At 45.7% G+C, this 57,671-nt stretch carries 55 protein-coding genes and 2 pseudogenes (2 of these 57 cut by a window edge); 39 read left to right on the forward strand and 18 right to left on the reverse strand.

Annotation, left to right across the window (positions count from 1 at the left end; translation table 11 throughout):
* A protein-coding gene (locus MKX42_RS14360; RefSeq protein WP_340757690.1) for a LysR family transcriptional regulator crosses the window boundary here: on the reverse strand, positions 1-312 show its 5' end (the start). 630 nt of this gene lie to the left of the window's left edge; 312 of the gene's 942 nt are visible here — the first part of the coding sequence; it begins with the start codon at positions 310-312; its stop codon lies off the left edge, out of view.
* A 118-nt stretch (positions 313-430) separates the two neighbouring features.
* Here MKX42_RS14360 and MKX42_RS14365 point away from each other — a divergent pair, with 118 nt between their 5' ends.
* The 4 genes from MKX42_RS14365 to MKX42_RS14380 all read left to right on the forward strand — a co-directional run bounded on the left by MKX42_RS14365 (position 431) and on the right by MKX42_RS14380 (position 7,172).
* Positions 431-1,597: an MFS transporter gene (locus MKX42_RS14365; RefSeq protein WP_340753089.1), complete on the forward strand. Its 1,167-nt coding sequence runs from the start codon at positions 431-433 to the stop codon at positions 1,595-1,597.
* A gap of 127 nt (positions 1,598-1,724) precedes the next feature.
* Complete coding sequence (locus tag MKX42_RS14370) at positions 1,725-2,324, forward strand: hypothetical protein (protein WP_340753090.1); 600 nt, start codon at positions 1,725-1,727, stop codon at positions 2,322-2,324.
* Between the two features lie 458 nt (positions 2,325-2,782).
* Positions 2,783-5,362: a glycosyl hydrolase gene (locus tag MKX42_RS14375; protein WP_340753091.1), complete on the forward strand. Its 2,580-nt coding sequence runs from the start codon at positions 2,783-2,785 to the stop codon at positions 5,360-5,362.
* Positions 5,363-5,939: 577 nt separating this feature from the next.
* A complete protein-coding gene (locus MKX42_RS14380; RefSeq protein WP_340753092.1) occupies positions 5,940-7,172 on the forward strand; it encodes a glycoside hydrolase family 5 protein in 1,233 nt (410 codons plus the stop codon).
* Positions 7,173-7,278: 106 nt separating this feature from the next.
* On the opposite strand, the gene MKX42_RS14385 is transcribed toward MKX42_RS14380, so the two are convergent.
* Positions 7,279-7,908 carry a nitroreductase family protein gene (locus MKX42_RS14385; RefSeq protein WP_340757691.1) on the reverse strand — a complete coding sequence of 210 codons (630 nt, stop codon included), beginning with the start codon at positions 7,906-7,908 and terminating at the stop codon, positions 7,279-7,281.
* Between the two features lie 31 nt (positions 7,909-7,939).
* Positions 7,940-8,365 carry a MarR family winged helix-turn-helix transcriptional regulator gene (locus tag MKX42_RS14390; protein WP_076160475.1) on the reverse strand — a complete coding sequence of 142 codons (426 nt, stop codon included), beginning with the start codon at positions 8,363-8,365 and terminating at the stop codon, positions 7,940-7,942.
* Positions 8,366-8,672: 307 nt separating this feature from the next.
* Between MKX42_RS14390 and MKX42_RS14395 the strand changes: the two genes are divergently transcribed.
* Together MKX42_RS14395 and MKX42_RS14400 are read left to right on the forward strand one after the other, a co-directional pair.
* Positions 8,673-9,290: a CPBP family intramembrane glutamic endopeptidase gene (locus MKX42_RS14395; RefSeq protein ID WP_340753093.1), complete on the forward strand. Its 618-nt coding sequence runs from the start codon at positions 8,673-8,675 to the stop codon at positions 9,288-9,290.
* A gap of 152 nt (positions 9,291-9,442) precedes the next feature.
* A complete protein-coding gene (locus tag MKX42_RS14400) occupies positions 9,443-9,700 on the forward strand; it encodes a DUF6756 family protein (RefSeq protein WP_340753094.1) in 258 nt (85 codons plus the stop codon).
* Positions 9,701-9,746: 46 nt separating this feature from the next.
* Here MKX42_RS14400 and MKX42_RS14405 read toward each other — a convergent pair whose 3' ends face one another.
* Positions 9,747-10,733, reverse strand: a complete 987-nt coding sequence (locus tag MKX42_RS14405; RefSeq protein WP_340753095.1) for an NADP-dependent oxidoreductase — start codon at positions 10,731-10,733, stop codon at positions 9,747-9,749.
* A gap of 170 nt (positions 10,734-10,903) precedes the next feature.
* Here MKX42_RS14405 and MKX42_RS14410 point away from each other — a divergent pair, with 170 nt between their 5' ends.
* The 3 genes from MKX42_RS14410 (at position 10,904) to MKX42_RS14420 (ending at position 12,031) form a co-directional block, all read left to right on the forward strand.
* A complete protein-coding gene (locus tag MKX42_RS14410) occupies positions 10,904-11,185 on the forward strand; it encodes a TetR/AcrR family transcriptional regulator (protein ID WP_340753096.1) in 282 nt (93 codons plus the stop codon).
* A gap of 147 nt (positions 11,186-11,332) precedes the next feature.
* Positions 11,333-11,629, forward strand: a complete 297-nt coding sequence (locus MKX42_RS14415; RefSeq protein ID WP_340753097.1) for a hypothetical protein — start codon at positions 11,333-11,335, stop codon at positions 11,627-11,629.
* 93 nt (positions 11,630-11,722) lie between these two features.
* Positions 11,723-12,031, forward strand: a complete 309-nt coding sequence (locus MKX42_RS14420; protein WP_340753098.1) for a hypothetical protein — start codon at positions 11,723-11,725, stop codon at positions 12,029-12,031.
* Between the two features lie 89 nt (positions 12,032-12,120).
* Here the strand turns inward: MKX42_RS14420 and MKX42_RS14425 are convergent, their stop codons facing one another.
* Positions 12,121-13,026 (reverse strand): serine protease, encoded by a 906-nt coding sequence (locus MKX42_RS14425; protein ID WP_340753099.1) that lies wholly within the window; start codon positions 13,024-13,026, stop codon positions 12,121-12,123.
* A gap of 195 nt (positions 13,027-13,221) precedes the next feature.
* Here MKX42_RS14425 and MKX42_RS14430 point away from each other — a divergent pair, with 195 nt between their 5' ends.
* A complete protein-coding gene (locus MKX42_RS14430) occupies positions 13,222-13,935 on the forward strand; it encodes a response regulator transcription factor (RefSeq protein WP_340753100.1) in 714 nt (237 codons plus the stop codon).
* A 2-nt stretch (positions 13,936-13,937) separates the two neighbouring features.
* A complete protein-coding gene (locus MKX42_RS14435) occupies positions 13,938-15,263 on the forward strand; it encodes a sensor histidine kinase (protein ID WP_340753101.1) in 1,326 nt (441 codons plus the stop codon).
* Positions 15,264-15,361: 98 nt separating this feature from the next.
* Here MKX42_RS14435 and MKX42_RS14440 read toward each other — a convergent pair whose 3' ends face one another.
* The 4 genes from MKX42_RS14440 to MKX42_RS14455 all read right to left on the reverse strand — a co-directional run bounded on the left by MKX42_RS14440 (position 15,362) and on the right by MKX42_RS14455 (position 18,368).
* Positions 15,362-15,820 (reverse strand): SMI1/KNR4 family protein, encoded by a 459-nt coding sequence (locus tag MKX42_RS14440; RefSeq protein WP_340753102.1) that lies wholly within the window; start codon positions 15,818-15,820, stop codon positions 15,362-15,364.
* A 24-nt stretch (positions 15,821-15,844) separates the two neighbouring features.
* Entirely contained in the window at positions 15,845-16,198 is a 354-nt protein-coding gene (locus tag MKX42_RS14445) for a hypothetical protein (RefSeq protein WP_340753103.1), read from the reverse strand.
* A 274-nt stretch (positions 16,199-16,472) separates the two neighbouring features.
* Positions 16,473-17,075: an AAA family ATPase gene (locus MKX42_RS14450; RefSeq protein WP_340753104.1), complete on the reverse strand. Its 603-nt coding sequence runs from the start codon at positions 17,073-17,075 to the stop codon at positions 16,473-16,475.
* Between the two features lie 297 nt (positions 17,076-17,372).
* Entirely contained in the window at positions 17,373-18,368 is a 996-nt protein-coding gene (locus MKX42_RS14455) for a MerR family transcriptional regulator (protein WP_340753105.1), read from the reverse strand.
* A 78-nt stretch (positions 18,369-18,446) separates the two neighbouring features.
* Between MKX42_RS14455 and MKX42_RS14460 the strand changes: the two genes are divergently transcribed.
* The 5 genes and pseudogenes from MKX42_RS14460 (at position 18,447) to MKX42_RS14480 (ending at position 21,728) form a co-directional block, all read left to right on the forward strand.
* Positions 18,447-19,733 carry an amidohydrolase gene (locus tag MKX42_RS14460; protein ID WP_340753106.1) on the forward strand — a complete coding sequence of 429 codons (1,287 nt, stop codon included), beginning with the start codon at positions 18,447-18,449 and terminating at the stop codon, positions 19,731-19,733.
* 278 nt (positions 19,734-20,011) lie between these two features.
* The gene (locus tag MKX42_RS14465) at positions 20,012-20,287 is read left to right on the forward strand and encodes a DUF6809 family protein (protein WP_340753107.1); all 276 of its coding nucleotides are present in this window, start codon (positions 20,012-20,014) and stop codon (positions 20,285-20,287) included.
* Between the two features lie 333 nt (positions 20,288-20,620).
* Complete coding sequence (locus MKX42_RS14470; RefSeq protein WP_339249126.1) at positions 20,621-20,824, forward strand: hypothetical protein; 204 nt, start codon at positions 20,621-20,623, stop codon at positions 20,822-20,824.
* 72 nt (positions 20,825-20,896) lie between these two features.
* Positions 20,897-21,235 (forward strand): annotated as a pseudogene (locus tag MKX42_RS14475) (hypothetical protein); the annotation flags it as partial.
* Positions 21,236-21,320: 85 nt separating this feature from the next.
* Positions 21,321-21,728, forward strand: coding sequence for a VOC family protein (locus MKX42_RS14480; protein ID WP_339249123.1), 408 nt, complete (start codon positions 21,321-21,323; stop codon positions 21,726-21,728).
* On the opposite strand, the gene MKX42_RS14485 is transcribed toward MKX42_RS14480, so the two are convergent.
* The 3 genes from MKX42_RS14485 to MKX42_RS14495 all read right to left on the reverse strand — a co-directional run bounded on the left by MKX42_RS14485 (position 21,703) and on the right by MKX42_RS14495 (position 24,363).
* Positions 21,703-22,053: a VOC family protein gene (locus MKX42_RS14485; protein WP_340753108.1), complete on the reverse strand. Its 351-nt coding sequence runs from the start codon at positions 22,051-22,053 to the stop codon at positions 21,703-21,705. The genes MKX42_RS14480 and MKX42_RS14485 overlap by 26 nt on opposite strands.
* Before the next feature lie 32 nt (positions 22,054-22,085).
* Positions 22,086-22,406 (reverse strand): MazG nucleotide pyrophosphohydrolase domain-containing protein, encoded by a 321-nt coding sequence (locus MKX42_RS14490; protein WP_036733455.1) that lies wholly within the window; start codon positions 22,404-22,406, stop codon positions 22,086-22,088.
* A gap of 106 nt (positions 22,407-22,512) precedes the next feature.
* Complete coding sequence (locus MKX42_RS14495) at positions 22,513-24,363, reverse strand: M28 family peptidase (RefSeq protein WP_340753109.1); 1,851 nt, start codon at positions 24,361-24,363, stop codon at positions 22,513-22,515.
* Positions 24,364-24,565: 202 nt separating this feature from the next.
* Here MKX42_RS14495 and MKX42_RS14500 point away from each other — a divergent pair, with 202 nt between their 5' ends.
* The 3 genes from MKX42_RS14500 (at position 24,566) to MKX42_RS14510 (ending at position 26,785) form a co-directional block, all read left to right on the forward strand.
* Complete coding sequence (locus MKX42_RS14500) at positions 24,566-26,044, forward strand: serine hydrolase domain-containing protein (RefSeq protein WP_340753110.1); 1,479 nt, start codon at positions 24,566-24,568, stop codon at positions 26,042-26,044.
* Between the two features lie 76 nt (positions 26,045-26,120).
* Positions 26,121-26,420, forward strand: a complete 300-nt coding sequence (locus MKX42_RS14505; protein ID WP_340753111.1) for a hypothetical protein — start codon at positions 26,121-26,123, stop codon at positions 26,418-26,420.
* Positions 26,421-26,434: 14 nt separating this feature from the next.
* Entirely contained in the window at positions 26,435-26,785 is a 351-nt protein-coding gene (locus MKX42_RS14510; RefSeq protein ID WP_340753112.1) for a metallophosphoesterase family protein, read from the forward strand.
* A gap of 3 nt (positions 26,786-26,788) precedes the next feature.
* Here the strand turns inward: MKX42_RS14510 and MKX42_RS14515 are convergent, their stop codons facing one another.
* Complete coding sequence (locus MKX42_RS14515) at positions 26,789-27,274, reverse strand: hypothetical protein (RefSeq protein ID WP_340753113.1); 486 nt, start codon at positions 27,272-27,274, stop codon at positions 26,789-26,791.
* 63 nt (positions 27,275-27,337) lie between these two features.
* Positions 27,338-27,850: a hypothetical protein gene (locus MKX42_RS14520; protein WP_340753114.1), complete on the reverse strand. Its 513-nt coding sequence runs from the start codon at positions 27,848-27,850 to the stop codon at positions 27,338-27,340.
* Positions 27,851-28,631: 781 nt separating this feature from the next.
* On the opposite strand from MKX42_RS14520, the gene MKX42_RS14525 reads away from it, so the two are divergent.
* The 6 genes from MKX42_RS14525 (at position 28,632) to MKX42_RS14550 (ending at position 32,802) form a co-directional block, all read left to right on the forward strand.
* Entirely contained in the window at positions 28,632-29,075 is a 444-nt protein-coding gene (locus tag MKX42_RS14525; protein WP_340753115.1) for a DUF4275 family protein, read from the forward strand.
* A gap of 121 nt (positions 29,076-29,196) precedes the next feature.
* Positions 29,197-29,889, forward strand: coding sequence for an SAM-dependent methyltransferase (locus tag MKX42_RS14530; RefSeq protein ID WP_340753116.1), 693 nt, complete (start codon positions 29,197-29,199; stop codon positions 29,887-29,889).
* Between the two features lie 172 nt (positions 29,890-30,061).
* The gene (locus MKX42_RS14535; RefSeq protein ID WP_340753117.1) at positions 30,062-30,988 is read left to right on the forward strand and encodes a hypothetical protein; all 927 of its coding nucleotides are present in this window, start codon (positions 30,062-30,064) and stop codon (positions 30,986-30,988) included.
* 96 nt (positions 30,989-31,084) lie between these two features.
* Entirely contained in the window at positions 31,085-31,633 is a 549-nt protein-coding gene (locus MKX42_RS14540; RefSeq protein WP_340753118.1) for a putative immunity protein, read from the forward strand.
* Between the two features lie 20 nt (positions 31,634-31,653).
* Entirely contained in the window at positions 31,654-31,797 is a 144-nt protein-coding gene (locus MKX42_RS14545) for a MerR family transcriptional regulator (RefSeq protein ID WP_340753119.1), read from the forward strand.
* A gap of 468 nt (positions 31,798-32,265) precedes the next feature.
* A complete protein-coding gene (locus tag MKX42_RS14550) occupies positions 32,266-32,802 on the forward strand; it encodes a DUF1648 domain-containing protein (RefSeq protein WP_340753120.1) in 537 nt (178 codons plus the stop codon).
* A gap of 122 nt (positions 32,803-32,924) precedes the next feature.
* Here the strand turns inward: MKX42_RS14550 and MKX42_RS14555 are convergent, their stop codons facing one another.
* Positions 32,925-33,416, reverse strand: a complete 492-nt coding sequence (locus tag MKX42_RS14555) for a GyrI-like domain-containing protein (RefSeq protein ID WP_340753121.1) — start codon at positions 33,414-33,416, stop codon at positions 32,925-32,927.
* A 105-nt stretch (positions 33,417-33,521) separates the two neighbouring features.
* On the opposite strand from MKX42_RS14555, the gene MKX42_RS14560 reads away from it, so the two are divergent.
* From MKX42_RS14560 to MKX42_RS14600, 9 genes and pseudogenes are all read left to right on the forward strand, one after another.
* The gene (locus MKX42_RS14560) at positions 33,522-34,442 is read left to right on the forward strand and encodes a helix-turn-helix transcriptional regulator (RefSeq protein WP_340753122.1); all 921 of its coding nucleotides are present in this window, start codon (positions 33,522-33,524) and stop codon (positions 34,440-34,442) included.
* Between the two features lie 94 nt (positions 34,443-34,536).
* Positions 34,537-35,184: a hypothetical protein gene (locus MKX42_RS14565; RefSeq protein WP_340753123.1), complete on the forward strand. Its 648-nt coding sequence runs from the start codon at positions 34,537-34,539 to the stop codon at positions 35,182-35,184.
* Between the two features lie 100 nt (positions 35,185-35,284).
* Entirely contained in the window at positions 35,285-36,001 is a 717-nt protein-coding gene (locus tag MKX42_RS14570) for a HEAT repeat domain-containing protein (protein WP_340753124.1), read from the forward strand.
* 114 nt (positions 36,002-36,115) lie between these two features.
* Positions 36,116-37,492 carry an ADP-ribosylglycohydrolase family protein gene (locus MKX42_RS14575; RefSeq protein ID WP_340753125.1) on the forward strand — a complete coding sequence of 459 codons (1,377 nt, stop codon included), beginning with the start codon at positions 36,116-36,118 and terminating at the stop codon, positions 37,490-37,492.
* Positions 37,493-37,651: 159 nt separating this feature from the next.
* Positions 37,652-41,668: a hypothetical protein gene (locus MKX42_RS14580; protein WP_340753126.1), complete on the forward strand. Its 4,017-nt coding sequence runs from the start codon at positions 37,652-37,654 to the stop codon at positions 41,666-41,668.
* A 513-nt stretch (positions 41,669-42,181) separates the two neighbouring features.
* A pseudogene (gene tnpA, locus MKX42_RS14585) lies at positions 42,182-42,663 on the forward strand (IS200/IS605 family transposase).
* A 301-nt stretch (positions 42,664-42,964) separates the two neighbouring features.
* Positions 42,965-45,118: an ATP-dependent nuclease gene (locus MKX42_RS14590; RefSeq protein ID WP_340753127.1), complete on the forward strand. Its 2,154-nt coding sequence runs from the start codon at positions 42,965-42,967 to the stop codon at positions 45,116-45,118.
* Positions 45,108-46,907, forward strand: coding sequence for an ATP-dependent helicase (locus MKX42_RS14595; RefSeq protein WP_340753128.1), 1,800 nt, complete (start codon positions 45,108-45,110; stop codon positions 46,905-46,907). The genes MKX42_RS14590 and MKX42_RS14595 overlap by 11 nt, the downstream gene beginning before the upstream one ends.
* Before the next feature lie 432 nt (positions 46,908-47,339).
* Positions 47,340-49,442: a thioredoxin domain-containing protein gene (locus MKX42_RS14600; RefSeq protein WP_340753129.1), complete on the forward strand. Its 2,103-nt coding sequence runs from the start codon at positions 47,340-47,342 to the stop codon at positions 49,440-49,442.
* Positions 49,443-49,490: 48 nt separating this feature from the next.
* Here MKX42_RS14600 and MKX42_RS14605 read toward each other — a convergent pair whose 3' ends face one another.
* Complete coding sequence (locus MKX42_RS14605) at positions 49,491-50,288, reverse strand: PaaX family transcriptional regulator C-terminal domain-containing protein (protein ID WP_340753130.1); 798 nt, start codon at positions 50,286-50,288, stop codon at positions 49,491-49,493.
* Between the two features lie 195 nt (positions 50,289-50,483).
* Between MKX42_RS14605 and MKX42_RS14610 the strand changes: the two genes are divergently transcribed.
* Positions 50,484-51,173: a metal-dependent hydrolase gene (locus MKX42_RS14610; protein ID WP_209869408.1), complete on the forward strand. Its 690-nt coding sequence runs from the start codon at positions 50,484-50,486 to the stop codon at positions 51,171-51,173.
* A 101-nt stretch (positions 51,174-51,274) separates the two neighbouring features.
* Here the strand turns inward: MKX42_RS14610 and MKX42_RS14615 are convergent, their stop codons facing one another.
* Positions 51,275-52,084 (reverse strand): alpha/beta fold hydrolase, encoded by an 810-nt coding sequence (locus tag MKX42_RS14615; protein ID WP_340753131.1) that lies wholly within the window; start codon positions 52,082-52,084, stop codon positions 51,275-51,277.
* 143 nt (positions 52,085-52,227) lie between these two features.
* Between MKX42_RS14615 and MKX42_RS14620 the strand changes: the two genes are divergently transcribed.
* Entirely contained in the window at positions 52,228-53,097 is an 870-nt protein-coding gene (locus MKX42_RS14620; RefSeq protein ID WP_340753132.1) for a phosphotransferase family protein, read from the forward strand.
* A 195-nt stretch (positions 53,098-53,292) separates the two neighbouring features.
* Here MKX42_RS14620 and MKX42_RS14625 read toward each other — a convergent pair whose 3' ends face one another.
* Complete coding sequence (locus MKX42_RS14625; RefSeq protein WP_340753133.1) at positions 53,293-53,523, reverse strand: hypothetical protein; 231 nt, start codon at positions 53,521-53,523, stop codon at positions 53,293-53,295.
* A 151-nt stretch (positions 53,524-53,674) separates the two neighbouring features.
* Here MKX42_RS14625 and MKX42_RS14630 point away from each other — a divergent pair, with 151 nt between their 5' ends.
* The 3 genes from MKX42_RS14630 to MKX42_RS14640 form a co-directional block, all read left to right on the forward strand.
* Positions 53,675-54,514 carry a DegV family protein gene (locus MKX42_RS14630; RefSeq protein ID WP_340753134.1) on the forward strand — a complete coding sequence of 280 codons (840 nt, stop codon included), beginning with the start codon at positions 53,675-53,677 and terminating at the stop codon, positions 54,512-54,514.
* A 178-nt stretch (positions 54,515-54,692) separates the two neighbouring features.
* The gene (locus MKX42_RS14635; RefSeq protein ID WP_340753135.1) at positions 54,693-55,061 is read left to right on the forward strand and encodes a hypothetical protein; all 369 of its coding nucleotides are present in this window, start codon (positions 54,693-54,695) and stop codon (positions 55,059-55,061) included.
* Between the two features lie 528 nt (positions 55,062-55,589).
* On the forward strand, positions 55,590-57,671 hold the 5' portion of the coding sequence (locus tag MKX42_RS14640) for a helix-turn-helix domain-containing protein (protein ID WP_340753136.1). 174 nt of this gene lie beyond the right edge of the window; the window shows 2,082 of its 2,256 coding nt (coding positions 1-2,082); the start codon lies at positions 55,590-55,592; the stop codon falls past the right edge of the window.

The raw sequence follows: 57,671 nt of genomic DNA on the forward strand, positions 1-57,671 counted from the left end.
GTCGGAGGGCAGCAGGCCGAGCCGGATGGTGCCGCGGTTATCCAGGCGCAGCTCGTCCATGGCCGCCTTGGCGTTGTGTTCATTCTGGACCATCCGGACTGCGTATTCCTTCAGGAGTGCACCGGCCTCGGTAAGGGCAATTCTTTTGCCGATCCGGTCGAAGAGGGGGAGCCCCAGCTCACCTTCCAGCACCTTGATCTGCTGGCTTAACGTGGGCTGGCTGATCCCCAGCTTCTCGGCGGCCCGTGTGAAATGCAGTTCTTGACACACAGCCAGAAAATAATGCAGATGGCGGGTTTCCAAATAAATCACTCCGTTCAGAGAAGGTTCATAGTTATATTCTATTATAATAATAGAAATAATAGTATTGAACAATGTGTTTTACACCCGTATACTCAGGTTACTATTCAGAGAATATGGAGTGATAGAAATGCCTTTCCTATTATTAGTTATCGCCTTGCTGGCTGCCTCATTAAATATGCGTCCGGTCATTACGTCCGTCTCACCGCTGGTAAGCAATATTCAGGGGGACCTGGGGATGAGCAGCCTGCAGGCCAGTCTGCTGACTACGCTGCCTGTTCTGTGTATGGGCATCTTTGCACCGGTTGCTGTAAGCATCAGCCGCCGCTTCGGTATGGAGCGTTCAATCTTTGCATCGATGGTGCTAATCGGGGCGGCTACTGCCGCACGGGGCGTATTATCCTCGGCCGCTGGGCTAATTCTGACGGCGCTCGCAGCAGGTGTGGGGATCGGCATCGCCGGTCCGCTGCTGTCGGGCTTCATTAAGCGTTATTTCCCCGGGCGTTCGGCTATGGTAAGTGTATATTCTGCCGCGTTGGTGCTGGGCGCATCGCTGGCGGCAGGCCTGTCTGTTCCGTTGTACAATTGGCTGGGCAGCTCATGGAAGCTATCGCTGGCAGTATGGGCGGTACTCTCCCTGGCAGCTCTCCCGGCCTGGTGGAGAATTGCAGCGAAGTCGCTGCAGCCGGAGGCTCAGCGTGTGCATGCCAAGCTGCCCTTGGCGAACAAGCGGGCTTGGCTGCTGACCGTATTCTTCGGCCTGATGGCCAGTGTCTTTTATTCGCTGACGGCTTGGCTGGCCCCGATAGCCATGTCTAAGGGCTACAGCCGCCATGATGCAGGCAACCTGCTCACACTGTTCACCCTGATTCAGATTCCGGTGAGTATTCTGGTGCCGATCCTCGTGGCCAGATTCCAGCGGCGCACCTTATGGCTGGTGCTGTGCAGTCTGTTCGAGCTAAGCGGACTGCTGCTGCTCCTCGGATCAGGCTCACCATTCCTGAGCGCAGTCCTGCTCGGGATCGGTGCCGGAGGCTTGTTCCCGCTGGCGCTCATGCTGCCGCTGCTCATGACACAGCGGGCAGAAGAGGCCAGCGCCTGGTCCTCACTGAGCCAGGGCGGCGGCTATATTCTCGGAGCCTTGGGTCCGCTCGCAGTGGGCCGCATCCTGGATGCCTCGGGCTCATTCCAGTTTGCCTTAACCGGCTTAGCTGTAGTCACTGTGCTCATGATCGCGGTGCAGCTGATGATAGGCAGAAGCTCCCGTGAAGGTACAGTGTCTAGGGTACGTCCATAATTTCGGACCTGAGTTTCGCTACAGGTAGACGTTAACGCGCTCCTTGAGATATGCCCTGGAGTGCGTTATTTGTTATAATGGGAACGGTTGACCAGAGTACAAGTCAGGTGAAGGGGAGGACAAGAATATGGATAAGGGTATGAATATTAATATGGATATCGAGATGGATGTGGATAGGGTTGAAGAGCCGGCCGTTCAGCTTATCGGCATGCTGGGACAGCCGTATGACTCCAAGAGGGTCCAAGCCGTGCTTAAGCCCTATGGCGTTAAGCGCATGCCGGCGCCGAAGAGCTATTTCAACGACACCATGATCTCTTGCGCAAAAGCATCTCTGAGGATGGATCTCTACCGTATACCCAAAATCAATGTGCTGACCGGACTACATTATACGAATCCCGATGAATGGATCATCGGCGCCATCCACTTCCTTCCCCCTGGTTCGGGCGACAAGATCGAAGTGCCTTATCCCGTTATTTTACCTGAGGGAATTACGATGAACTCTTCGCCTGAGGAAGCGATCGCGGCCTATGGCCTTCCGCAGTTGGATGAAGAATGTGAATGGCCCGGATTTTCCGGCCGCATTATCGCCTGGCGGGGCGAGGGAATAAACATCGCATTAGAATACGAGTATAGCAGAGAAGGTAGAGTGCTACGAACCTATATCGCCTGCCTAATCGGCTGCATCGGCGCTTGGACGAGCGACAACCCGGAGGTTTTTTCACCTTGAGCAGGGGAAATTAGCCTGATAGGAACAAGCTTTTGATAGAATTATAGCCGTTCGCGTTACGGGGGATGGGGAAGCCAATCAACAAGGAAACTTAGTTGGATAAAAGGCACTTGTTCCCGCTGAATCACACTCCTTTTAAGCAGCAGTTGGAAAAAAGGCACTTCTTTCAGCCGATTCTATGAAATCGGCTGGATTTGCACAAATTAAGTGTTGTTAATCCAACTGCTACCTCCAACTTCCCTGTTAGCGCTCGAATAGTTGTGCTTTTTCCACTAGCTTCCCTCCGCACGCGATAGACTGAACATTCCTTCCTCTCTGCAATTCATACCACTGGGCACACTTGCTGATTTGTATTTACAAATTATGGAATACATGCTATCTTTGCTATGAAAGCGCAACCATGATCTGATAGGTTAACCAAGGTTTTACCATTTTGTTCATGGGGAGGAAGGAAGATTATGAAGAAATGGCTCAAAAGAACAGGAACCATGCTGCTGGCCTGTACGCTGCTGCTTGGAGGGCTTACTGCACCGCCTGCGGCGCACGCTGACCCTGCACTGATCACCATCGAAAGCGAGAATGCCCAGCTCACTCCAGATCTGCAAGTGACGACCCAGATTTACGGAACGCCGAAGCCCGGCTATTCGGGAAGCGGTTTTGTCTGGATGCAGAACTCCGGTACGCTAACCTACACCGTAACTGTCCCGGCAACCGGCATGTATACGATCTCGACCCGTTATATGCAGGAGCTGAGCCCGGATGGCAGACAGCAGGCATTAATCGTTAACGGTGCTGCGAAGGGTTCGTTTATGCTGCCCTACACCACTACGTGGAAGGATTTCAACTTCGGCTATCACAAGCTGAATCAAGGCAGCAATACCATTCAGGTAAAAGCAGGCTGGGGATTCGCTTATTTCGACGCCTTAACGGTGGATCATGCGAACCTGGACCCCCTGATTGTGCAGCCCGTACTCTCTGACGCTCAGGCTACGCCCGAAACCCAGCTCCTGATGAATTATTTGACGGAGGTGTACGGGAAGCATATGCTCTCGGGCCAGCAGGAGATCTACGGCGGAGGGAATGACGGCAACTCCGAGCTGGAATTTGACTGGATTCACAACCTGACCGGGAAATATCCGGCAGTCCGCGGCTTCGACCTCATGAACTATAATCCGCTGTATGGCTGGGAGGACGGCACAACCGCCCGCATGATCGACTGGGTGAATAATAAGGGCGGGATTGCGACCAACAGCTGGCACCTTACCGTTCCCCGTGACTTCACCGCCTACCAGCTAGGGGAATTTGTGGATTGGAAGAAAGCCACCTACAAGCCTACCGAGACCAACTTTAATACCGCCAATGCTGTGATTCCCGGAACCAAGGAGTACAAATACTTGAAGCTGGCGATCAAGGACTTGGCAGAGCAGTTGCAGATTTTGCAGGAGAATAATGTGCCCGTGATCTTCCGTCCTTACCATGAGGCTGAGGGCAACGGGGGATTAAATGGGGAAGGCGCGTGGTTCTGGTGGGCTTCGGCAGGGGCAGAGGTGTACAAGCAGCTCTGGGATCAGCTCTATACCGAGCTTACGGAGACCTACGGCCTGCACAACCTGATCTGGACCTATAACAGTTATGTGTACAGCACTTCTCCGGCCTGGTATCCAGGGGATGATCAGGTGGATATTGTCGGCTACGATAAATACAATACCATCTACAACCGCTATGACGGACTGTCCGGCGTGCCGAATGAGGACGCGATTAGCTCAACCTTTTATCAGCTGGTGGATCTGACCGGGGGCAAGAAGATGGTAGCCATGACCGAGAACGACACCGTTCCCAGTGTGCAGAATCTGACCGAGGAGCGAGCGGGCTGGCTCTACTTCCTGCCATGGTACGGTGAGCATCTGATGAGTACGGCCTTCAATTATCCGGCTACGCTGACCACCCTGTACCAGAGTGATTATGTCATTACGCTGGACGAGCTGCCTGATCTGAAGGGCAATAATCCTCATCCAAGCGCAACCATTACACCATCCATGGTCGAATTTGACAAAGCTCCGGCTCATCAGACCGACCAGACCGTCACCATGAACCTGAACGGTAACACGTTAACGGCCCTTCGTTCTGGTACCGCCATTTTGACTGAGAACGAGGATTATACCGTAAGCGGGAACACACTGCTGCTCACTAAGGCGTTCCTGGCAACGCTGCCGGTTGGCGAGCATTCGATCGTCCTGGATTTCAATCAGGGCCAAGATCCCGTGTTAAAAGTAAAAGTCATCGATACTACACCAGGCGCTGCCATCTCACCAGACCATGCGGTGTTTGACCGGGCGGCGAATCTTGCACAGGACATATCTGTAGCGCTTACCTTACACGGGGACCAGCTGACAAGTCTGAAGAGCAGCAACTACACACTTGTCCCCACTCAGGATTACACGGCCACTGATACTGCGGTTGTTCTGAGAAAAGCTTATCTTGCCACGCTCCCGCTCGGCCAGCATGCGATCACTTTTCATTTTAGCGGCGGAACAGAGGTAGTGCTTACTGTGAACGTAGAGGATAGCAGTGTTCCGCTGCCTTCAGGCGACTTGACCATTCAGGCCTACAACGGCAGCACCGGTGCTTCGACCAATGGAATCGCACCCAAGTTCAAAGTAATCAACACCGGGAATTCACCGGTCCAGCTGAGCGATGTGAAGCTCCGGTATTACTACACGATTGACGGCGAGCAGCAGCAGAGCTTCTGGACCGACTGGGCCAGCATCGGAAATGCGAATGTCACCGGGACCTTCGTGAAGCTGGACACCCCGGCCGCCGGTGCCGACTATGCGCTGGAGCTTGGTTTCACCAGTGCCGCGGGCACCCTGAACCCCGGCCAGAGCGCCGAGATTCAGACCCGCTTCTCCAAACAAGACTGGTCCAACTACAATCAGGCGAATGACTACTCCTTCCGCGCCGCCGGTACCCAGTTCGCCGATCACGAGCAGATTACTGGGTATGTGAACGGGCAGCTGGTGTGGGGGTTGGAGCCTTAAGCGACCTCAACCGTAGTTGTTGACCCATTCTCCGCTAAATAATGAAAGGATGTGATTTGGCGGGGAATTCATTATACCGGAGGTGTTCTTTTGAAAAGAAGGTATAGGTCAACAATAATCCTGCTGGCGTTAAATGTACTTTGTATTTTTGCGGTCGATATTGGTACCATTAAGTATAGACTTGGAAAAGGGACTTCAGGTAACGGGAACCCCGGAATAGTAGTTCTGATCCTTAGTCTGATGTTGCTTACGATTTTCCTCATACACTTGGTGTTGAAATCGATTGAATCTCTAAGAAAGCTGCCCCCAACAATCACATCAATAGTCATTCCAGCTCTATCACTTGTCACTTTAGTGCTCATGATATTTGGTGAACTACACACAATCAGTGAGTTGGAACAGAACTTAAACGGCTTCACAAATGATAAAGATTCCGTAGTCTTTCGTTTCAGCTGGATTAATCAGTATACTAACACTCTGTTTTATAATGGATACATTTTGATGTTCGGAATTTCGATAGCGATGCTTGTGTCTTGCCTTGTAGTTAGAATTCAATCTAAGGAACGGAGGTTCTAATATGTTAACCAAAATCAAAAAATGCGGAGTCTACAGCCTAGCTCTAGTATTACTGGCATCCACCTTGCTCGGCAGCTCGGGTTCCCGCGCATCTGCATCTGCGGCTGAAGCGTCAGCCGCGCTGACTTCGGACTTCAGATCTTTGCAGGCTTCGCAGATCGTCAGCGAGATGGGGGCCGGATGGAATCTGGGCAACTCGCTCGAAGCTTCGGTGAACGGAATACCCAGTGAGACGGCCTGGAATAACCCAACCATTACGCCGCAGTTGATCCAAAAGGTCAAAGCAGCAGGCTTCAAAACGATCCGCATCCCAGTCTCTTATCTGAATTATATCGGCAGCGCTCCTAATTATACAATTAACTCGGCATGGCTGGACCGTGTGAAAGCAGTCGTGGATTACGCCTACAATGAAGGCCTCTATGTGGTCATTAATATTCACGGGGACGGCTTCAATTCCGTTCAGGGCAGCTGGCTCCTGGTGAACAGCGGCAACCAGACCGCCATTAAGCAGAAGTACCAGAAGGTATGGCAGCAGATCGCGAATAAGTTTGCCAATTATGGCGAACGGCTGATTTTGGAGTCGATGAACGAGGTGTTTGACGGCAGTTACAACAATCCGAATCCGGCGTATTACGCTAACCTGAATGCCTACAATCAGATCTTCGTGGATACGGTCAGACAGGCAGGCGGCAACAATAGTGCCAGATGGCTGCTGATTCCGGGCTGGAATACGAACATCGACTATACGGCGGGCAATTACGGCTTCGTACTCCCAACCGACACCTATAGATCCTCTACCATACCTAGCTCGGAAAAAAGAATCATGATCTCTGCCCACTACTATTCCCCTTGGGATTTTGCCGGTGAGGAATCGGGGAATATTACGCAGTGGGGTGCGTCAGCGACGAACCCTGCCAAGAAATCTACCTGGGGACAGGAGGATTATCTGAACTCGCAGCTCCAATCCATGTACAATAAATTCACGACTCAAGGCTACCCTGTAGTAATTGGTGAGTTCGGTTCAATCGACAAATCTTCCTACGATTCCAGCAATAATAACTACCGCGCCGCCTATGCCAAAGCTGTAACGGCAACCGCCAAGAAGTACAAGGCCGTCCCCGTCTATTGGGACAATGGCTATAACGGACAGCACGGCTTCGCCTTGTTCAGCCGTTATAATAACTCCGTCACCCAGCAAGGCATTATCAATGCCATTATGCAGGGGATGCAGTAAAGAGGATTCCGCCGGTATACAAGTAAGAAGCTCTTGGGATGATCCCAAGAGCTTTTTGCTTGCGCGCTGTACACGAGCTTCAAGCTATGCCGATGCTGCGTACAGCTTAGTGCCATACTGTCGTGCGGTCAACCGCCAGGCGGGTGGAAGGGTGGCCGGCGGCCGCGGCTTTGCCAATGGAGATTAACATAACCGGCACATAACGCTGTGCATCCAGTCCGAAGGCACCGGCAATCTGGTTTTTATTGTATCCGCCTATGGGATTGGTGTCGTAGCCGTGCGCACGCGCAACCAGCATGAACTGCATGGACACCAGACCGGCGTCAATTAATACGGTATCGCGTTTTTGTTCCAACGACAAGCTTTGCAGGAGGGGCAAGTAGGCAGCCATGAACTGCTCCTTCACCTCTTGTGGCATGTAGCCAGATGCAACCGTGTCGCTGAAGATTTCGTCCATATACTCGGGGAAATTCAGGTCACCGAATACAGCCACTACCGCGGAAGATGTCTCCACCTGGTTGCTGTTGGAGCTGGCCAGCGGAAGTAGCTTGGCTTTGGCTTCAGGACTTTCGATCACGACAAAACGCCACGGCTGCAAGTTGACGGAGGAGGGGGCCAGCGAAGCTTCTTCCAGCATTTGCGACATTTTCTCCCGGCTGATGGTAACGGAGGAATCATAAAGCTTGACCGACCGGCGGCTTTTAACCACTTCCATGAAATCTTGAACTTTTTGTATACTGCTCATATTAGACAGCTCCTTCGAGGGATTAGAGATTCTGGGCATTATGGTGCATACGTTCCAGCATGTCTGCCAAAGCCTGGCGTTCTTCGGGATCGAAGCCGGCAAACAGTCCTTCCACTACTTCTGAATTAGCCTGCAAAAAATGATTAACATGCTGCCGGCCATTCTCATTGAGACTTACGAGAGTAATGCGGTTATCGTCCGGGCAGGTACGCCGGTTGACAAATTGGAGTAACTCTAGCTGCTTTAAATGGCGGGTCACCGCGGCACCGTCAATGCCAAGTGATTTCTGCAGGGCGCTCTGGCTTACTTCCTCGGTAGCAAGAAGTTCTTGCAGCAAACGGAAGCGGGAGGCACTAAGGCCGGTACAGCCGGAAAAAGCGCTGCTGATCCGGGTATTCAAAGACTGCATCCTTTGCAAAATACACTTTTCAGTTAAGCCCTCATTCATCAGTTCCCTCCTATTGAAAATTAATTGACTCATCAATTATTGAGGGATCAATTATTGATACATCAAATAATATAAGGGATGAGATATAAAAAATCAAGCGCTAATTATCCGTGATTTTGTACAAGAACCTCCCAGCCAAGCAATACCATTCATGCAATCTTTCGGGTTGTGCCATTGCGGACTATACAGGTTGTTGGGAAAGGACAGGATATGTTATCGTAGCAGGGGAATTGCAGAAGTGATGAACTATATGAATCTGTTGTCCGTGCAGAAATAGAACCTGGAAGACAAGGAGAGAAGCTATGCTATGAATCGTGCTACCGGGACCCCGCCACCAGGCAAAAAAGAATTCAATCCGAAAGATGCTGTACTGGTTTTCCTCGCCTTCGCCCTGATCAGCGCAGCCGTTATCTTTGCCCTTGTTATCTACGATGTCCTGAACCTGAAGGATCTGTTATCCTTTGAAAATCCACTGCAACTGGCAGTATACGTTGCTCTTCCCACAATCAGCCTATTGTTATTCGGGATCATCCTGACCCTGCTCATACCAGCCAGCTATATTGACGAGACGAATAAGAGCTATCAGAACTATTCGCTTACTGCGATTCTATTCTTCACACTCGCAGGCGCTTTATTTGAGGAGTTGCTGTTCCGGGGAATTATACAAAATGTGCTCACCCTCTACCTTCCCAACCCCTGGATCGCTATCGTACTCACCACGGTGCTGTTTGTGGGAATGCATGTCCAGTACTACACGAAGCCGCTAATGCTACTGAACATCACTATCCCGAGCCTGGTCTTCGGGTGGGTCTATGGGCAGACGGATAATTTGCTGGTTCCGATCCTTGTTCATTTTCTGATGAATCTGGGGATTACGCTGTTGTTCAAATATAAGGTGATTCAGATGAGAGGGGAGAAGGGATAACAGGATGGAGGCTGATTCGACTGTCAAAGTCCATTATGTAACTGAAAATGAGGTGAGCCTGTGGATTCCCTATCTGTCCGCGCAGAGATCGAAGAATTAATCAAGTCGCTGAAGCTGGACCGGAGCGGGCTACATGAAGTTCGCAAAGATCAGTGGAAACGCATTTTGAGAGAGAGATCATCCAGGATGAATCCATCTGGTTCATTGCCGAGGACCGGTATGATAAGCTGTGGCTGTATGAGGGGAAGACGGTGGCGATTCTCCAGGTGATCCCTGAGTTATGCCACCTGAATGAGTATTACCTGATCTCCAAAAAGGTTCAATGGCTCCTCTGCGAAGATCACCATGATATGCTCCACCTGAGCGGCCAGCCGATCATTGACCGGTGGATGAGATACGAAAGCCCCTAACCCTTAAGGGATGGGGCTTTCTTCACGCACTTCCTAGTCACGATGTTTATCCAAGATTTTTCGATATGATGATTTTTCCCCGTTTGGTTGACTCTTCACTTTTGCGATACGCCTGAAGCAGGCCTTGGGCAGTGAAGGGATAGGCCTCATGGATATGGATATTCAATTTATTCTCTTGCATTTGGCGGACAATGGATTCAAAATCGGTACGGTTAGCTCTTGCCTGGAAGAAGTAGGCGTGAATGCCGCGGATCTTCGGTTGTTGATTAAGCGCGAAGGCCACCACTGATATATAGGTCCCGCCATCCTTGATGACCGAGTAGTTTTTCTTCCCGATGTCTCCCGGTAACCCTGTCCCGAAAGTAGATGCGTCCATAGCGGAATCCAAAACAATATCAACAGACTCTGTAATCTGGGTGACGAAGTCGGCTTTCGTATAATCGATCACCTCGTCTGCACCAAGTCCTTTGACGAAATCATGATTATAGTCCCTCGCGGTTGCGATAACGTATGCTCCATGTTGCTTGGCTAACTGGACTGCAGCATGTCCTACTCCTCCAGCGCCAGCTTGAATAAGGATGCGTTGTCCCGGTTGAAGCTGACCATGCTCAAACAGCGCTTGCCAGGCGGTCAGGGCAACCGTAGGCGCGGCACCTGCCTGTTCAAAGGACAGACTCTCAGGAATGATGGCAAGGAGATCTTCCTCCACGGCAACATAGTCCATGTAGGAACCTCTCGGAATCATTCCCAAGACACGATCCCCCGGCTTGAAATGACGGACTTTCCTGCCAACCTCTTTAACAATGCCGGCTACTTCATTACCAAGAACAAGCGGCAATTGAAATTGATCCGCAAATTTATCGGCCATCGGACTCTCAAGAATTGCGCCGCTGCGAAATAGAACATCTGCGGGATTGATGGATGAGGCGCGCATTTCGACGAGAACCTGTGTGCCGGTAATTGCGGGAACGGGAACTTCCAGTTCTTCTAGCACTTCGGGAATTCCAAAGCTTGTTAAAGCAATAGCTTTCATGATGATCCTCCTCTTATAATTGAACATAAGAATGATTCACAGATTGTTTAAGCAACACCTGTCTGATAAGATAATAATATTGCGTGCTTGAGAGTTCAACCGGCAGAGTTAGAGGAAAGTTGCATAGGCAACACATTGTGAATATTGATGTTTAACAAGGAGATATAGACATGGTAAATCAGGAAGATCCGAGGGTATTGCGCACACGACAGTTAATTCGAACAGCGTTCAGAGATTTGCTGCAGAGAAAAGGCTATGATGCAATCACCATTAAAGATATCGCTCAGGAGGCAACCATTAACCGCGCCACCTTTTATGCCCATTTTGAAGATAAATATGCTTTGCTGGACGAAGTCACAGAACAGGCTTTTCATGAGAGGATTCCAGAGCAAGTGGTGAATGCAGAGGAGTTCACGGAGGATATATGTGACCAGTTGAGGGGTGGACATTGATCATATAAAGATCATGGCGGCTATGACAGGTTCAGCCATCTATGGCGCTGCGCATTATTGGTTAAATGCCGGAGAGAAGAGCGGGACCGGTGCGCTTACAGACATTGCTCGTCCCTATGTAATGAATGGTCTGGGGCTGGTAACCCCATGAACGATATTAGGCACGCACAAGCTCTAATAACCTGGCATCGAGACCCCGGCAAATTTTCAAGAAATGAATGGATACGCGATATCGTAGTTGACTATGGGGAGATCATAGACGGGATCATGCAAGGGGATACCTGGACCGTATTGGTCAGGATTACAAGTCAAGTGGAGGGTACCTGGGATACGTATGCGGATGTGGCTTTTATTGTGGACGCTGCACCGTGGCATTTGTGGGTACCGGGGTACAGCTTCAATCTGTGGGCAGGCAAGGACGTTGCCACCGTTCACATTCTATAACGCTATTTTCATATACTTTACTCATACTTGTTCCATAGAATTCCCGCAATCGCCTGCTAAGATGAAGATACTTTCAAAGAAGAGGTGATTGAAATGATCAAATGGACAAGAAGAGTAATCGCAGTATTAGCAGTGGTAAGTGTAGTGGGCGGCTCCACGAGCGCATTCGCAGCAACGGCGCCTGTTGTGAAATCCGTGAAAGAGGTGAAGGTAACTGCACCAGCGGTGAAATCTGCTACCCCAGCCAAACACAAAGCGGCCGTAAAGACAGCCGTAACCGTTAAACACAAAGCTGCTGCAAAAACAGCCGTAGCCGCCAAACACAAAGCAACAGTAAAGTCAGTAGCCCCACATGCCAAACAAAAAACGGCAGCCAAAGCTGTGACACCAAAGAAGAAATAATGCAGTCATTGCAGTCTTCCGCAGCAGCATACTTATAACCACAGAAGGCGGGGCTCGTGAAGAGTCCCGCTTTTGATCTATTCACCTAACTAACTCTGACCTCCGCCAGCGGCGTGTCCGAAAATGGCTTCTGACAAATGGTTATTGTCGATGAACTGTAAGATAAGCTTCGAACTGGTGGCAAAGGAGCGGGGTTCACCAAGGATCGTGGAGGAGATTACGCCGACTATTTTATCGCTCGAATCTATGACGGCACTGCCACTATTCCCGGGCCAGGTCTGCACATTGAATTCCATGGAGTGCGTGTACACATCGGATGTTGACGCATTTTTTGATTTCCGGATAACGGCCACATCATCGGCGGTGAATGTTCCGTAGAGCGGTGTCCAGAGGTGCCTTTTGGTAGTCACAGTGTCTGAATTTCCTATTGGCTTGGTAGGGTGCCCGATGACCGTCACCTTTTCGTTGGCCGTTGGCACAAGATTGAACTCCTTGAAATAGCTGTCCTGATAGGTGTTGGGGATTTTGTTAGCGTCAATCTTCAGCAGGGAGAGGTCTTCCTTAAGATCTGTTGCCACTAGTGAGCCAAGCAGATACCCGTCCGATTTTTGCGCATAAAAAGTGATTTGGAATCGCAATTTCTTTCCATTATAGCTGGCGGGGGCCACGTGATTGTTAGTGACAATGTATCCGCCAGGTAACATGAAGCCTGCACCAATGCCAATCTTTATCTTGGTCCCTTGACCGGACAGTACATACTTCTCTATCATAACGACACGTGTCAGATTCTTATATTCACGATAGGCTTTCGCTTGCTCATCTTTGGATAATGCGGGGTTGCTGGTGTAAGGACGGACCTTGATAACGGATTTGGTAACAGTCGTGGATGTAATGGACACTTTGCTGACAGCAGAAGCTGCGGCGATGTGGATGCAAAGTGTTATAACCGCAACAGCCAGTAGGCATGAGAGGAATCGGCTAACCCTGCGAGTCATAATCACTCCCCCTTTAGTTTTATACTATTGAGGAGTGAGACATGTTGTGACGGTCAGTCTGCGGATATGTAAGAACAGAGCTTCACATCTTTTTCGAAGAAGGGGAAGGCGGGGCTTAAGACGGGTCCTGTCTTTTATCTGCCTATATAACCCTGTATGATAGAACTAGATTAGGACGGTAAAGGGGTACACACGATGGCCAAAATAGTAGTCGTAGACGACGATCTTTTCATTTTACAGCTGCTCTCGGAATATTTGCGCAAGGAAGGGTACGAGGTGACTTCGTTCTCGAATGGCCGCACGCTGGTCGAGCATGTCCGTACAGAGCACCCGGATTGCCTGATTCTCGATATTATGATGCCGGGGATTGACGGTCTGGCGCTGCTCACCGAACTGCGTACCTTCACCGAGCTTCCTATTATTATGATCTCTGCACGCGGCGAGGAGAGTGACCGGATTCAGGGGCTGGAGCTGGGCTGTAGTGACTTCCTGAGTAAGCCGTTCAATCCGCGTGAGCTGGTGGGCCGGGTGAAGTCTATGCTGCGTCTGGCTAGAGCGGGTAATGCTGCTGCGGAGGAGACCTCCCAGGTGGTAACGGCGAAGCAAGTCTGCAAGTCCGGGAATGTGGAGATTGACGCGGATTACCGGAAAGTAACGGTGAATGCAGAGGAAGTAAGCTTGACCTCGCGGGAGTTCGACCTGTTGCTTTTCCTGGCCTCCCATCTGGAACGGCCCTTCGGGCGTGAGCATCTGATTCAGCAGGTGTGGGAATATGACTTTTTCGGGGATGTCCGGGTTGTAGATGATGTGGTCAAAAGAATCCGCAAAAAGCTCGCCGAGCACCACTCCACACTTCTAATTGATACGGTGTGGGGCTTCGGATACCGGGCATCCGTGCGGAAGGTGTAGCCATGCGGACCATTCGCGGTAAAATGCTGTTCTCGCTCTGCATTGCCATGCTCATCACGGTAGCAATTACGGTGATGCTGTTCGTGCATCTGATCGACGACATCCTGATGAATCAGGTGAAGGCTGAGCTGCATGGACAGGTAGGGAAGGCGCAGAAGCTGCTAAGCGATGGTGACCTCAACAATCTGAACAGCACGCAGTTCAAGTATGTCGTCAAGGGCCTGATGATGAACGCGGACTATATGATTCTGGATGGCAACCAGAGGATCGTTGATGCCAGTGATGAGAAGGAGGAAGGGAAGCAACTACAATACACGCCTACGGGGAAAAATGGAATTGCCCTCCTACACGGCAGGAAGGTCCTATATGCGCAAGAAAAGCTGAGAGGGCTGTCCGATGAAATCTTCATCTACTCGCCGCTATCTTCGCTTAGAGCCTTATACGGCTCACTCATGCGAACCACCTTGCTGTCCATCGGAGCCAGTTTTGTGGTGATTCTCGCGATCGGGCTGTTCGCCGTCTCACGGGTGGTGCGTCCGTTGAACCGGTTGAAGGAAGCTGTTGGGCGATATGAGCCTTCCTATGCACAGGGCAATCCTTTTCCGCAGGGGGACCGGACCGAGATCGGGGAGCTGATGACCACCTTCCAGTCCATGTCGGGGCGCATCCAGCAGCATCAGCGGAACCAGATTGAATTCCTGCAGAATATCTCACATGAGCTCAAAACCCCCCTGATGTCCATCCACGGCTTCGTGTTCGCTATTCAGGATCAGGTGGTCACGCAGGAGGAGGGGCTGGAGGTCATTACCAACCAATCGCAGCGCTTGATTGATATGGTAGACAAGCTGCTCCAGCTCTCCCGGCTGGAAGCCGTTGACGAGCATTGGCCCGCCGCCAACATTGACCTGCGGACCATGGCCGAAGAAGCCGCCATGCTGCTCATGCCGGAGGCCAGCCGGAGGGACCTGAAGCTCAGCGTGGAAGGCGAGAGCCTGCAAGTTACGATTCCCGGCGAGCAGCTGTTCCGTATTCTGGTCAACCTGCTGCAGAATGCGGTTAGGCATACCACAGATCAGGTGGTCATCCGGGTGGAACACGAGATTCCGGGAGCCGAGTGGGCAATCCATATTGAAGATAATGGTCCGGGGCTGGCAGAAGAGGAGCGGGAAGCGGTCTTCGAGCGTTTCTACACTGGAGCGAACGGAGTCACCGGCCTCGGCCTGGCCATCTGCCGCCAGATCGCGGCTCGGCTGAACGGGGAACTGACCTATTCCCGCTCGGAGATGGGTGGGGCTCGGTTTAGTTTTAGGAAGAAGGTTGGGGAATGAGGTGTTACAGACAGACGCATTAAAAGTAACAGCAGCAGAATAAGACTAAATAAGTCTTAGACTGCTGCTGTTGTCGTACAACTTGCGTTTCGTGCTTTTCATCTGCATTCTTCATACCAATCATCTTCAAGATTTTGAATAGTATCCTGTAAAAGTTCTGAAAAGGTTGGGGCTATAAAATAAACAAAATCAGGGTCATGTACATAAAAGATAACTTGCCCAGCTGTACCATGTTCTGTCGGGTCAAAGTCTAACATTAGGTACAATGCACCTCCTACAACCTGTGCAAAAGGAAACCAATCCTTGTTAAATAAATAGGGCTTAATACGAGAATCTAGCTTACTAATTTCCTCATCGCTATAATATTCGCTCATTAAATTATCGCGATCGCAGAAAAATTTCTTAGTATCTCTAATATCATCTAAGGAAAGCAAGGTAAATGGAATAACACTATCTCCATATGAAGTATACAAAAGATTAAGCGGATAACCACTGCCATTCTTAAGAGTATAAAACGCCTTAAAGTCTGTTGGCAATGAACCTATTATTGTACGCACACAACCATATTCCACCTTAGCCTATTAATTTTCGGGCATTTGCCAACCCGTTTCCTCATCCCAAATGGCATCTGTATCATCTAGATGCACATGCCAATCCCCATTAGAAATCCTTCTTCTAATATCCGTCAAACAGGTCAACCAATAAAACAGCGCATGCACTGTATCTTCAAAATTGTCTGAAAGGGGCAGCTTTGTTGCACCTGCAAAAATTTCTGTCGGTTCATCCTGGTCATAGTCATACACATGAAATGTTTCTCCAATATCCTTCATCTCAAAATCCGCATTGTATTGATCAATGATGGCCGTGATCTCTTGCTTCTCAATGTCCGTAAGGTTATGATTTCTCATACAAGTGTAATAAATAGAAATCCCCATGCTACATTCCTCCATTATAAAAAATAATCACTCAAGAACTTACGTCCTCTTTATTATGCCCTATTAATCCAATACAAGTAAATTCTCATTGAACGTTGACCTGCGGACCATAGCCGAAGAAGCCGCCATGCTGCTCAGCCGGAGGCCACCCGGCGGGACCTGAAGCTCACCGTGGAAGGCGAGAGCCTGCAAGTTACAATCCCCGGCGAGCAGCTATTCCGTATCCTGGTCAATCTACTACAGAATGCGGTTAGGCATACCGCAGATCAGGTGGTCATCCAGGTGGACTCAAGAGGTTCCTAGAGCCGCGTGAACAATCCATATTGGAGATAACGGTCCGGGCTTGGCATTCGATCTCATAAAAACGTTTCGCTATAGTCGTCGCATTCGTCTGCCAATCAATGGTACCGTCAATATGTATTACAGGACACGTTAGGGTTTCCACCCATTGTTCAATTTTTGACAGCGAACGCGAAGCCACGAAATCAATAAATTTTAAATGCTGCTCGTACATATCACCACCTTTGCGTATGCGTTCTCCATGTTGGTTATACGCACGTTGCTCTATACGTTCCATACGTATTTCAATTGGTGCTGAGATAAATACGGCGAGGTTATAAAACTTAGGAATTGTGTCGCCAAAATCACCCGTGACAGCAGTGAGGATAAATGAACGATATTTCTCAATGTCGGCAAACATTAAACTCAAACACTCTTCATAAGGACGTACTGCGGTATATGGAATTTCTGATTTTTTAAAGTGGTAATCCTCGTGATCCATATGCTTAAAGTTCAATAGGTGCGCCAGTTCACATCCAAGTGTAGTCTTTCCGCTTCCATTTGCCCCGAATACAATTATTCCATGGGGTTTATTCATTTTGCTACCCTCCATTTTAGGCCTGTTACTGCAGAGTCGCTCTTTGAACTCGGTTCAACGACCAAGGCCGTTACCCTTTCTTAAGGATAACCCTTCATTTTTTTACTGGATCCGGGTAGATCCGGAGGTTCAGGTAAGTGCATGGACGATCTTGATTGGAAAATAACGGCCCGGGGCTGGCGGAGGCGGTCTTTGAGCGTTTCTATACCGGCATGAACGGAGTTACCGGCCTCTGTCTGGCTTCGGGTGCATCCACATGCAGAATGGTAAACCTTGACGCAAGGGTAAGCTTTTGGCTTACTGAATAGGTACTGCTAAAACAACATGCAACAATCGATTTACTTTAAGGTGTTTCGTGATGCATCCGCTATCCTCTAATAAATCAATGAGCTTGGGGAGTAGAATAGAATCCTCATCACCTTCATGCGCTGTGCTTCCTTCCCCGTCAATCATCAAATCCGCGACGCAAATCCTTCCGTGAGGTTTTAAGACCCTGCGCATCTCCTGAATAGAGAGCAGCATTTGGCCGCTCGTCAGATGATGCAGGGCAAAGCTCGAAACAATAAAATCAAATTTCCCGTCAAGGTACGGAAGTGCCAGGAAATTGCCAAGCTTGGTCTCCATCTCGGGAAATTTGCGCAGGCACTCTTTTAACATTTCGTTGGACTGATCCACCCCAGCCATCACCGCGCCTTCATGGATCAGGCGGCCGGCCAAATTTCCCGTACCCGTTCCAATATCCAAGCCCCGTTCTCCATGGATTGGCGAAACCCATTTCACGACGAGGCGCAGCGCCTCATCATAGTCCCCATATTTCCGTGTGTCCTCTTGAACCAACTGATCGTGAACGCCGGCCAAGCGGTCATACCCCCACTTATCCTTCCATGTCCGTTGTTCCCTCAGTCTTCTCGAACCCTCCGCCAGAATGTAAATGTCATCAAGGGGAAGGGTATTGTCATTCTTAAGGGTTTCAATCATTTGATCTGTTGTCTCGATAATCTGCTGCATTTCGACCCACTTGGTGAACATGACGGATCGCTGGAGTTCCAACAGGTATCGTAATTGACTGTTTCCTTTGGCTTCAATATCCAATAGTGCAGTCCGAATCTCACTAACCGGCATTCCTGATTCCCTGAGTGCAATGATCGTCTGCAAGCGCCAAATATCTTCTTCGTCAAACCTCCGGTACTGATTGTCATCTTGTTTGGAAGGAGCAATAAGAGCTTTTTCTTCGTAAAACCGAATCGCGCGCTGCGATATTTTCAGCATATCAGCGACTTCTTTTATTTTCATGAGACAGACCCCTTTATGTTCTTGACCCTCACTCAACGTCAAGGTTTAGTATAAACCCTAGAAAAGGAGGCTGTCACGATGAAGACGTTAATCAAAGGCGCGACCATCTTAACCATGGGAAACGAGGAACCATATATCGGGGATATTCTCATCGACGGGGACCGCATAGCGGACATTCAGTCCATCATATCCACTGGGGCAGATGTGGTCATTCATGGCGAGGGTATGGCAGCAATGCCCGGGCTGATCAATGCTCACCAACACTCGTCTATGAGCTTATTGCGGGGCTTTTCCGACGATTTGAAGCTTATGGATTGGTTAAACCAAAAGATGCTTCCTGCTGAAGCACGAATGACGCCAGAGGATATTTATTGGGGAGCGAAGCTCGCGATGGCGGAAATGATTAAATCGGGTACGACTGCCTTCGCCGACATGTACATCCACATGAATGAAATCGCGGCAGCGGTAGAAGAGGTCGGTATGCGGGCTTCTTTAACGCGGGGTTTGGTTTTCCTCGATAATGACAAAGGGCGGCGAATGTCGGAGGCGCTCGATCTCGTTCGTCACTGGAGCGGTGCAGCAGAAGGCAGAATCACGACCATGCTGGGGCCGCATTCCCCTTACACAGTTCCTCCGCAGCCCTTTAGAGAGATTATCGACTGGGCGGAGCAGGAGAACATTCCTATACATACTCATTTGGCCGAAACGAAAGAGGAAGTCAATCAGATTCGGGAAAAGTATAATCAAACCCCAACCGAATATTTGTATCACCTCGGTCTGTTTGAACGGGCACATGTGCTCCTCGCACATAGCGTGCATCTAAATCGCCGTGATATTGTGTATTTGAAAAGTATGCGGGGTGGCGTGTCCCATAATCCAGTAAGCAATCTCAAGCTTGGCTGCGGCATAGCGCCGATCAAGGAGATGGCTGACCAAGGGATTACCATTGGTTTAGGCACGGATGGGGCGGGCAGCGCCACCACGTTAGATATGTTCGAGGAAATCCGGGCGGCAACATGGCTGCAAAAGTTGGATTACGGGGACCCTACGAAGCTTCCCGCTATGGATACTCTTCGCATGGCGACGGCTGGAAGTGCGGAATTGCTCCGCATTGCCCATGAGGTGGGCATATTGGAAATCGGGAAGAAGGCAGATATCATCTTGATTGATATGAGAAAACCGCACTTGCAGCCTATACACAACATCCATTCACTGCTCGCATACAGCGCTAACGGAGCGGACGTGGACACCACCATCGTTAACGGAAAAGTGTTAATGCAAGGCCGTCAACTGCTCACTATTGATGAAGACGAGTTATTGGAGCAAGTGTCGCTGCGCTCTAAGCGTATCGTTGAAGGCATCTAATATTCCTGATTACTTAAAACGCGGGCAGATTATGTCCGCGTTTTTCTTTGATTGTTTTTTGCGTTAAACTGCCCGTTTGCTTAACGAAGCGTCCGCACTAGCCCTATAATTTATTTTCTTTAAACATCGGCATATGGGCCTGTTTTTGTTGGGGGTGTGATTCTATGCGAATACTGCATAAAAAACAATATATACCCGAATTATCAAGTAAACTTGGTATAGAGGATCACTATTATCCACAAGTATAAGCGTCACATTCAAAGGGAGGCCTGATAATCATGATTTTGGAGGATTTGTATTATGGGAGTTTGCGTCCCAATGAGCGGATGAAGCCAAACGATCCAGAATTGCGAAGGATTAATCAGCGGATTATTGATTCATTAGAAATGCTTAAAGAGAGACTACCAAAAGAAGATTTCGATCAGGTCGAGGAGACGATGGAGCTACATAGTGAATCCTGTTCGCTAAATTCGGCATTATCTTTTACCCAAGGCTACAAAATAGGTGCGTTAATGATGATTGAGGTTTTTGGCGAGGACAAAAGCTCTATTTAAAGAGGCATAAATTTAGTAGTAAAGGAACCGGGGCATAGGCAGCTTCGGTTTTTTTTATTGGGAAATATCAAGTTGAAATAATGTTCGGCAGTTAGAGAAATAGTTTGAACATTCTATAATACAATCTTTCACGAACTAACGCTCGGCATATGGTTTATTATGGTATTACGTGTTGTAATTACTGGACAATTATAGACAATCGAAGACAATCTTGAACAAGTGTAGACAATTTCTTGTTTTGATAGATTTCAAATCTATCATTTTAAGACAGTTAGAACAGACAGACTCTGCATTCGATATCTTCTAATATGTATATATTAGGAGGTGGGGAATGTGGATAAAGAAGAAAAGGATAAGGAGGAAAAAGACATGGGTGCAATTACTGGAGATCAGTCAAAAGTGAATAAAACATCTGAAGGTATTAGTAAGTCTTTCCTTAAAACCGCTAAACGATTGCCTAGAAAAGACGGAAAGATAGTATTGGATCGAAATAATCCTGAGCATGTATCATGGGCAGAGGGGTACAAGAAGAAATAATGCTTATTCTACCTAAAGACATATACGAAATTTACCGCGAATACGAACAAATATCCAACCGATGGAAAGTTTAGGCCGAATCTTGTCGTATTCGTTGATGAAGATGATGTATACTGTTTGCCTATTACAGGTTCATCTCCGAATGATCCACCAAGACATAAGGGGGATTACTGGAAGGTGGGAATTGAAGAGTGGAGAGAGATCCCTCTAAAGAAGAAATCCTGGATAGTTATCAATCAAGCTAAAATTGTTGATAGAGAAGACATAGAAAATGCTAAATACATAGGTCCATTACAGGAAGACGATTGGATTAAAGTTATTGAGAAAACAGAAGAGTATGAGAAGTGTTTGGAACAAATCAAAAATACTCGCAGTGTTCGCTCTAAAAATAATCGCACTACGAATACTTAAAACCACTCAATTAATTGAGTGGTTTTTTTAGAAAAATAAAAATCGATCAAGGCTCTAACAAAGTGATTTATGAGGAGAGTACACCATGAAACTAGGAGCAACCTTATACATTAAGAATACCACTGAAGCTGTAGCATTTTATTCAGAAGCCTTTGGACTTACCCTGGGCTATCATGAGAGATTCCCGGATGGCACATTTATGCACGCATCATTACTTAGAGATGGACAAGAAGTATTTGCTGTCAGCGAATCACACAATGATAATTTGGTTAGAATTATGCTCTCATCATCACTAGAGGGATCACGTCCAACTATGAGTTATGGGATTAACTTTGAGCGTGAAGAAGAAGTGAACAAGGCATACGAAATGCTAGCGAAGGGCGGCACGGTGTTATTTCCGTTAGGCGCCCTTCCCTGGAGCTCCTGCTGTGCTGAAGTCGTCGATAAGTACGGTGTGTACTGGTATATCACGGTAGATCCTTCTTCTCAATGAAGCTAACCGTATTGCCGTCGGGATCAAGGAACCAGAAGGAATAGGCGCCCCACGGTCTGCGCTCAGGTGGAGAGGTAATCCCGATACCGGGGATGGCTTGCTTCAGACGGTCATATTCAGCCAAGACATCATGAACATAGAACATTAGTGACATATTCTTGTCATTGACCACATTCACTTGGCCCGGATTGTAGACCGCAAGCTGGGCGCTGTCGAATCCATAATGCTGACCTTCAACAACCGGAGACTCCTTGAGCACGATTTCATAAAAAGCAGCCAGGCGCGGCGCATTGTCAGTCAGAATACAGACTCCACAAAGCTTCATGTGTATACCTTCTTCCTATTTTTGCATTTATTTTAATTTTCTGAATAGCGTGCCTGAAGCTTTTGCTTATGCGATATCAAGATATCTTCAAGCGATATATCATATTTATTGGCGATGACAATGAGATTTCCTAGAACATCTCCAAGTTCTTCTGTTAATTCAGCTTTATTCTCTTGAAATGTGCCTGCAACCTCGTCTGGACGATCCCTGCCAATCTCTAATGCACGAATTGCGCGGGCGACTTCCCCAGTTTCTTCAGCAAGAAATCCAATACGAACAAATATATCTAAGTCCGACCAGTTACGATTCTTGTAATATTCCCTAACCCATTGTTGAAATTCAGTGATATCCATGTTTCCCTCCGGTATAAGAAGATTGATAGACTCAAAAACTCGAATATAATAATACCATAACTACGCTCATTGTAATTTGCTTTCGGTGTTAGCTGTTACCATTCAACTACTTACTCCGCCCAATGAAAAACGAATATTTATCTGCCGTCCCCAGCGCGGTAGTCTCTGTACGATCCATAAGCTGTAATGCCTTCAATAGAGACCCGACTTGTTCGTGCATCAGATTCACATCGAATTTATCCATTTCTCTGTCTGCGCTATCTACCAGGAGATAATCCGGCATGGGGATGAGTCCAATCATTGGAATCCCGGCATTGAACAGGGGCTGACTCTCACCGAATTGAAACTTATTATGTCCGCGTAAGATAACGGTCCTGGTGTTACTTCTATCTTCAACGGCTTTCTTCCAAATGGCTTCCATGATTTCATTTCCTGCATAGGCAAATTCAGTGCTTATTTCTCCAGTGGGTCCATATTGTCCGGAAGCATTGTCCTTCCATTCCAAGCTGCCTAGATGTTCTACAGTGAGTCCTGCCACGGCTTTCAGGTGCCCATCTGTACCATCCCACAGTTCAGGATGTGCCTGCATCCAGGTTGAGGTTGCCTGCGAGGTACCTTTGAATTCGGGCAATCTGAAATGTCCTGTTACAAAGGCGAAGATCATAGTCCGTTCTGGCTGCTCCTGCTGCTGCAGGTAACGAATCATGGAGAGCATTCCAATCGCACCGTCTTCTTCTACCACATTTACACCGTCAGTATGCGTATTAACGATGATCGATTCCTTTTTGTTCTTTCCTGCAATTTTCACATAAAAAGATTCAGTCGGCGCATTTTTCTGTGTTTCTGCCTCTAAAATTACTGTGCCCACTTTAAGCTCCTTAGCTGCGTTGACCACTCTCTGCCCATCTGTTTTATTGACCCATACTGCCGGGATTCCGAAATAATGCTCGGTGAAGGGGAGGTATTGCTTTTCAGCCTTTTCATCTGAAACACCATCCCAGACGATAATGACTGCTTTGACGCCCTGTTCCTTGGCTTCGTCCAATTTAGCATGCTTCAAAGCTGTGGTAAGGACCAGATCGCCCTCATCTGAAGGAATACCGCCTGGTGCCCGAAATTTTTCGTGTATATTCATCACCAGTGCCATGGGGAAATTCTTAAAGTTCTTGATTTCAACGACGGCTATTTTGCCCTTGGCTTCCTCATATTTACCAGGTTTGGTGTAGACAAACTCTCCGGTAACTCCATTTGTATCGGTCTCGCCTGAGTAAGGAAACGCAGAGGATACATGAATATCCTCGTTATCTATGGTCACAGAGCTGCGCTTCTCTTCCCAGCGATCAAAAGTATACTTATCACGGTACACAGTAAGCCCCATATCCGTCACCTGCTGCTGTAACCAGGCAATGAACCGATTGTGACCTTCTGAGCCCGTTGTACGGCTGCCGTAGGAATTCATAGTTTCTATATTTTTCAACATGGTGGTTGGAGAATCAAGCTGGTCATTGTTGACTTCAGCAGTTAAATCAGCTGGCAGAGTAACGGACCGGGTAATCGGCTGAGCATAGATATTAACGATCCAAACTACACTGGAAACTAAAGCGACAATACCGTACAGCACTCTCCGAACTACTAGCAAAACCTTCCCGCTCTTACGCACTTCACCAGCCCAAAACACATTCCATGCCCCTGCGACGATAAGCAGTAAAGTAGCGAGTATGAACAACCAAAACTCATTAGTGACTAAGAATAAAATCTCGGTTACGAGGGCAACTGCATAGACCCAGAACAGTTTACCTCTTTCTTTGAGGTGAAAAGTATAAATACCTAATTGTGCCAATAGAACCATAATTGCTAGTACAGCGAATAACATTTCTTTCCCGATAAATACAGAAGCACCAAACGCTAGAATCAGGAATAGAATCCCCGACAATTCTCCATTAAATTTACTTCTCATCATATACCTCTTTCGTTAAAAGCATATTTGCCCGTTTTTTAAGTGTACCATTAACTATATTTCACTATAAGGGTTGAAGTATACTTCAAGGTCAAGGCAAGCTTTTGGATTTACCCTCGTTGTGCAGGGAAGGGCTGCTTCAAGGCGTCTTACTAGATAAGTTCATAATGAACCAGACGACCGATCTTGAAGGAGTTTAATCATGAAGAAGACAACGCGAAGAACAGAAATGCTGCTAAAAGGTATTGCGATGATGCTGATCGTGATCCTTGCTACGGCTGCATGTTGGCATGAGATTGGAACTCTTTTGGCCTCAGGGGAGGTTGACAGTGAGTCCGCTATGGTGCAGAGTATCATGGACAAAACAGCGACCCCAGGTGTAGCGATCCTATCTACCAGTAACGGTAAGACCGAATTTAAAACCTACGGCTACGCCGATAAGGAGCAGCGAAGGCAAGTTACAGCGGAGTCGCTTTTTGAAATAGGCTCAACGACCAAGGCGTTCACGGCTCTGGCCGTGATTATGCTACAGGATCAGGGAGCCTTGAAGTATACCGATGATGTCTCGCAATACCTGCCAGAGTTTGCTCCGGCCTATAAGGGGGAGAAGGCCAAGATCACAATTAACCACCTACTCGCACATACCAGCGGTATTCCGTCTTGGAGCATCCGCCTGATCCCCGAAGGTTCGGGTAAGGAGCAGCTTACATCGACCATACATAACATATCCAGCCTTGCGCTGGATACCCAGCCGGGCAGTGCCTATCAGTACGCAACGGTGAATTACGATATTCTGGCAGCGGTCATTGAACGGGTGACAGGGATGAGTTATCAGGATTATGTGACGGAGCACATCCTTAAGCCGCTGGGGATGAACGACAGCTATTTCTCGACAGGACAGGAACGGAAGCCGGGGCAGTTTGCGCAGGGGTATCGGGTGTTTTTTGGCAAAAGCATGGCCTACGATGCTCCCAGATACTACGGCAATATAGCCGCAGGGTATCTGGTGACCAACTTGAACGATTTGCAGCACTGGGTTAATGCCCAGATGGGAAGCAGCAAGATCCCGGATGATCTGCAGAAGGCCATTGGGCAATCGCATGATCCTGACCACCGTACAGCGGGGCAAGAAAGTGAGAATCTATTCTATGCCTTCGGCTGGAGCCAAAACTCGGAGACGCATGAAATCCGTCATAGCGGAAGCAACCCGAATTATTCCTCCCAGGTAATCATCGATCCGCAGCGGAAGGAGGGCGTGTTCGTACTGGCTAACCTGAACTCTACCGCACCCACGCTCATTGCCCAGAATATCTATGATCAGATGCAAGGGCAGCAGATGAAGACCTTTAAGTATGATGATACCTATATCCTAATGGATGGGATAGCTTCGTTGTTAGTTGTGTTCACTGTGATTGGGATTGCGTTTAAACTCATCCGGCTGGCAGGAGGGAGAAGCGATTTTGCCACAGAGAAGGGAATCCGTCGTCAAAAGATCAAGGCTCGTGTTACCCTGTTTATCAGAGCGCTGTTGTTACTATTGGTGCTAGGCTGGCCTTTTTTGGTAAACTACAATTACACCATGATTAGTGTATGGATGTCCTATTCGATATTGCTGTGGATGGGGCTGGCTTCGCTTAGCTGCGTGTTGTCTATGATTCTGGCAGGCAGACATTGGCGTTGACTATAAAGAAGGAGATGATCCTTATTAATCGTTTTCCTTTGCATTCGAGAAAAAGAATCCTTCAGACATTCAATATTTGAAAAATGGCGAAGAGATTTCAATAGATTTTGGATCGAATCCGCCTGAAACACTTTCCATAAGCGATGGATTACTTGATGCTAATGGAGATTATTTATATACATCCAAAGAAATCACTAATGTTCCCTATGTTACAAAGAAAGGTGTGTATAGCTTCAAATTAGACACGCACATCGCTTCTGCTTTAAGCTCTTACTATGAAAAAGATCAAAAGGAATTTAGAGGTTTTATCATAAATGCAAGCTGGGAGAAGCAGGAGAAGAACTATGCTTTTGCGATCCAATCAAACGCTCTCTGAAAGGAGCAAATCCCATGATCTACATAACAGGCGACATTCACGGTTCCATCAGTGTGGCCAGCCGTTTTAATTCAAGGAATTTCCCTGAAGGCAGGACGCTGACGAAGCAGGATTATGTCATAATCGTAGGGGATTTCGGCTTGTTGTGGGCAGATGACGCGGAGGATCGCTTTTGGCTAAAATGGCTTACTGAGAAACCATGGACCACCCTGTTTATTGACGGGAATCACGAGAACTTTGATCTGCTCGAATCCTACCCAGTCTTCGAATGGAACGGCGGTCGGGTGCATCACATTACTCCTAGTATCATATCGGTTAAACCAAAAAAAGGAGCAGAAAAAAACTGCCCCTCTAAGACTCATTAATAATCATTTTGCCATAACATTAGAAATCTGATTTTGAACCTCATCTATTGTAAATTCGCCGCTAAATCCTTGAAGACTAGATGAAATGACTCCATTTTTTTCGATTAAAAGAGAGTTATACGATTTTTGTGTATAGTAAGAGCCGGTATCCTCTAAGAACATAACATACTTAGAATCAGAACTAACATAATATGAAGGATCTGTTAGTTTTAAGGATATTGTTTTATTCGTTTCGTCACCTTTCAACACTTTCAAAACATTCAGATTTGATTCTTGTGAAGGAGGGTCACCGTCAAGATTTTTAGTGTCAGTGATTTCTCCATAAACAACCAATTCTGAATTCGAGACTAATTCTTTAAAGGTGTAAGAAGGCCAATCTCCAGTATTGCTATTGTTTCCAGTACTAGGTTCAGTCGAGGATTGACATGAAGTAATCAATAGTGCAAACAAAAATAATAATAGTAATTTTGTAGGTCTGGTTCTGTTCATCTTTATTTCATCTCCTTTTATCATAAAAGGACGGAGAAGCAAATGAAATAGTTTCTTCTCGGCTTATAAACTTAATTTCTTGCTGGCAAACGTTGACTTAAAAGTATCGAACTCTGTGAATTTTCCTTTGAAATCAGGGATGTTACTATTATATGTGCCATTTTGATCTATAAGAATAGAGTTTTTATCACTTTCATAATAATAATCGCCTTGCTTTTTTAAGATCATAATGTAGGTATTTCCGTTTTCTACAAAATCTAAGGCCTGATCTAAAATAATTTCGCCAGATACATCACCTTGAATAGTATCCAGAATTTTGAGAGTTGATAGTTGAGCTGGTGGGAGATTGTCATCAACTGGCTTTTCCTGCGTATCTATGACTTTTACTTGAACTACTACATCTGACTGTTTAGAAATAAGCTCATTAAAGTTATACTCAGGCCAATCGGCATGCGGTATTGGATTGTAATTGTCTGGGCTGGTCGAGGATTTTGCGCTGGATCTATAAGGGTTTATATCGTTAATGTCATGTGGCTGTGGAGTGGTTATTGTAGTTCTATCTCTTTCATAACTCATAATGGAAGTGTTACCGTATCCGCTCTCAATGTCATTTAAAAACTGTGCATGTCCGAATTCGTGAGTTGCTGAACTAATTGCACATGCACCTGGGTTGCTATTACACCCTTGATACTCATGTATGGCCTTGGTGTTAACGTAAACATGGAAATATTTAGTTGGAGTGCCTGTAGGGGAATATAAGCCAAACCAGCTATAAGCTAATTCCCCGTAGTGGGCAGCATTTAGAGAGGTTGAGTTTTGTGATATCGTTGTCCCTACAGAACTTGTCCAATTGGAGCCAGCGGTTGTCCAAGCAGTGTGCGGAAGAAACTGAACCCATAATAAGCGATAAAAATCCGAAAAGTAGAAACATTCTTGTTAACTTTTGCTTCATTTAATTTACTCCTCCTTAAAATTTTAATGAATTTTACATACGATTAATTGACAAAAAAATTCTAATCGTGAATCATAAATTCAAAATATCCCCTTTTATCTCTATGCGGAAATCTATGGAAAACAATCTTTACTCATATTTAGGCATCCAGTTTGCTTAAGGAGGGAGTATCTGATTCAACATAGTGAGGGATGACTTTTATGAGGAATTCCGAGTGCCTTAGGATATGATTAAGCCTCCGGTCTATAGCCCACATAGGAAATACTATTTATGTACTTCGTATATAGGGAATAGAATATTATTAATAATATCCCAACTGCCAGCTTCATCGAGCCTTTTATACAATATAAATACAAAATAAATATTCAACTATATGCTAAATAGTAACGAAAGTGATGATACCTGATGAAAAAGACAAAGCTTACAGATATACTTCATAAACGAAATATTCAATATACTGAGGTTGGTAGATGGGGGAAGTATCTTAGAGGCGTCTGGGAGAAGGAATTTGCTGAGACTATAAGCAGCGATGAGAAAAGGAAAATATATTTGAACGACTTTTTATGGAATCTATTCAGCTACAGTAGGGTGAAAGCTTACGAGAAGGACTATGCAAAAAATGCATTTAACAATGAACTGAAGAATCGTGTATATGTGTTTTATCAACATTCTGATCTTGCATTAACTATAGAGAATGCGAAGGATATTGTTGCTGAAAATATTAAAAATGAAGACGATATTTATATCGTAGATACTGAATTTCAATGGACGTATGTGAACACTCATGAATCATTTACTGGACCTTATTTTTATCATAAAAAGAAGAATATTCACATGACCAACGGTTAAGTGCTGGGTCAGTTTCCGCTCATCATGATTTCATCATTACTAAAAAAATTGTAGATATGCTTATGATTGAGTTGAGACTAGATGAGTAGAGACTAGATGAGTAGAGGAAAGGTGAGCTGAGATGAGCAAAGAGATTAAATTGGATTTAAGACGTATCGTGTTTATTGGAAGGACTTTTGAAGAATACATGTCCATGTTTAATTTAACACAGAGGGAATTGAAGGGACGGTCTATTCTGGATTGCCCCGCTGGAGCATGTTCGTTCACGGCCTATGCAAATAAACTAGGTGCCGACGTAACAGCAACGGATATCGCTTATTTTCATGATTATGAGGATCTTCACACAAAAGGCCTGAAAGACTTGGAACACGCCATGACCAAAATGGAAAGTGCCCAAACCAACTACTTATGGGATTATTTCCAATCCGTTGACGAACTGAAACAACATCGATCCCGCGCCTTAACTGATTGTGCAGAGGATATGAAAAACCATCCCGGGCGTTATATCGCATCGGCACTGCCTACGCTCCCATTCAAGGATAAGCAATTTGATATGACTCTGTCTGCACACTTTTTGTTTATGTATTCAGATAGGCTTGATTTTTATTTCCATAGGCAAACGATCCAAGAGCTACTTCGGGTAACCAAACAGGAAATTCGGATTTTTCCTTTAGTCGGCCTTTCAGGAGAGAGATATCGTCAATTGGATGAGCTGCTCACCTTCTTACATCAACAGGGTTGTTCAACTGAAGAAATAACGGTCGGATACGAGTTTCAAAAGGGAGCAAACAGCATGTTGAAGATCACTCTTTAGATTATGGTCTAAACTGAGTTAAATCGATAAAGACGCTAACTCCATGTTAGCGTCTTTTCGTTTTTTCCCAAGCTTCGCCATACTTCCGCCATGTTCTGGTTCCATCTACTCTGACATAATACGGTAATAGAACAGAGGATGGTTTTACACCAGCTCTTAAGGAGGAATTGGCATGTTTCATAAAACAGTGACGCTGCAGCCTTTTGCAGATATTTCGATGTATACTGAAGGGTTCAAGATCGTCTCGGCTCAATTAGGTGGAGATGGCTGCGTATATGTCCTGCTGATTAACCAGATCCCGGAACGGAAACGAGGAATGTTCGTCCAACCGGCTTTGAAGCAACCGCATACCTACAAGGTCCTGATGGTAGAAAGTAAAGATTATATCGATGAAATTATCATAGAGGATCAACATTTCAATTATCATTATGTTCAGCCCCTTCGCAGACATCTCCTACTGGTTGGAGCGCGCTGCTCGCATTATGGTGCAGGCAGATATGATCTGAACGCCAAAGTGTGTGATTATACAGGACGTACCGTTCGTGAGTTCCTGCTTGGAGACGGGATTCAGAATGTTCAAGTGACGGAGAAAGGTACCATCTGGACCAGTTATTTTGACGAAGGCGTGTTCGGGAACAACGGGTGGGATCAGCCTGTAGGTGAACACGGCCTTGTGGCCTGGGATGAGCATGGGAACAAAGTATACGAAGATCATGTGTCGGATATTGCCGATTGTTACGCTTTGAATGTTGTCCGTGAAGAGGAGGTCTGGTTTTATTATTATACGGACTTTTTGCTCGGCTGTATCTCAGGCGGACCCACTCAGCCCAAGGTCACATTTATCAATCCTGAGATTTCCGGTTCGGCCGGGTTCTGCACGGATGGTTGTCACTTCTTGTTCGATGGCGGTTACGGCAAACACGGAGACTATTATATCAAAAAGCATGAAAAAGCAAGCATGACCAAGGGGCATAAGATACAGTTTCTGAATGAAAAATCCGAGCCGCTTGTGCCAGTCACGCAAGATTTTCGGGAAGATCTCGTGCTGTTCTGTGCAGATGATATGTTGTATCAGGTTTCGATTAAAGAATTGCTGTGACGCTGCGGTTACCTTATGATTGTAATACGATAAGGAATTGAGGCTATGGTTTCGTTTTCCAATCAAATCTTTTGTAGTTTAATAGGAGTGAATTCAGTGAAATTAGAAGATTACGCATGGAATAAACATGAGCAAAAATTAAAAGAAGAACAAACAGAATTCAAGCATAGTAAACCTAAGATAAAAATTATAGATAACACCGAATTGCGTAATAAAATTGAAGAGGCTCTTGAAAAAATACCGCAGAAGTTAGTTGCTCAATGGATTTTAAAAGTAGCAACTCCGTACTTGTATTACTTAGATGACCATTTAAAAGATGACTCACGAATAAATTTAGGGATAGAAACTTTACAAAAACGAATAGACGGAAGCATTAGAGCCTCCGATTTACGGAAGGTTGGATTTGTAGTTAATGAATTGGCGAAAGAATCCAAATCAGACATTAGCAAGTATTCTGCACGTTCCTTTGCCCAAGCCATTGCTACAGGACATATGAGAGGACATGCTTTAGTTAGCAGTGATTACGCAATAAAGGCAACAAATGTATTAACTGATAACTCCACAGATTCTTCGACAAAGGAGAGGGAAAGACAATTGAATTTAATACATGAAGTAATTCTAACGCCTCCAGATCTTCAAGCTTGAAGCATTACACCGAAGAAGGTATGCTGCCTTTTGAACAGGCTGAAGAGAATCTAACACGCAGATACCAAAGAGAGGAAACCGTCGCACGCATTAATTGGATCAAAGAGCTGAAAGCGAACGGTTTATCGATCCCGCAAATTAAAGAAGCGATAGGCCTCGGATGAAACTTTCTTAGAATGTGATACGTACACCATAATATGGTAGGGTTATTGCATTGTGCGGAAATTGAGGGCTTCAACTTCTATTGAGTATAAGATCGTTTTCGAGGATTATGTGAAATAATATCCATTTAGAATGAGGTGAATGATATGACGATACTGCCTGTTATAATTTTTATCTTAGTATTTGTACCTTCCATTGTACTCATCGTGAGTATGCCGTATTTAACAAAAGAGACGATTAGTTTCGGAGTCACCGTCAACGCTGTCCAATTCCACAGTGAGCCGCTGCGTCAGATGCGGAAGTCGTATGCTAGGATTAGTGCAATTTTACATACCATCCTATTCATTGTTGGCATCTTATGCCTAATCTACAGCGATGAACATTCGAGGCAAATCAGTTGGGTCATTATCTCCTATTCACTCGCCATGCTCGTAATCTCCCTGGTTATTAACTTTAGGTATCATTTGAAAATGAAAAGCGTACTGCCGATGCTGCCTGCTGCTCCCGAATCATCGATCATGGGACCTGGACCCCGGAAAGGAAATGTTGGCCTGCCCAGTCATTGGTTCCTCATTCATGCTGTTATTATTGTGGTTAGTATTGTAACAGTGCTGCGTAACTACGATCTGATTCCTGACCAGCTTCCGGTCCATTTCAACAGCAGTTGGACCGTAGACCGCTATGTAGATAAATCTTATAGTATCGTGTTTATACCTGCGATCATGCAGGTGTTAGGGACCTTTCTGTTCATATTTGAGTATTGGAGTATCCGCAGAGGGAAGCAGCAGGTTAGGGAAGACTTAACTTACCGCCGTGCCTGGTCGAATTATATGATTACAGCAAGCTTCTTGTTCGTTATCCTGTTATCCGTAGTGCAGCTAAATATGATGTCTCTGCTTAATATTAATTTTGTTATCCCCGTTGTCCTAAGCATAATAGCCTTTATCATCCTATACGCCTGCACCTTAACGTTCTGGAATGGTCAGCGCGAAAGCCGCCTTACATGAGCATACGATTGAGCGCTGGATCAGCCGCACGCACACACCCGGAGTGCCGCTGATCCAATGCGCTACATCGCAACAAAGCTGCTTTTACCCATAACCTAACGTTATTTCCTCAAATTGAGTCCTCAATTTGCCTTCCGCTTCTTCACCGGCACCCATACTTCAACTTCGGCATCCATTGGGTTGCCATTGGTTAGTACCTCCGCAATCGGGTGTCCGGTATACACATACTCATAGTTATCGTTCAGGATATCACCGAATGCCTCGTCCTCCAGCCGGTCAAATGCGAGACGCGACAACCCGCCCTGGCCTGACAACACCAAATACTCTCCTCCCGGAAAAAGCACTTCAACCGCAGCCTCCGGCTGGGGCCTGGGCGACTGAACGCCTGCAACATACAGGATCTTTCCATCTTCCTGGGTAATCGCGGCGAAGCCGTAGGGGCTTTCGGACAGAGGACGCAGGGAGGCCATAGAGCCGTTCTCCAGCGTGCTTTTGAAATAAGCCGTTTTGAGCGGAGAATACGCTGGATCGTGCACTGCTCCATCTTCACTTAGTGTGGCCTTGAACCCAATGATGCGGAATGCTTCCTTCGTTTCAATTCTGGTCGAAATCATGACAATGTACCTCCTGGATAGTGGGATTGGTGTATTCCAAGCAAGCATAATCTACCAACTGTGACACCTGTATGGCATACTTGATTAGAGGTGGTCATCATGAAAATGGATCGCTTAATTGCGCTCATTATGATCCTGCTGGAGCATGAGCAGATTAGTGCGCGCGAGTTAGCGGAGCGTCTCGAAGTCAGCAGGCGAACGATTTACCGGGATATTGATACGCTGAACAGAGCCGGCCTGCCCATCTATACGCTTATGGGAGCATGGGGCGGTGTCGGCTTGATGAAATCCTACAAAGTGGGCAAAACCCTGTTCACCCCGCAAGAAATTCAGAACCTGCAGAATGGATTGCACAGCTACAAGCAGCTGTTCGGGCGGCGGGAGACGGTCTACGCGGCGGAGAAGCTGCAGGCGCTCTATCCTGACAATGCAGAGGGCAGACCGGTTGCACCGTTCGTGATGGATCTGTCTTTAAATAAGGGGAACGAATCGCTGCGCAGCCTGTTTGGGCTGATCGAGACGGCGATGAATGAGCACGCTGTGTTGGCTTTTGCGTATACGGATGCGCTGGGGCAGAGCAGTGAACGGCGGGTGGAGCCGTATCAGGTGGTTTTTAAGGAGAGCAGTTGGTACTTGCAAGGTTATTGTATGGATAAGCAGGACTACCGGATCTTCAAGCTGGCCAGAATGAACGGTCTCCAGGTGACGAAGGAGCAGTTCGTTCCGAGAGCGTTCACCCCTCTCCCCATGGACGGAGGAGATTGGCTGAACCAGGGATGGGTGGAGGTTACGGTCCGGCTGGACCGCTCTGTCATGGATCGGGTGATCGAACGGTTCGGCGCCGACCATATCCTGCGGGTGGATGAACACCACTGCTGGGCCAAGTATCCTATTATTGCAAATGACTATGGCTACGACCGGCTGCTTGCTTTTGGAGATAAGTGTGAAGTGCTGGGGCCGCCAGAGATACGGAATGGGTTCAAGGCATATGTGCGGGGGATTATGAGGAAGTATGAGGGGGATTAGCGGTCTAAATGGGTTAGCGTGGCGGGGATGAGATTTTTGCATATGAAGGAGAATTTAAGTGAACTGGAGGATGCGGCTGATGGGGGATACCGGGATGGCAGAGAAGAAGGTTGGAGCGAGCGATTATCTGGCTTTAGCATTGTATGCGTTTGCAGGGTTTGGTCTTGAAGTGGTATTGTTGATGATATTACCATCCGTCTTGGGGGTGAAAAGTTCTGATTATACGCTGCTTCATCAATGTATTCATTGGGGAATTACCTGCTTGTTGTGGGGGAGTATGGCCGTATTTCTGATCCAGCTCTCCAAGCGGAAACACGATTTTGACATCATGAAGTTGAACGCTACACCGGACGCCAGGGGGTGGTTGCTCGCGATTGTGGTTTCGGTGATCGCCATTGCAGCGACTACTGTCGTATGGGAGGGCTTTAAGCCGGTTCAGGAGTACAAGGAAGCGGTAAGATTCGTTTTTCAGAATATCTATTACTTATTCGAAGCGGCTCTGATCCTGTTAACGATTGCGTTTGGGCAGAAATTCGGTGAGACGCTTTTCAAAAGAGACGGTCTGCCCTACGGCGGGATGTTCCTCGCACTCACTTGGGGCCTGATTCACATTCTGCTCCAGGGCGGACCGACGGGGATTTATGCGTTCTTCATGTCACTACTTTACGGAACGATATACATAATGTTGAGAAAGAATGTGCGGTATTCGTATTTGGTGATTGCGGTTGTGTTTATTTTGTGAGGCGGGCTTGGGGAGGGGCTAGGGTGAATGAAATGAAGTATTCGATTTGGATTGAAAGTGACACTAGGTTGTGAAAAACTATTTTATGAGGAGTAGTCGCATGTTTACAGATCTTATTCACAGACTTGGTCTTTCATTGCCTGTTGCATTAGTTGAGGAGTTGGAGCTGCACAAGGAGAAACAAAAGAATCAAAACTACTTTTTGAGATTAATGGAAGCTGACGAAATTGTTGAATTAGTTGATTATATGTCCAAAATAGAGGCTTATCGGGATATGATTCCTTTGTGGAGTGACGATCATTCAAACTATATTGGCTTGTACGTACAAGGCGCATGCAAATACAGGATATGTTATATCGATCATGAGGAAACGGATGTATCTCCGGCCTTTAGAAGTATACCTTCATTTATAACGAAAATCGAAGAATATCCTGATCTGGATTGGCATGATTTGAATAAAGACTATCCAGCAGAATTTGAAGTTAGTCAAACTGAAATGAATGAAGACCTCGCTTGTATTGACGAGTTGAATCGAATGATAAGCTCTGACCAACTTATAAGCGATGATATTCGCTGTCAGTATATTTTTTCGATTATGGCATTAACGCCAAAAGGAAATCTTAATTCCATCATAAAATATCTAGACGATGAAGATATGTTTGTTCAAGAAAGAGCATGTGAGATTATTGGATTTCATACTTATATACCAGCTAAGGAAAAGCTGGTGAAGATCTCCAAAAACGGAATGCATAATGGGAAAATAGCAGCCAAAAGAGCATTAGAAAGGATAAGGGAAGACCGAAAAAATGAAATTTAAAAGCTCTGAATTGCTCTGTAAATCGACTCGAACTACTAGGAAATAGAGTACACAAAAGTGAATTTGTAAATGAGATAAGAACTAAAATTATGGAATTAATTAAGGAGATACAATATGCTGCCATCACTAACGTTTCTGAAACATCAATTAGAGGGAATTCTGCGTAATAAATTTGCACAGGGGCATCAAACCTCCGGTTTTTTGGCCCGGTTGGAACAGCTTCCCGCAAGCTATGATGCTTATCTGGAATTCGCCCATAGTTTAGCTGACATTCCAATGCGGGACAACTGGCCCTACTATGAGCCGGACGATTTGGAGGAGATATGGCGGGAATGCGACCCGGATAGACCTTTAGGCCAGATCGGAGTCTTGAATCTGAAGGACAGTGCCAAGCGTATAGAGGCAGGCTTCCTCGCTTCAGTCTGTGGTTCAATGCTGGGCAAGCCGATCGAGGTCAATCCCACGTTGTCGGAATTACGTCAAGCGTTAACCGCTGTGGGGGAATGGCCGCTGAATGATTATATTTCGGAAGAAGCTCTCCATGCGTTGGATCGTCGTCATTGGTCCTGGTTCGAGACGGCGAGGGGGAGAATTCGCTATGTGGCACCTGACGATGATATCAACTACACCTTAATGGGCATGATGGCGTTAGAGCAATTTGGTAAGGGTTTTACGAAAAGAAACCTAAGAGATTTATGGATAAATCATCTTCCGATAAGTACAACATGGGGGCCGGAGAGGGCTATCCTGGTCCGGTCGGGAATTAGCTATTTGGAGCATGACCGGGAATTATTCAATCATTCTGAGATAGAGTCTTGGCCCGACTTCCTGGTGCAAGATACAGAATTATGCGGCGCGGCGATTCGTGCAGATGCTTACGGCTATGCCTGCCCCGGTCAACCTGCTCTTGCGGCTGAGCTGGCTTGGCGTGATGCAAGCTTTACACATCGCCGGACGGGGAATTATGCCACGATGTTCATTGCCGCTGCAATTGCTGCCGCACACGTGCTGCGCGATCCGCTTGAAATAATTAGTACTGCCCTGCAATTCGTACCTAGAAGGAGCCGATTCTATGAGATTACCGAGGATTGCCTGCAGATCGTAGCGAATGCAGATAACTGGCTGGAGGCGTATCAGGGCATTCATCAGAAGTACGCGAATCATTCCCACTGTCAGGTGTATCAGGAAATCGGCACCTTGATCAATACCTTTCGATTTGCTGAGAATGCCGGAGACGGAATATGCAAGCAGGTCATGCAAGGTAACGATACCGACAGCTTCGGAGCAACAGCCGGCTCGCTGCTTGGGGTGTATTTCGGCCCGGACAGCTTGGAACCTAGATGGCTTGAACCTTTCCAGGACCGGATTCATACGGGCTTATCTAATTTTCATGAGCAACAACTCTCCCGCTTGGCTGAGCGCATAGGGCGTTTGCCAGAGCTGCTGCACACCGGCCAGCACCGAATTCAACCCAGCGAGCTGTATGTATGAAAGAGGTGAGTAACATAGCGAGTATAAGAAATGAAATAACAGAAGCCATTGGAATAACATCTGCTAATCCCATAACTAATTAGGATTATCGTTGGATATAAAAGTAATAGATTTTATTCGTCAGTACTTTCGATGACTTAAACTTGGGAGGAATAAATAATGCCATTTAGTAAATCTGATTTAGGAGCACAAGCCTCATGGAAAGGTTATTCTTCCCAAACTTTATATATTGCTTCTCGAGTAGTTGCGGATATAAACTCACTAGAGTATTTTCCGGAACACCTTGAAGATTTACTGATTAAAAGTGATGATGAAGTTTCAGAAATAGTACAGATTAAAGACTTAGGCTCTGATTTGAGTATATCAAGTCTTGCTTCTACTAGCGCTTCATTGAAAAATGAAGGTTTCTTTCGGAGAGTGTTAAGTTTGCGAAAGCCAGAATCAAAAAGAATAGTCGTAAAGGTTGTACATTTTGGGGAATTGGGAGATGAATTGGAAGGTTTTATAAATGGGGTCACTAGTTCTTTAGAAAGTATTAAGGACAAACTTGTAAGGAACCACCATCTATTGTTAGAAGAAGTAGAATGGATTACGGAAAGAATGATATTTGAGAAAGTTGATAAAGAGGTTCTTCAACTTAAAATAGCTGAACAAATTAAAAGTCATATTCCAACAATGATTGCCCCATCTATAATGCAGGATTTATTAATTCAGTATATCTCTGATTTATCAAAAAATAAGGGTTATACTTCTAAAAGTATTTGGCAAGAAAAAATACATCAAATTGGTAGAGATATGGCTTCAATAGATGGATATTTTAGAGAATATGGAAGTTCTCTTATAAGGTTATCTGATATTGAGAATTTTAAAAGTTTTGAAGAAATGAAATTAGAATACGAACAAGGTATTTCTGCGCATCCTGCTCATATACGCTTTTCACTGGATTTCGAACGGATACACTGGCTGGAAAAAATTGAAGCTGCGCTTGTTGGAGATAAAGTTGTTATTGTTAAAGGGGCTTCTGGACAAGGGAAAACTTCATTATGTTATAAATATTTGATAAAAAATTATGCTGAAGAACTTGTGTTTTGTATAAGACAACTTCAAACACAAGGGCAAGCTGAAAATTTAGTAAAAGCAATATTTGGACTATCAAAACATTCAACAAATATTATTTTATATATTGATGTTAATCCAGGACAAACATATTGGACTTGGTTAATTAGGGAGCTTCAAATTAGAGGGATTTACATACCACTTCTTATATCAATTCGTGAAGAAGATTTTAAACAGTCAAATGTGGATCAAAATGTTGTATCTTTTGAAATACTTGAATTGTCTTTAACCCAAAAAGAAGCGCAAAAAATATATGATAAACTAACAGTAAACAAGCCTCATGAACTTTATCGTACTTTTGATGAAGCTTGGCAAAAATTTGGTGGGGAAGGCCCCCTGTTGGAATTTATGTATTTACTTAATAATCACCAAACTTTAAAACAACGTTTAACTTTTCAAATTAATAGATTAATTGATGAGAGTGTAGAAGACTCTTGGTTGGATCTATTGGTGCTTGTATGTTATGTTGGCAGGGTAGATGGCTCTATTCTATTTGAAAGAGCAAAAAAAATAGTACAATGTTCAAATACTATAAGTGCTTTACGGCGAATGAGTGATGAATATTTAGTTAGAAGCTCAGTAGATGGGAAATATATTGAGTCATTGCATTCAATAAGAGCAGAAATCTTATATTCTATATTAATAAAAGAGATGAGATTGGAAGAAAATGAGGTGCTCCTTAAAAGTTTGGCTTGTGTAGATGGAAATGTACCTCAAGTTCTTCTTTTTTACTACTTTACGAATAACGAAATTGAAATGGGGTTGATAGGCCAAATAGCAGGTGTTGGATATCCTGATTGGGTAGCATATGGTAGAACATTGAATGCAATGCTTTGGTTAGACGTAATGCAATATGTAGATCAAAATAAAGAAGTGTTTGATTTAGTGTTCAAAGAAAATGGTTCTGGATGGCCTATGTTTGTTCCTATGGACATTACTGGAGAAATTGCTCCAGGAAAGTTTGCTGCATTTGATCTATTAGAATATGTTTATTCAAAAACGGAAATGTTTACTCATCTTGAAATGGTCAAAGAGTCGTTACATAGTCATGTATTATCATATCTAATCACTGATAAATGGTTGGATATGTCAGTTGCCCCTAAAAAAATTCCCATGAGTGATCTAGAATGGACGAATTTTGGATACGTATTATATTGGGCTAGCTTAAGAAAAAAGAAATGTGAAATGGAATTTTCTTATAATGAATTATTATCTGCAATGATTGAGGGGAAAACGGAGAGTAAAATTGATGCCACTCTTGGCTTGTTCAAACAGGGCTATTTAAAATTATACGATGAATGTGAAATTATCTTGAGAAAAAGACTTATCCATCAGCATAATATATTGTTATTGGACATTACTGATGAAGAAGTTATATGTTACTTTATTCCACCATACTTTCAAAACCCAAAAGCTAATGAAGTTATTGAACAATCTAATCATTATTGGACAAAAAATATGGTTGGGCTCTTAGATAGATTATATCCTAATAAAGAATTTATTACGGTAGAATTATTAGGAGTTGATATATTTAGAGATTTTGGAATTAACTCATTTGATAACAAACGAAGGATATCAAAAGAAAACCGTCGAGATTGGTGGATTACTCAAGTAAATTCTTGGTTACTTATGCGAGTGAATTTGAAGCATCGGCATGATAATTGGGATGCTTATATAAAGGAAATCATTTCTTTACGAAAAACAGTCTTTGAAACCTTAAGTGATTTTAAAAATCTTATTGAATTTTTTTATAAGCATAAGTATTGGAATGTTTCAAAATCTAAATCTTTTTTCTCTAAATTAGATAATCTAAAATTATTAATGCGTAAAGAATATCTTTTGCCGATTATTGTTGTAGATAACTTTGGAATAAGTAGTGAAGGTTTTAAAGAGGTTCCAAGTTCTCATATTTCTACTAGTATCTCCACACATCCATATAAAGAATACAGAAAACATTTGCAGGGAGTTATATCTGCGATAGGTAATTTCTTTGCACAATTTCACGAAGTAATAGTTGCAAGACAAAAAGGTGAAGAGATTGAATCAAATTTATCATTAATTAATCTTTACGAAGCTTCAAAATCCATGTTTTTTTTGCAGGTTGAATTCGAAAAACTCTTTCGCCCTTATCTAAATAATGATTATTTCAAATTCGCGAAAATAGAACTTGATGAATTCTTAATCAATTTAAATATGTGGGAAAGTGTGTTAGAACAAAAGCCTAGAGGTGTCGGTTTGATTTACAGTGCTAGAGAGAAAATGAAAATAACACCCGACTTGATACTTCAAAATTTTCAAGATAAAGTTTCTCATTTTAAACCGGATATTACAATAATAGATACCTACGAAGATAATACTAGATTTGTAATTTATAATGGAATAATATCTGAAACATCAACAGTTGAAGATCAGTATTATCATTTTTGTTTAGAGTTCAAAGACTTATTAAAAAAAGCTAGGAACTTTAATAATTCAAGGTGGATAGTGGAGACTAGTTGGCCAGATATTGTTTTTGTCCCTCTACTTAATGGGCTTCCAATACTTGGTGGTTTTAAAGTACCCTTATATCAACTAATTGGTAAGTATGAAATAGAATCAAATAACATATTTTTTCCTGTAATACTTTCAGAAAAAGTATATGATTTTTATAATATAAATTCAATAATATACAAAAAGTGGAGAGAAATGCTGGGAGAAATCGGTTCTATAAGACTGAGGTTGCTCCAGTACAATCAAATTATTGAAGTTCTAATTTCATTAGATGACAATATCATTAAAGAAACTCTAGAAAATTATTTGGAGGATTTTTTATCCGAAATTTCAGGGAATATAAAATCGGCAAACACTATAATTCTAGAGGTCATGAAATTATTGAGTTCAAAAGAATCATATGAAGCAGTTGAGTTAATTTGTAATGCATTACAAAATATAGGTTCTCTAGAATTTCTAAATGATTTCGTTAGTGAATTGCAGGTGGTAGAAGGAATTCCTGAGGCCCTACTTCAATCATTAATAGAATTGATTCAAGTTACGCCATATTTAAAGAGTGGCAGCGATTAAAATATAAAAGAAAGGTAGGGAGGATGATAATTATGGGTGGTAACTCATTTCATATACCATTACCTTTTTCAATTTCCCTACGCCTTCCCCCAACAGTTTGGATAACCTTATCCCTAGAAAACATTTTACCCAAATTATCGAAAATAAGGGGACGCCCAGTGACAACTCACAAAACACCTATTAGATTAACGATTGAAAAATCGCTCTACATGTTGCAACAAAACCAGAACCCTGTGGATTGGTAACCATGGGGGAGGGAGGCCAATGTGCATACGGAGAACAAGTAGATCCTTCTATCCGCTGGCTACTCAACTTACCATTGAAATCAAAACATTATACATATATTTATTAAAGCTGCCTTATGAAGGTAGCTTTTTTGATTATTGCTTTAGTCAGTTGAGCGCGTGAAACGCGGGAAACAAAAAACCACCCGCTATGCGGATGGAGGGAGCGAGGGTTTGACCACTAAGACCATTCCGATAGAATTGAGATGTTCAGGCTCAATCGAAAGGAATGTCAAAGATGGCAAACAAAAGCTATAGTCTAGCTCACACGAAGTGGATATGCAAATATCATATCGTGTTCACCCCGAAGTATAGACGCAAAGAAATCTATAATCAAGTGAGAATAGATTTAATCGAAATTTTCAGACGACTATGTAAGTATAAGGGAGTCGAAATTCTAGAAGGCCACATGATGTCCGATCATGTTCACATACTGGTAGCGATGCCACCGAAAATTGCAGTCTCGACATTTATGGGGGATCTAAAGGGGAAAGTTCGCTGATGATCTTCGAGAAGCATGCCCAACTCAAGTATAAATACGGAAATCGAAAATTTTGGGCAGAAGGCTACTATGTAAGTACAGTAGGACTGAACGAGGCCACGGTAGCCAAATATATTCGTGAACAAGAGGCACATGACCAGGCAATCGATAGACTGAGTGTAAAAGAGTATGAAGATCCATTTAGCGACAAAAGAAACAAAAAGAAATAAACCCGTTTAACGGGTAAGTAAAAAGATAAATTTGAGCCTGAACACAATTGCTGTCAGGCTAGCGTTTTTAGGCGCACTTTGGCAATAAGCGGTTATACCAAACTACCTATTAGACGAGTGGTCCTGATTTTTGATGTAAGAGAGGACCTCTGTTTTCTGAAAGATAATGATGTATATAAACGTTCTTTCAACGGAAATAATAATTAATCTCAAAGACAACTTTTGTTGAAGGTAATATCTAAATTATGTCGAAACATGTATATGTTGAAGATTTTATAATTTAAATGCGGGATGTGAAATTATGTACATTTCAAACCTTTCGATTACAAATTTCAGGAATTTTAAAAATAGTAATTTCATCTTTAAAAAAGGAATTAATACTTTAATTGGTGAAAATGGAGCCGGGAAAACAAATGCATTTTATGCACTACGACTTATGTTAGATGGAAATTTACCAATTAATGCTTCAAAGCTTATTGAGACAGACTTTAATAAGGGACTTAATGATTGGAGAGGACACTGGATCGCAATTAAATTAGAATTTAAGGATTTAGATTCTAGTGAGGCTACAACCATGTTAGCTCATAAAATGGAAAATGTTCTGGAAGAGGAATCTAAAGGTACGTATATTATGTACTTTAGACCAAATAAGAAATTAAGAAAATTACTGTATGAATTATCCGAGAGTTCAGATAAAAACGCTGAAGCTCTTAAGATAATATTGTCTGAAATAACTATAAATGACTATGAAACAGTATATTGTTTTAGAGGAAACGTAGACTTAAATGATGAGTTAGTATACAAAAAAATAGTTGGGGATTTTGAAACTATAGAATTTTCTGATCCTGATAAAGATGATCAGGATGAGCTAGGAAATCCAACTTCTCAAACATTTTTAATTCGCAATGAAATTGCTTGCACCTTTATCAAGGCATTACGAAACGTAGTAGGTGATTTAAAGCAAATAAAACATAGTCCTTTATTAAACTTATTAAGAGGTACTGCAAATGACATTAAAGTTAAAGATTCACAATCCATTACAAACAAGGTAGTGGAATTGAATGCAACAATAAGTGAATTAGAAGAAATCAAGCAGCTAACCAATAAAGTAAAATCGTCATTGAATGATACATTAGGTTTTACATATGCCCCAAGTGTAAATATTAAATCTGAATTGCCAGAGGAGATAAATAAACTCCTAACTTCTTTAACATTATGGGTAGGTGATGGCGAAGAAGATCAAGAAGGCAAGTTAGAAGATCTTAGCTTAGGTGGGGCAAATTTAATTTATATAACTTTGAAGTTATTAGAATATGAGTATAAAAAACCAAAGGAAGAAAAGGCTGCACATTTTCTTTTAATTGAGGAACCAGAGGCTCACATTCATACTCATATTCAAAAAACTTTGTTTGATAAGTATCAATTTGAAAATACACAGGTTATTGCTTCTACTCATTCGACACACATTTCATCCGCTAGTAAAATTAGTGCTGTAAATGTTCTCAGTAAAGATATGAACCAAACGTACGTTTGTAATCCGAGTAAATCGCTCTTACCAAAAGAATGTATGAGAATTGAGCGCTACCTTGATGCTACTAGATCTACTTTATTGTTTGCAAAAGGTGTAATTTTAGTAGAAGGTGACGCTGAACTTATTCTTATTCCAGAGATGTTTAAAAAAGTTTTTGGAATAAGCCTTGATGAAATAGGAGTTAGTATAATTAATATGAGTAGTACTGTTTTTGAACATATAGCTAAGCTATTCCACGATGAAAGAATTCATAGAAGGTGTTCTGTTATTACAGATAACGACATGTCTTTAATCGACCTTCCAGAAGATTCTTTTACAGACAACAAGGAGCAGAAAAAAGCAAGGGATTCTCAAACTAAGGGTATTGAAAGAAGAAGCAAGCTTGATACAGTTTATAAGGATAATCAATGGGTTCGGCCTTTTTATGCAAAGCATACTTTTGAGGTTGAATTCATTCTTAGTGGTAACGAAGATGAAACAATTTCTACATTGGATAAAATCTATACAAGAGAGGCAGATAAGACAAATTCACGATTAAAGTTAACGTCTGTTGATTCACGAACTAAAGGTTTAGAAATTCTGAGACTTGTAGAAAAAGAAGGGAAAGGTTGGTTTGCTCTATTAATGGCAGAAGGATTGTCTCCAAAGACACTAATCCCAACGTATATTTTAGAAGCTATTGCTTTTGCTTCTAGTCATATTACTACAAAGCACTTTATAAAAATGGCAAAGCATATCACGGAGGATAGGTTAGATAAGTCTTTATTTGAGGCACTACTTGAACAAGCAAAAGTAGAGGCTCTTGAAGACGATGCAATTCTTGCTGATATCTTAAGTGCTCTTGATAAACTAGATTCGGAAAATCAATTATTCAGGTTCTATAAGATGGTTAGTAAGGAAAGGGAACTTCAATATGCTGAGTAAACTAAACCCTCAACAGAGAGAAGCTGTTAAGTTTCAAGAGAATGCATTAGTCATAGCTTGTCCTGGTAGTGGGAAAACGCGTGTACTAACATCCAAAATAGCGTATGAATTAGAAAAAATGACTACAAAAAAGAAGATGGTTGTCGCTCTGACTTATACTAATCGTGCTGCTGAGGAAATAAGCAAAAGAATTGATGAAATGGGTATATTAACTGAGCAACTTTGGGCTGGGACTATACATTCTTTTTGTTTTCAGTGGATTCTAAGTCCATATTCAAGTTATTTATCAGAGCTTAAATATGGTTTTAGTATTGCAGATGAATTTATGGTAGACGAATTAAAGGAACAAATAATTGAAGAGTATAATTTGCCGGGATACACTGAGATAAATACTAGGATAAATAGGCAGGGAAGTTATGATTTTATAGGTGCTGGTAATAATCCAGCAGAAGAGCTACATAAGCGGTTATTAAAAAATCGGATGATTGATTTTGACCTTTTACTATATTTCTCCTTTCAACTATTAATGAAATATCCTAAAATTTCGTTACATCTAGGGAGAATTTTCACATATATTTTAATAGATGAGTTTCAAGATACACAGGACTTACAGTACGCCGTAGTGGGTCAAATTATAAAAGCCAGTCAAAGAAATTGTAAATTGTTGTTAGTGGGTGATCCCAACCAGGCAATTTATAGTTCGTTAGGCGGAACAGCGAAAGAGGTTTCTGAAATAGCAGAAGAAATAGGATGCGAGATAAAAAAGTTAGAGCTATCTGGGAATTATCGTTCAATTCAAAGGATAATTGATTATTATACATTATTTCAATGGCATGAGACAAATGTGAAATCAATGATTGATGATGGAAGAGATAAAGGAATAGTGAAGTTTAATAATACAACACATAAAGATAAATTATATCAAGAATTAGCGACTATTATTCGTCATCATCTTAATAAAGGAACTGAGCCAAACGAAATATGTGTTATTGCTCCTCGTTGGGATCATTTAACTACCATTTCAAGAAGATTAAAGTCACTACTGCCAGATGTGCCATTTGAAGCACCTGGATTAACCCCTCTTCCTCGTTCTCTAGATAATTTTTGGTATAAGCTTGCAAGACTATTATTAACTGAGCCATCTTCAAAGATGTATATGACTAGAATGAGATGGAGTAAGCAAGTGCTCGAAGAAATTAATATTTTTACAAATATGAATTATGAAATTAATAGTAACCAATCCCGTAAGTTTCTAAGGTTAATTAACGGAATAAAAATAGACGAATCAAATGGTATTCTATATTTAAAACAAGCATTTACATTGTTATTTTCATTATTAAATATTGACTCAGAAGAACATAAAGTTCTAAACGAACATTGGGAGTCTTTTTTTTATGGGATTGAGAGAAGGTATTCTAAACCTGACTTTGAAACCATACCAAAGGATATATCTTATTTTCGTTCGATGTTTCAAATTGCTAAAGGAGTTGTTGTAAATACTTGTCATGGTGTAAAAGGTGAGGAATTTGACACAGTCATTGCATTTGGACTACTAAGAGGTTTTGTGCCACACTGGAACAGTATAATAAATCAACACTATATGGTAGAAGAAGAGCAATCAAAAAAGCTACTATATGTTATTGGTTCACGTGCCAAAAGAAATCTTTATTTATTTGCAGAAAAAGGTAGGTTAACTCAAAGTGGAAATGATTATGAAGTTAATCGACAACTAGGAAGGGTGAATTTTGAGTATAATGATTTTGAGAAATCATTAGTTTATGGAATCTAGAATTACATATCGATGAGTACTTAATAGTGGCAGAAGCTTTTGGAAAAATGTTTTTTATATTGTTTGATAAGTAAGCCTCAAACGGCCCTCACCGTTGCTTCAAGGTGTGGGCTTTTTGGTGGCAGGAAGAAGCAGAGGTATGGATTGACTATGTCTGTGTAGAATGTAATAAGGTAGATCCTGTTCGAATTAATAGTAGAAGAGTTGGTGTCTACGACTTTTGAAAATGGAGAATCCCCAGAGTTTGCCTGCCTAGCTTTTAACGGATCTTTGGTGCGAAAAGAGAAGCCAGCGGATAAATAATCACTAGCTAGAAAGATAGTCACTCAGTAGGGGGATTTTGTTCTTCTCCCTGCGCCCTCCCCCACCAAATTGGGTAAACTATCCCTAGACAACACTTTACCCAAATCATCCGAAATGAGGGGACGGCCCGTGACAACTCACAAGTCACCCAATAGATTAGCGAACGAAAAATCGCCTTACCTGCTCCAACACGCCTACAACCCTGTGGACTGGTATCCATGGGGAGAGGAGGCTTTTGCCAAGGCTAAGGCGGAGAACAAGCCGATCTTCTTATCCGTCGGCTATTCGACCTGCCATTGGTGCCACGTAATGGAACGCGAATCCTTCGAGGACGCCGAAGTCGCCCAGCTCCTCAACAATCACTACGTAGCGATCAAGGTAGACCGCGAGGAGCGGCCGGATATTGATGCGCTGTATATGTCGGTGTGTCAGGCGCTGACGGGGAGCGGGGGATGGCCGCTGACGGTGCTGCTGACGCCGGAGAAGAAGCCGTTCTATGCGGGGACGTATTTCCCGAAGCGGCAGATGTTCGGACGGATCGGGCTGATGGATGTGCTGGAGCAGATTCATACGAAGTGGGAGCAGGACGGTGAAGCACTGGATAAGCTGGGCGACGACCTGCTGGCAGAGCTGCATACGCTTGACCGCAAGAATGCGTACAACCCGGAAGCCGCAGGCGGGATTCCCGGCGCGGAGCTGCTGCATGAGGCATATGAGCTGTACCGGCGTCAATTTGACGAGGAATATGGCGGGTTCGGTAATGCGCCGAAGTTCCCTTCGCCGCATAATTTGTCGTTCCTGCTGGCGTACAGCCAGCTGCATGATCAGCCGGAAGCGCTGCGGATGGTGGAGCATACGCTGGAGTCGATGTACCGGGGCGGCATGTACGACCATGTGGGCTTCGGCTTCGCTCGTTATTCAACAGACCGGGAGTGGCTGGTGCCGCATTTTGAGAAAATGCTCTACGATAACGCTCTCCTCGCGAATGTCTATCTGGAAGCCTTCCAGCTTACGGGGAAGCCGCTGTATGCGGAGATTGCCGGGCAGATCTTCACGTATGTGCTGCGTGATATGACTTCGCCGGAAGGCGCGTTCTACTCCGCAGAGGATGCCGATTCCGAAGGGGTGGAAGGCAAGTTCTACGTCTTCTCCCGTGAGGAGATTGAGGAAGCGCTTGGGCTGGAGGATATGCATTCCTACTGCAATGTGTACGGGATTACGCTGGAAGGCAACTTCGAAGGGGAAAATATTCCGAATCTCCTTCACGGTCTGCCGGAAGAGATGGCGGAGCGTATGGGCATGAATCCGCTTGGTCTGCGGACCCGGATGGAGGAATGGCGTACGAAGCTATTCGAGTACCGGGAGCAGCGCATTCATCCGCTTAAGGATGACAAGGTGCTGACCTCGTGGAACGGCCTGATGATTGCTGCGCTGGCCCTGGGAGCCAAGGCCCTCCAGAAGCCGGAATATGCCAAGGCCGCCGAACGTGCAGCGGACTTCATCTGGGACAAGCTGCGGCGTGAGGATGGGCGGCTGCTGGCCCGTTACCGTGACGGGGAGTCGGCGATTCCCGCATATCTGGACGATTATGCCTTCCTGATCTGGGGTCTCAGCGAATTATATGAGGCTACAGGTCAAGCGGTCTATCTGGAGCGGGCGCTGACGCTTAAGGATGGGATGCTGGAGCTGTTCCTAGATACCGAAGGAGGCGGGTTCTTCTTCACCGGGCATGACGGGGAGAAGCTGCCGGTCCGCTCGAAGGAATTGTATGATGGGGCGATTCCGTCCGGGAATTCGGTGGCGGCGAAGCTTTTGTGGAAGCTGTCGGTTATTACCCAGGATATGGAGCTGAAAGAGATTGCGGAGCGCACCGCTGCGGTGCTTGCTTCGGCTGCGGCGGAGTATCCGCCGGGGTATGCGATGTATTTACAGGCCCATCTGGGGATGGTCTCTGGCGGCAGAGAATGGGTCCTCTCCGGCAAAAAAGAAGATCCCGCGCTGCACGCCATGCTCGCTCAGGTCCAGCAGACCTATCTGCCGGACGCAGCGCTCATCGTGAACTGGGAAGGGGACGGCGGAGAGATGCTCCGCCTGCTGCCGCATCTGGCTGATAAACCGGCCGTCCGGGGCGAAGCGACCGCTTATGTCTGCCGTAACTTCGCCTGCCGGGCCCCGCTTACGAATAAGGAAGCGGTCCGGGAACTGTTGGCTTCCGGCAGCCGTGAGGAGTAGTTCATATACGAAGAGCAGCCCGGAGTCCGGGCTGCTCTTTGCCATACCTTATTGGACGAAGGGCGCATAGGAAGAATCCGCAGGTATCGCCTGAGCGGCTCTAACCATGTATTCCCTCATGTCTGAGAGGACCCGTTTGCCCGGCCAATGGTCTGGCAGCAGCTCATCCGGGAGATAGGGGTCAGCCATGAACAATCCGCTTAACTCCTCTCCCATTTGCAAATATAGCAGGAAGAGCTGTAACGGCTGCCCCGCCTGAAGGGTATCCGCCAATCGCGGAGCGAATTCTTCCTTCAGCCAGACTGATTTCTTCTGGTATAAGGCTTCAATGTCGTCCAGCTGCCAGATGGCCCGCGCTTTGAGCGGTGTAATGGTACCTTCCTGAAATTGGCCTTGGAGGATCGACACCTTGCCTTCGAGCTCCAGCTTCTGGATCTGGGCTGCGACTTCGTCCTGATAGTTCCATGGTGAGATGTACACACTGTTATATAAAAGCCCATAACCCAGCTGCCCGAGTGCTGTGCGGAACAGATCGCGCTTCTTGCGTTCGGATTCGGGAACCTCCAGCATCACCACATCCCAGGTATGATCCCACTGCTCCTGATAACGGGCAGGCTTGCTGTTAATCGCCTTAATGTAGGCGAGGCCCTCGGCAGTGACGTTATACCAGGAGCGTGCCGGGGAAGCGATATAGCCCTCTTTTTTCAAGCGGGATAGGGCATTGCGGATATAGGTGGAGGTGTACCCCCTTTGCTCATAGATCTCGACAAACTGCTGGGCGCCCATCTGCTTCACCTTAGATAACAGAAACAGCATAGTTTTCTCAACGGACAGCAACTTCTTCACACCTCTCTTGACAGCTGGCAGGAATAGATATATCATAAAAAACAACGAACGTAATAATTTATGTTATATTCGTCAATCGCACTGCTGGATTTGGATTTAGAGCAACTTGCTGTCATTGTATCGTAAACCTTGGGTTTTTGCACGATGCATTCCTTAGTACCTATTGAAATTAATCAAGAAGAGGAGAGGATATCTATGAAAATTACCTACCACGGCCATTCCTGTGTTCAAATTGAGGTGAATGGCAAATCGCTGATCATCGACCCATTCATTAGCGGTAACTCTGCGGCGGTGACGAAGGTAGAGGATATTAAGACAGATGCTGTTCTGCTGACTCATGCCCATATGGATCATATCCTGGACGCTCTGCCGATTGCCGAGCAGAATCAGGCGGTGGTTGTAGCCAACGTGGAACTGGCGGGCCATCTGGGGGGCCAGGGAGCGAAAAAGACCATCGGGATGAACATTGGAGGGACGGTGGACCTTGGTTTTGCCAAGGCGACGATGATTCATGCCTTCCACACCTCAAGCATCACGCTGGAGGATGGACAGAGGATCTATGGCGGAACCCCGGCGGGTTTCATTATTGAGGCGGACGGACACACGGTGCTGCATGCAGGGGATACAGGGCTGTTCGGTGACTTGAAAATGTTCGGGGAGCTGTATGAGATCGACCTCGCGATCCTGCCAATCGGCGGACACTTCACCATGGGGCCGGAGCATGCGCTTATCGCGGCGAAGTGGCTGGGTGCAAGACAGGTCCTTCCGGTTCACTACAATACCTTCCCGCCAATCAAGCAGGATGCCGGGGCCTTCGTTCAGGCGCTGGAGGAGGCAGGAATCCGAGGCTCGGCGCTTGCATATGGAGAGACGCTGGAGCTGTAGAGCTTCTCATTCGCACACGCACCTACGCCTGCGAATCAACACAGGACTGCCCCATGAAGCTATTTCTTCTCGGGCAGTCCTGTTCTGGCTAGGCGGATGATCTACTGGGCGAAACTGGACAGCTCCCGGTTGAACCGGTCCCGCTCGTCATAGAATAATCCGTGGCCGCTGTTCTCAAAGGGAATAAGGACCGAATGCTTAATCCCTTGATGCTGTGCCTCGGCCAGCGGGAAGAAGCACACCTGATCATGAACCCCGTGCAGAATAAGGGTAGGCAGCTGTATCCGGGGGAGATCATCGAACAACTCTTCGGCCAGCCAGGCGTTGGAGACTGCGATAGTGGACCAGCTTGCCGCCTCCAGTCCTAACAGGAAGAACCAGTCCGAGAACGGCTGTGATACCGGCTGATAGAAGAAAATATCGCCGAAATCATGCAGCATCTTGGGGCGGTCCTTGTAGGTGGACTGGATAATCTGCTCTATAGCTTCTCTGGTCGTGCCATAAGGGAAGCCCGGCCGCTGAATCAGACTGGGGGCTGCGGAAGCGAATAAGGCCAGCTTGGAGACACCATATCCCTTGTGCCGGGCCATATACCGGATCGCTACAGCTCCGCCGGTAGAGTGCCCGCCGAGTGTAATATTGTGCAGTCCCAAGGCGCCGATTACACAGCGGATATCATCTGCGAGACGGTTGTAATCGTACCCGTCAAGCGGTTTGTCAGACCGGCCGAAGCCTCTCATATCCATTCCAATGCAGCGGTAACCCATGGGCACAAGCTGATTGTACTGGTATTCGAACATTTGGTGATTTGCTGGCCAGCCGTGAATGAAGAGTATTGTTTTGGTGCCAAGCGGGTTAAGATCATTCACATACACCTTCACATTCGGTTCTACTCTAATCCAATGTTCCATTTCGCATCCCTCAATTCACTGTTGATTGGTATAGTTGGAATATGTTATTCATTGGAATAGGGAAAATGCCTAGAATATGGTCTGAGGGATTCGCAGCAGTATAATGAGCAGCAGATCGTTCCTTGGAGAGGGGAATCATAACTATGAATAATGTTCTGAGCGGTATCCGCTGGCAAGAGCAGGGCGCAGATAGTGAACGGCTGCTGGCAAGGCTGGAAGAGGCGGCCGTTACCCCGATGAAGGGGGGACTGGAAGCTGAGGTGTGCGGCATTACACTGCCGGATAGGAAGCTTGTACTGAAAATATGGAACCGCGAGTCCCGGCCGGACGTCTCGATCCAGTATCAAGTGCTGGAGCAGCTGTTCCGGCAGGGCTGCGCGGTCTCACAGCCGTATGCCTGGGGTCTAGACGCTGAGGGTCATCAGGTGCTGTTAACCAGCTTCGATGGTATGCCTGTTAAGAAGGTAAATGCGGATAGTCTTTCCGCCATAGCAGCCAATCTGCTTGATGTACATAAGCTGCACATTGATTCAGCCAGCGGCTTGAAGGTACCGGCTTATGATTTCGCAGATTACTTCTTCCCTGCCTGGGCGGAGCAGCCGGAGATCCGAACGCTGGCGCAGGAGCTGGCGGAGCGGGGCAAGCTGACTGCCCACCAGCTGATTCATGGTGATTATCATCTGGGCAATATTCTGGAGGCTTCCGGGGCATTTACCATCATAGACTGGACGAATGTTCAGCTTGGCGATCCGAGGTATGATATTTCGTGGTCTATTTTGCTCTTTAGAGTGTATTTGGCGGAGCGGAATGCCAGTCTATACCGGTCAGCCTTTGCCGCCAACAGCAGGTATAGCCCGGCAGAGCTGGAGCTATTCGAGGCATTGGCTGCCCTGCGCTGGCTTCAGCTGCACCGGACAACGGGTGTCCCGATTCAGCGGAACACGCTGAAGGCGATCCGGGCGCTAATACGGGAGAACCGGTACGTGCCGGATAGTCTGACTGAATCCTTGTAGCGGGATACCCCGCTTGGATATTACCAGTCCTAACAAGCTCACCGTTCTCCGACCGACTAGTGCAAGCAGAAACGGCTACGCCATCCTCTTAAGGACGGCGTAGCCGTTTGTGTCTCCATGATAACAAAGGTTGCGGGAAGCCCGCTAGCTGGGAGAAATGTGCTCCCATGGAATGCGAAGCATGCAGCGGTTAAGCTACTTCTTATTTCGTTCCGGGTTCTGCGGCTTCACGCGGGCGGGCCGGGTGACCCAGTTGCTGCGGTTCATCGGCTTGACGGTATCAATCCGCTCGTTAATTACCTCGGCGCTGTGGTCCTCTGGCGCTGCGGTCTCGGCCACACCCTCGGATTCTGCGGCAGCCGGGGCTTTTTTGGACAGACCGGCACCATTATGCTTGCCCCGGTTCCATACTCTGTTCTTGCTCATCTTAATACACTCCATTTCTGTAACCATATGCTTCAACCATATCACAACTAGGACTAAGCACAAAAGTCCGATTTTGACAAGTTATAAATTGTACTATTGATCTCCGGAAAGGGTAACTATAATGGTATAGAATTGAAAGGAGAGCATTCTGATGCCCATCAAGATAATTACGGATAGCGGTTCGGATCTACCCCCTGAATACACGAAGCAGTATGACATCTCCATTGTTCATTTGCCGGTCCATTTCGGCCATGAGCTAATGCCGGATGATATGAATGCCAAGGATTTCTATGACAAAATGCATGAAACGAAGGAGCTGCCGACGACTGCAAGCCCGAGTCCGCAGACCTTCCTGGACAGCTTCAAGCAAGTGGAAGCAGGCACTGACATTCTGGTCATCTGCATGTCCTCTAATATTAGCAGTACTTATCAGACCGCAATGATCGCGAAGGAGATGTACGAGGAAGAAGGACATCCGAATGCGATTGAAATTATAGATTCCAAGCTGTTCTCCGGCGGCTTGACCCTGATTGTCGCTATGGCGGCCAAATGGTCACTTACCGCAGCAAGTCTGGCTGAACTGAAGGACAGAGTGCTGAAAAAGGTCGAAGAGACGACTGCGTACTTCACGCTGGATACCCTGGAGAATGTAATCAAGGGCGGACGGCTGAGCCGGATCTCCGGCGCTGTGGCTTCCGTGCTGAACATCAAGCTGCTGCTGAAGATCAGCGACGAGGGTATCGTTGAAGTGGTCGAGAAGACGCGCGGACTGCCCAAGGCGCTGACCCATTTGCTCGCTAAGCTGGACCAGAAGCAGCATGATTATGAGCAGGCGGTAATCGCCATTGTGCATAGCAATTGTGAGACGCTGGCGCTGGAGATCAAGCGGCGTATTCTGGAGAAGCATCCTTTCAAGGAGGTTCTGCTGTCCACGATGGGACCCGTGATGGGAACCTATGCCGGCCAGGGCGGGATAGGCGTGGCTTTTTAAGCGTTCTGAACGCACAGCACTTTAAAGTATTGATAACAGCCGTATACCGGACTTTCCGGTGTACGGCTGTTTGGTCTGTGTATGCGGATCGAATGAACGGCGGGGAGCAGGCTGGGCACACCGGACTGGGCAGGTGCATAGTATGAAGCAAATCCAATTACACGGAGGTCATACACCTATGTCGACAACTTCTTCCGGCACACAAACGCCGGTGATCTATCAGGCAGACCCGGCGGTGGTCCAGCATCTGAACGGGGTTCGCGATTCCCTTCACCAGTCCTGTAAGCCGTATCTGAATCACCAAGTGCAGGTGCAGACCCTTGACGGTCAGATGCATGAGGGCACGCTTGCCGGTATGGACAGTAAGAATATGTACCTGGTTGTAACCATAGCCACAGATATGGGCCGCGGATATTACAATCCTTATTACAAGCCCTATCCAGGTCCGGGATATCCGGGCCCGGGCTACCCATATCCCGGTACAGTGAACAGCAATGTAATTATGCCGCTGGTCTTGTTCGAGCTGCTGACGATTTCCTTGCTCTAAGCAAGGCTCATAGCCCCAGGATGTGAACAGACCGGATCAGCCTATCGCTGGTCCGGTGTTTCTTATTGTTAAGAGTCAGACGCTGGACGCGCTGGAATAAGGGTAACTGTACTTTGTACAATGGAACGCTGTAAAAACGGCTAAAATATAGGCTCTATTGTATTTTGTACATTTGAATTTCGAGAAACGGCCCCATTTCAGCTCATATGCAATATTCTAATGTACGAACTACAATTGAATATGATTTGGCGGCCAAATCGGAGGTTTTGAATGTACAAAATACAATTGGTTAGTCAAAAGCTGCTCCAGCCACGATAGAACATGGATTGGTTAGAAGGCGAAGCTAACACGTTCCGTGCCCGCCATACCTGCCTTACCTGCCATATAGGGAGTTCTACTGCGTATAATGAAGGGCTGAACGGCTTCAACGAGCCCTTTTGCAAATTGCACACGTGAAAATAATCATGGAACCGCATTTATGAAAGCGCTATAATTTAATAGAGTCTATCAAATCAAAGGGGAAACACAATGAGCAAAGGAAGAATGTTCTACAGCATTTTTATACCTATACTAATTCTGGGCGTGGGACTGGTGACCGGCTTCGGAAGCTATATCTACATCAGTACCATCGATTCTGTGGTCGAGCGGTTCTCCAGCAGCAAGCAGAGCTATATCGAGCAGATTAAGAACAATTTGGAGCATAAGATCCAAACGATAGAATACGCGTTCAACACCTATAGCACCACCAGCTCTTTTCAGGAGGTTGTGACCCATCCGATTACCGAGCAAGACTTTATCGCCTACCGGAATGTGAATTCGCAGCTGAATTATATCGCCTCCATGGCGGCTGAAGGGACGGAATATTCGCTGATCAGTCTGGTGCAGAACTGGCAGATCCTGAATGAGAAGCTCAGCAATCTCAGTGCCGGGGAGGTTCAGCAGCTCCGGGAGCAGTATATTGAGAATCAGGAGCAGAGCCTCTTCTGGATGAAAACGGACAAAGGCATCCGGTTCGTGAATACACTGCCGGTGTTCTCCAGTAAGAAGCAGGCGATTGCCTTATCCGACATTTCATTACATACCCTGAATGCCACGATAAACAGCGGGGAGGATGCCTATGTCTACATTTTGAACAAGCATGGTGAACTGATGTATGAATCCGATCCTGGCAACGGGCTGATAGCCCCGGAGCAATTCGGCAAGCTTGCCGGAACGATCAATTCCATGGAGGACAAGGGGACGGTCCAGCAGGAGGTCTCCGGCCGCGGCAGTCTTAAGCTTATCTACGCCAAGTCCTCGTATAATAACTGGATCTATCTGACCGTGCTGGATCAGGCGGAGATTACCCGCTCTCTGGAGATGACCAAGTTCGGGATCTCCGCGATGGGGCTGCTGTCGATTCTCCTGATCTGGGTGGTGGCTTATATGATCTCCCAATATTTCACCAAGCCGATTGAGCAGCTTAAGCGCAGTCTGCCCGTTATTCCACAGGTGAACTCCAGGAATGAGCTGGAATATATCCGGCATTCGATTGATACGATTATCTCGGAGAAGGCTTCGCTTGAGAGTCTGATCGAATCGGAAATGCCCCGGCTGGAGACGCAGCTGATCCTGAATCTGTTCCGCAGCCGCGTCTCGGCTGAGGAGCTGGAGCAGAGTCTGCTCCGGTTCGGGTACAACCTGTCAGAGAAGCACCGTTATGCGGCGATGCTGATTCAGCTGGACAGCCTGGGCGACCGGGAGGCCTCGGACAAGGATGTTCTGCTGCTTGCCGTCAATAAGATGGTGGAGGAGCTGATCCCCGCAGGTCAGCGGCTGCAGCCGATTATCCTGAATGATGATACCCAGGCCACGATCCTGACCTTCACCGGGTCCAGCGATGCCGCAATGAATAAAGAAGTGCTGGATTATGCCACGGCACTCCTGAAGGCGGTGCGCGATTATCTGAAGGTGTCGATCAGCATCGGCATCAGCAACTTTTACAGCAATCTGTTAGAGAGTAAGGAAGCCGGAGAGATGAGCAAGCAGGCCCTGCATCAGCGGCTGAATCTGGGCAAGGAATCGATTATTTTCTATGAGGATATCTCCATGGTTGTCTCCGGTCCGGTGTCGCTGCATTATCCGGCAGAGCTGGAGACGCAATTGTTCAATGCCATCCGGCTGGGGGATAAGGAGCAGGTCACCGCTGCGCTCTATCCGTTCCTGGCGGAGCTGATGGGCAAGAACAAGAGCACTCTGAAATTCGAGGTCATGCTGGTGCGGCTCGTGAATAATCTGATTCAGCTGGAGCAGCATCTGGGGGTTAGCGTCCTGTTGACCCAGGATAACAATAAGCTGTATCACCGCCTGCTGGACATCCGCAATCCCGAAGAGATGGAGCGGATGCTGGTGCAGGAGGTTATTTACCCCATGATGTACAGCATGAAGGACAAGACCAGCCAGCAGTTCCGCTGTCTCTCGGATAAGATCACCGATATTGTGCACGCGGAATATGACCGTGAGCTTACGCTGGAGGGGATCGGCGAGCGGCTTCATTACAATCCGAATTATCTGAGCAGCATCTTCAAAAAAGAGTACGGCACCGCCTTCAGCGAATACCTCATGAACTAC

Source organism: Paenibacillus sp. FSL R7-0204 (genome assembly GCF_038002225.1).
Lineage (GTDB): Bacteria > Bacillota > Bacilli > Paenibacillales > Paenibacillaceae > Paenibacillus_AQ.

Bases quoted from the DNA above. Each gene is read 5' to 3' on its own strand.
- MKX42_RS14580 (WP_340753126.1), top strand. From the start codon at position 37,652: ATGCCATTTAGTAAATCTGATTTAGGAGCACAAGCCTCATGGAAAGGT.
- MKX42_RS14485 (WP_340753108.1), bottom strand. From the start codon at position 22,053: ATGAAGCTTTGTGGAGTCTGTATTCTGACTGACAATGCGCCGCGCCTG.
- MKX42_RS14420 (WP_340753098.1), top strand. From the start codon at position 11,723: ATGATCAAATGGACAAGAAGAGTAATCGCAGTATTAGCAGTGGTAAGT.
- MKX42_RS14375 (WP_340753091.1), top strand. From the start codon at position 2,783: ATGAAGAAATGGCTCAAAAGAACAGGAACCATGCTGCTGGCCTGTACG.
- MKX42_RS14535 (WP_340753117.1), top strand. From the start codon at position 30,062: ATGTTTCATAAAACAGTGACGCTGCAGCCTTTTGCAGATATTTCGATG.
- MKX42_RS14610 (WP_209869408.1), top strand. From the start codon at position 50,484: ATGAAAATTACCTACCACGGCCATTCCTGTGTTCAAATTGAGGTGAAT.
- MKX42_RS14495 (WP_340753109.1), bottom strand. From the start codon at position 24,363: ATGAGAAGTAAATTTAATGGAGAATTGTCGGGGATTCTATTCCTGATT.
- MKX42_RS14570 (WP_340753124.1), top strand. From the start codon at position 35,285: ATGTTTACAGATCTTATTCACAGACTTGGTCTTTCATTGCCTGTTGCA.
- MKX42_RS14435 (WP_340753101.1), top strand. From the start codon at position 13,938: ATGCGGACCATTCGCGGTAAAATGCTGTTCTCGCTCTGCATTGCCATG.
- MKX42_RS14550 (WP_340753120.1), top strand. From the start codon at position 32,266: ATGAAAAGCGTACTGCCGATGCTGCCTGCTGCTCCCGAATCATCGATC.
- MKX42_RS14450 (WP_340753104.1), bottom strand. From the start codon at position 17,075: ATGAATAAACCCCATGGAATAATTGTATTCGGGGCAAATGGAAGCGGA.
- MKX42_RS14625 (WP_340753133.1), bottom strand. From the start codon at position 53,523: ATGAGCAAGAACAGAGTATGGAACCGGGGCAAGCATAATGGTGCCGGT.
- MKX42_RS14490 (WP_036733455.1), bottom strand. From the start codon at position 22,406: ATGGATATCACTGAATTTCAACAATGGGTTAGGGAATATTACAAGAAT.
- MKX42_RS14395 (WP_340753093.1), top strand. From the start codon at position 8,673: ATGAATCGTGCTACCGGGACCCCGCCACCAGGCAAAAAAGAATTCAAT.
- MKX42_RS14530 (WP_340753116.1), top strand. From the start codon at position 29,197: ATGAGCAAAGAGATTAAATTGGATTTAAGACGTATCGTGTTTATTGGA.
- MKX42_RS14455 (WP_340753105.1), bottom strand. From the start codon at position 18,368: ATGAAAATAAAAGAAGTCGCTGATATGCTGAAAATATCGCAGCGCGCG.
- MKX42_RS14565 (WP_340753123.1), top strand. From the start codon at position 34,537: ATGGCAGAGAAGAAGGTTGGAGCGAGCGATTATCTGGCTTTAGCATTG.
- MKX42_RS14520 (WP_340753114.1), bottom strand. From the start codon at position 27,850: ATGAGTTATGAAAGAGATAGAACTACAATAACCACTCCACAGCCACAT.
- MKX42_RS14430 (WP_340753100.1), top strand. From the start codon at position 13,222: ATGGCCAAAATAGTAGTCGTAGACGACGATCTTTTCATTTTACAGCTG.
- MKX42_RS14500 (WP_340753110.1), top strand. From the start codon at position 24,566: ATGAAGAAGACAACGCGAAGAACAGAAATGCTGCTAAAAGGTATTGCG.
- MKX42_RS14575 (WP_340753125.1), top strand. From the start codon at position 36,116: ATGCTGCCATCACTAACGTTTCTGAAACATCAATTAGAGGGAATTCTG.
- MKX42_RS14425 (WP_340753099.1), bottom strand. From the start codon at position 13,026: ATGACTCGCAGGGTTAGCCGATTCCTCTCATGCCTACTGGCTGTTGCG.
- MKX42_RS14595 (WP_340753128.1), top strand. From the start codon at position 45,108: ATGCTGAGTAAACTAAACCCTCAACAGAGAGAAGCTGTTAAGTTTCAA.
- MKX42_RS14415 (WP_340753097.1), top strand. From the start codon at position 11,333: ATGAACGATATTAGGCACGCACAAGCTCTAATAACCTGGCATCGAGAC.
- MKX42_RS14410 (WP_340753096.1), top strand. From the start codon at position 10,904: ATGGTAAATCAGGAAGATCCGAGGGTATTGCGCACACGACAGTTAATT.
- MKX42_RS14510 (WP_340753112.1), top strand. From the start codon at position 26,435: ATGATCTACATAACAGGCGACATTCACGGTTCCATCAGTGTGGCCAGC.
- MKX42_RS14630 (WP_340753134.1), top strand. From the start codon at position 53,675: ATGCCCATCAAGATAATTACGGATAGCGGTTCGGATCTACCCCCTGAA.
- MKX42_RS14560 (WP_340753122.1), top strand. From the start codon at position 33,522: ATGGATCGCTTAATTGCGCTCATTATGATCCTGCTGGAGCATGAGCAG.
- MKX42_RS14615 (WP_340753131.1), bottom strand. From the start codon at position 52,084: ATGGAACATTGGATTAGAGTAGAACCGAATGTGAAGGTGTATGTGAAT.
- MKX42_RS14390 (WP_076160475.1), bottom strand. From the start codon at position 8,365: ATGAATGAGGGCTTAACTGAAAAGTGTATTTTGCAAAGGATGCAGTCT.
- MKX42_RS14365 (WP_340753089.1), top strand. From the start codon at position 431: ATGCCTTTCCTATTATTAGTTATCGCCTTGCTGGCTGCCTCATTAAAT.
- MKX42_RS14405 (WP_340753095.1), bottom strand. From the start codon at position 10,733: ATGAAAGCTATTGCTTTAACAAGCTTTGGAATTCCCGAAGTGCTAGAA.
- MKX42_RS14525 (WP_340753115.1), top strand. From the start codon at position 28,632: ATGAAAAAGACAAAGCTTACAGATATACTTCATAAACGAAATATTCAA.
- MKX42_RS14620 (WP_340753132.1), top strand. From the start codon at position 52,228: ATGAATAATGTTCTGAGCGGTATCCGCTGGCAAGAGCAGGGCGCAGAT.
- MKX42_RS14460 (WP_340753106.1), top strand. From the start codon at position 18,447: ATGAAGACGTTAATCAAAGGCGCGACCATCTTAACCATGGGAAACGAG.
- MKX42_RS14635 (WP_340753135.1), top strand. From the start codon at position 54,693: ATGTCGACAACTTCTTCCGGCACACAAACGCCGGTGATCTATCAGGCA.
- MKX42_RS14545 (WP_340753119.1), top strand. From the start codon at position 31,654: ATGCTGCCTTTTGAACAGGCTGAAGAGAATCTAACACGCAGATACCAA.
- MKX42_RS14445 (WP_340753103.1), bottom strand. From the start codon at position 16,198: ATGGGGATTTCTATTTATTACACTTGTATGAGAAATCATAACCTTACG.
- MKX42_RS14465 (WP_340753107.1), top strand. From the start codon at position 20,012: ATGATTTTGGAGGATTTGTATTATGGGAGTTTGCGTCCCAATGAGCGG.
- MKX42_RS14370 (WP_340753090.1), top strand. From the start codon at position 1,725: ATGGATAAGGGTATGAATATTAATATGGATATCGAGATGGATGTGGAT.
- MKX42_RS14380 (WP_340753092.1), top strand. From the start codon at position 5,940: ATGTTAACCAAAATCAAAAAATGCGGAGTCTACAGCCTAGCTCTAGTA.
- MKX42_RS14555 (WP_340753121.1), bottom strand. From the start codon at position 33,416: ATGATTTCGACCAGAATTGAAACGAAGGAAGCATTCCGCATCATTGGG.
- MKX42_RS14480 (WP_339249123.1), top strand. From the start codon at position 21,321: ATGAAACTAGGAGCAACCTTATACATTAAGAATACCACTGAAGCTGTA.
- MKX42_RS14590 (WP_340753127.1), top strand. From the start codon at position 42,965: ATGTACATTTCAAACCTTTCGATTACAAATTTCAGGAATTTTAAAAAT.
- MKX42_RS14515 (WP_340753113.1), bottom strand. From the start codon at position 27,274: ATGAACAGAACCAGACCTACAAAATTACTATTATTATTTTTGTTTGCA.